Raw genomic sequence first — 55623 nt, 5'->3', positions numbered from 1 at the left:
CCTGGCCGGCCTGACCGGTTTCATCGCCTTCGGAAACCTGAACAAGAGCCTGGAATACTTCGTGACCCCCACGGAGTACCAGCAACAGCGCGCCGAGCTGGAGGGCCGCCCCATCCGCATCGGCGGGCTGGTCCGGGCGGTGAACTACGACCCCCAGACCCTCAGCCTGCGCTTCGTCGTCTCGGACGGCGGGGCCAGCTTTCCGGTGCAGTACAGCGGCGCGGTCAGCGACCTGTTCAAGGAAAACCAGGGCGTGGTGGTGCGCGGCGAGTTTCAGGGCGACACCTTTCATGCCCAGGAACTGATCGTCAAGCACAGCGAGGAATACAACGTGCCCAAGACGCAGACGCAGCTGAAGGACATGCTTCAGCAGACGCAGTGAGAATTCGGTCCGGGCGCAGGCGGCGCGGCGACCCCACGGCTGCCCGCCGCCCACGCTCCGCACACCCCACAGAGGGACATTCATGCTGAACCTGATCTCCTTTTCATCCAGTGCGCTGGGTTCGCTGGGACAGCTCGCGCTGCTGGGCGCGCTGGGCTTTACGCTGATGGGGCTGCTGCTCGCCTTCGTGGGCGGCGTCCGGGCGGACGCGCGGGTGGTCGAGGCGGCGCGCCGGGCGACCTGGGCAGTGTTCGCGCTGATGAGCCTGGGAGCACTGGTGCTGATGGTCGCGCTGCTGAGCGACGACTTCTCGGTGCGCTACGTGGCCGAACATTCCATGCGTTCCTCCCCCACCTGGATCAAGGTCACCAGCCTGTGGGGGGCGCTGGAGGGCAGCATTCTGCTGTGGGCCTGGCTGCTGGCGGGCTTTGCGTTCATCCTGTCGCTGACCCTGCGGCGCGACGCCCTGAGGCCGTGGGCGCTGGGAACGATGTTCATCAGTCTGCTGTTCTTCGTGGGGGTGTGTGCCACCATCGCCTCGCCGTTCACGCCGGTCTCCGGCCTGCTGGCCGACGGGCGCGGTCCCAACCCGGCGCTGCAGAACCACTGGATGATGGCCGTTCACCCGGTGTTGCTGTACCTGGGCTTCGTGGGCCTGAGCGTGCCGTTCGCCTACGCGGTGGCCGCGCTGATCACGGGCCGCCTGAGCGACCACTGGGTCGTCGTGACGCGGCGCTGGACGCTGGTCGCGTGGACCTTCCTGACCGCTGCCATCGTCGCGGGCGGCTGGTGGAGCTACGAGACGCTGGGCTGGGGCGGGTACTGGGCCTGGGACCCGGTGGAGAACGCCTCCTTCATTCCATGGTTGCTCACCACCGCCTTTCTGCACAGCATCCAGATTCAGGAAAAGCGCGGGCTGATGCGCTCCTGGAACGTGTGGCTGATCGTGCTGGCGTATTCCAGCACCGTGCTCGGCACCTTCCTCAACCGCAGCGGCATCGTGCAGAGCGTCCACGCCTTCGCGGGCGGGCCGGTGGGCCCGGTTTTCCTGGGCTTCCTGGCCTTCTTGCTGATCGTGGGCATCGGGCTGGCCGCGTGGCGCGCGCCCTCCCTGCGTGACGAGGCCGAACTGCCTGCCCCGGTCAGCCGCGAGGGCGCGTTCCTGGCCGGCAACTGGCTGTTTCTGGTCTTCGCCTTCATGGTGCTGCTGGGCACGCTGTTTCCAACCTTCGTGGAGGCCGCGCAGGGCCGCCGGGATGCCAGCGTGGGCCCGGCCTTCTACAACGCCTTCGCCATTCCCCTGGGCCTGGGCCTGCTGCTGCTGATGGGCGTGGGGCCGCTGCTGCCGTGGCGGCGCGCGGACGGCCAGAGCCTGTGGCGGGCGCTGTGGCCGCTGCTCGCCTCGGGCGTGGGGGCCGCCGGGATCGCCCTCGTGTTCGGCGTGCGCGCCCCCGGCGTGCTGCTCACCGTGGGACTGGCCGCCTACAACGTTGTTGGGCTGGGCCTGCTGACTGCCCGCGCGGCGCGGCAGAGCGGCGGCCTGACCCGAACGCTGCGGGCCCAGCCGCGCCGGTACGGAGCGTACACCGCCCACATCGGTCTGGTCGTGCTGGCGCTGGGTCTGGCCTTCAGCAGTGCGTACCGCCGCGACGCCCAGATCACCCTGAACCTGCAGGCCGCGCCCAGCACCCTGCTGAGCGAGCGGCTGCAACTCACCGGACTGCGCCAGGAGGACCGGGGCTTTGGAACCTCGGCCGTCGCCACCGTCCAGATTGACGGGCGGCCCTTCGAGAGCCGGCTGAACACCTATGTTCAGGCTCCCGGCACGCTGTTTCCGGCTCCCGCCGTGCGCTACGGCGCGCTGGGCGACACCTATCTGGTCGTCACGAGCATCGATCCCGCCGGAAAGTGGGCCAGCGTCCGCCTGATCGAGAGCCCGCTGGTGTCGTGGATCTGGTGGGGCACGCTGATCATCTGCCTGGGCGCGGGCCTCACGCTGGTCCAGCCTGCCCGGTCGCTTCCCTCCCGCTCGGCGGTCCGCCTCGCGCCCGCCACCGACTGACCCGACCCCGACCAAGCCCACCCCAACTGAGAGTGTGTCATGACTGAATCTTCTCCCTCCAGAACCCCCCAGGCCCGTGTGGGCACGCCGTGGCGGCGCGTGCTGCCCCCCGTGATCGCGGCGGCGCTGGTCGCGGTGCTGGGCTACACGCTGCTGAGTCCGGCCAGGAATGCCACCACCGGCGGCCCACTGATCGGCCAGGCTGCGCCCGCTTTTACCCTGCAAAGTCTGGACGGCGTGCCCATCACCCTGAGCAGCCTGAAGGGCCGCCCGGTCGTCCTGAATTTCTGGGCGTCGTGGTGCGGACCGTGCCGTGAGGAAGCGCCGCTGTTCCGCGAGTTGAGCGCCCGGCAATCGGCAGACGGCGTGGCGATTCTGGGCATCCTGTTTCAGGAAACCAAGGAGCAAAACGCCCGCGATTTTATTCAGGAATACGCCCTGGCCTATCCCAACCTGAAAGACCCCGGCATCAATACCGGCGTCGATTACGGCGTCTCCGGCATTCCCGAGACGGTCTTTATAGACCGGGCGGGCATCGTGCAGCACATGGACCGGGGCGGCCTGACCCGTGAGCGGCTCAATGTGGGGCTGGAAAAGATCGGGGTGAAGGGGCTGTGAGGCCCAGCCAGCACCTGCTCAGCGCCGCCCTGTGCCTGATTCTGCTGGGCGCCCCGGCCCACGCCGCATCCCCCACCCTGAGCCCCGATCAGGAAGCGCGTGCGGTGGCCATCCAGAAGAACCTGCGCTGCCCGCTGTGCGACACAGGCGAGTCCATCGCCGAGTCGCGCAGCGACATCAGCATCAAGATGCGCTCGTCGGTGCGCGAGCAGGTTGCCGAGGGCCGCAGCGACGCGGCGATCTACAGCTTCTTCTCGGCGCGGTATGGCAATTTCGTGCTGCTCGATCCCCCCAAGTCGGGGCGCAATCTGCTGCTGTGGGGCGCTCCCCTGATCGCCCTCGCCGGAGGCGGCGCGGCGCTGTGGGCCTTTTTGCGCCGGCGGGGAGTGCCCTCTCCTGCCGCCGGGGAGCCGCACGAGAATGAACCCCACGACGCCTATCTGGCCCAGGTGCGCCGCGACACCGCCCGCCGGGGTGAATCGTGATCCTCAGCGTGATTCTGCTTGCCGTGATCGGCGCAGCAGCGCTGTGGCTGGTCCTGGACCCGCTGCGCCGCGCGGCCCCCGAGGACCCGGACGCTCCCGAGCGTGACCGCCTGATCGCCGAGCGGGATCAGCTGTATGCCGCGCTCACCCACCTGGAAGACGAGGCGCGCCGCCCGGATCTGGAACGCCGCGCGGCCCTGACGCTGCGGGCGCTGGACGCCCTGCCCCCGGCGGCCCGGGGCGGCTCCCCCCGGCGCTCGCGGACGCTGGCACTGGCCGGCGTGGGCGTGGCCGCGCTGCTCACGGTGGCGGGCGCGCTGACCTTTGTGCCGCGCTGGCAACTGGCCTCGCTGGAGCCGGCGGAGGCGGGCAAGGTCCAGGCCGTGTTGAAGCTGCCTTCGCTGAAAGCCGCGGCCCAGCGCAGCGGCGCCAATGCCGATTACCTGGCCTGGGGCCGCGCCGCCTTCGACTCGGCCACCTACGATCAGGCGGTCACCGCCTACGGCAACGCCCTGAAGCTGGACCCGCGGCAGCCCGAGGCACTGCGCCGGCTGGGCATCCTGTTGCTCACGCGCGGCGAGCAGACCGGGCAGCCCCTGGCCGCCGAGGACGCCCAGCGCGCCGCCCTGCTGATCCGCAGCGCCGCCCAGCTGGCGCCGAATGAGCCCGAGTCCCAGCTGCTGCTCGGCTTTGCACTTTCCCGCTTTGGTGAGGATCAGGCGGCCCTGAGCGCTCTGGAACGCTACCGCACCCTGGACCCCACCGGGCGCGACGCCGACGACGTGATCACCGCCCTGCGCGCCCGCCTCAACCAGAATGACCCGGCGCTGAAGCTGTACGCGGGCAGCTGTGCGTCGTGCCACGGAACTGCGGGCGGCGGCGGCCTCGGCCCCAGCCTGCGCGCCTCGACCCTGAGCCGCGCGGCCCTGCAGGGCGTGATCGTGAACGGCCAGGGAGCCATGCCCGCCTATCCCGACCTGAAGCCCGGCGATCTGAACCTGCTGCTGGACCTGCTAGAGAAGTGGCAGCGGGAGGAATGACAATGAACCCCGGCACTCCACACCCCGTACGTCCCCCCCGCTGCCCCGCCCCCCCGTCTGCGGAAGGCCGCAGCGTCCTGCGCCCCGCATGATTTCCCGCCGCGCCCTCCTTGAAAAGTGGTGGCTGCTGCCGGTGGCGGCCACCGTGGGAACCTTCGGATACATGGGCTGGTATGCCGCGCGCGTGACCTTCCGCAAGCAGCGGGCCGCCGCGCCGCAGTTTCAGGACGCCCCTCCCCGGTCCGTGGCGCCGCTGTCTGCCCTGGAAACCGAGTGGGACAACGTGGAGTTCACGTATGCCGGCCGGCCCTGCACGGCGCTGCGCGTGCCCCAGCCCGTGGAGGGCGGGCTGACTGTGGCGGGGGGCGGGCATCTGGTGGCGTACTCGCGGGTCTGCACGCACCTGGGGTGCCCGGTGAACCTGGTGCGGGACCCGGAGGTCCTCGCCTTCGCCTTCAACTACCGCCCCCCCCCGGGGGCCACCCACCCGCAGCTGGGCTGCCGCTGCCACTTCAGCGTCTTCGATCCCCTGCAGGCCGGGGAGGCCGTGTTCGGCAAGGCCAACGCGCCGCTGCCCCGGGTGCGGCTGGAAGTGCGGGACGCCACGGTCTGGGCCACCGGCATTGAGCCTGCGCCGCCGCAGGACGGCTAAACTTCAGACATGGCAACCGCCGCGATGGACCTGACCTGGACGAGCGGGGACGCCAGCGCCGCCTCGGGCATCCTGATCGCCGCCGCCCTGCACCTGAAAGACCGCGGAATGCCGCTGTGGCCGGAAAGCAGCCTGGTCCCCGAACGGTTGGCGCGGTACTACCCGCCGGCATGCTGGCGCGTGGCGTGGCACGCGGACGCGGCGCTGGCGTGCATGTGCCTGCTGGACACGGACCCCCTGTTCTGGCCGGACGACCCGCCGGGCGAGGCGCTGTACCTGCACAAACTGGCGGTGCATCCCCACGCACAGGGCCAGGGACTGGCCGCCCACATACTCACGGCGGGCCAGCGCGAGGCGGCGGAGCGTGGCCGAAGCTGGCTCAAGCTGGACACGGCCACCGCCCGCCCCAGGCTGCGGGCCATCTACGAAACCTTCGGGTTTCAGGACATGGGCCGGCGTGAGGTCAAGGGCTTCGACGTAACGCTTTACCGGCTGCCGGTCTGAACCTGTGCCGGACACCCCGCCTGCGGGCGGGGTAGCATCAAGCGTTTATGTCATTGCCACTGATTGTGAGCGCCGGAGAAGCCCTGACCGATCTGGTGACCGCTGGAGAAAACCGGTGGACAGCCCATCCGGGCGGAGCGGGCTGGAACGTTGCGCGGGCCTGCGCCGCCCTAGGGGTGCCCAGCGCCTTTGCCGGAGCGGTGGGGCAGGACAACTTCGGCGATGACCTCGCGCAGGCCTCGGCCCAGGCCGGACTGGACCTGCGCTTTCTGCAGCGCGTGCCTGCCCCCACCTTGATGGCGGTGGTCTACCGCAGCGACCCACCCGCCTACCGCTTTCTGGGCGAGAACAGCGCTGACCTGCACTTTGACCCGGCCGGGTTACCGCAGGGCTGGCTGGAAGCGGCCCGCTGGCTGCATGTGGGCGGCATCAGCCTGAGCCGCTGGCCGCTGGCCGACACCCTGCTCGGGGTGATCGGGGAGGCCCGCGCCGCCGGGGTGAAGATCAGCTTCGATCCCAACGCCCGCATCACCCACCGCCACCCGGATTATCCGGCGGTGTTCGAGCGGGTGGCGCGGCAGGCCGACCTGATGAAATTCAGCGATGAGGACCTGGCCTTCTTCTTTCCCGGGATCTCGGAGCCGGGGGCGCTGCAGCAGCTGCGCGGCATGAATCCGCGCGCGCCCATCGTGATCACGCGCGGCGCACAGGGGGCCTCGCTGTACCACGCCGCGGGCCGGGCCGACGTGAAGGCCGTGCCGGTGCAGGTCGCCGACACCGTGGGCGCGGGCGACGCCCTGTGCGCGGGCCTGCTCGTCGGGGCCACCGAGCGCCCGGAGGCCCGCTGGACCGAACATCTGGCGCTGGGCCTGCGGGCCGCCGCCGCCGCCTGCGCCCATGCCGGAGCTTACGCGCCCACACGGGCGGACGTGGAGGCGCTGAGCTAGGACCCTGCTGGGCTAGGACCCTACCGGCCCGGAAAATGCCGGTGGATTACACCACCAGATGGGCGTCGTCCTGCTCGGCCATCATGCGCAGGAAGGCGTCGACGTACTGCGGATCAAACTGATGCCCGGCCTGCATGCGGATCTCGGCCAGCGAACGCTCACGGGTCCATGCGGGCTTGTAGGGCCGCGCGGTGCTCAGGGCGTCGTACACGTCCACAATGGAAAACAGCCGGGCCGTGTCGGGAATGTTCTGCCCGCGCAGACCGGCCGGGTAGCCGGTGCCGTCCCAGCGCTCGTGGTGGTAGCGCACCAGATCCAGGGTCTCGGCCGGCAGAAAATGCAGGTCCTGCAGCATGTCGTAGCCCACCGTGGTGTGCGTCTGGATGATCCGGCGTTCCTCGCTGTTCAGCGTCGCCTGTTTGTGCAAGATGCGGTCCGGAATGGCCAGCTTGCCCAGGTCGTGCAGGTACGCGCCCCAGCGCAGGGCCTTGACCTGATCCTCGTCCCAGCCCAGCCGGCGGGCCAGGCGCACGCTCGTGCTGACCACCCGGCTGGTGTGGCCGCCGGTGTCGTCATCGCGGCGCTCCAGGGCCGCGCCCAGCGACCGCAGCGTCAGGTCGTTGGCGTCGCGCAGGTCGCGGATGGCGTTCCACTGGCCCAGCTGTGCGCCCAGCAACCGCGCGAAGGACGCGACCACCGAGACCTCGTCCTCCCCGAATTCCACATCGGTGTTGCGGGTCAGGATCAGCACGCCCAGATGGTTGGAGGCCCGGCCGAACACCGGCGCGACGTGATAGTGCAGCCGTTGTGGACGCTGCAGCAGTGCCAGCGCTTCCTCGGCCACCCAGTGATCGGCCTGCACGCTGCGGCTGTCGTTGTCACTGGGGTGAATCGGACGTTCCAGAAAGGCCTCGTAGGCCCCGCGCGCCGCCAGGATGTACGGCGTGCCCTGGCGGTAGGCCACAAAGGCCATGTTCGGCGCGACCCGCAGGGTGTCCAGGATGCTCACGCCGGCGCGGATGATCGCGTCGGCGTCGCGGGCATCGGCCAGGCGTTCACTGCCCGCCCGCAGCGCGGCCAGCGTCTTGCGTTGCCACGCGAGTTCGCGGGCCGCGCCCTGTTCGCGCAGCGTGACGTACCCCAATCCGCCGGTGATCAACAGCGCCGCAAGCAGCTCTTCCCAGGAGGGCTGCGATCCGGGCCGTGCCAGCGAGGCGACGAAGGCGACCGGATAGATCAATAGGGCCGCCCAGCGCCAGTTGCCCCCCAGGGTCCAGGCAGGCAGCAGCGCCAGCAGGGCGGCTCCCGCCATCAGCCCGGGACGGCCTACATAGACTCCGTAACCAGCCAGACCAGCCGCCAGCAGAAAAAGCAGAAAGGACCACGGCGCGGTGCGGAACACGCCGGAAGTCTAACACCCGTGTGAAACCTTGCTAAAGAAAAATGCTGTGCTGTTGCCCGGCAGCGTGCCCGTCGGAGCAGGGGAACCGGCTTCCCAGCACATTGCCGGACCTCTCCCGCACGCCCCACCGACGTGCTGGCCGGCCAAAGTGCAGCCAAGTGCGGCCAGAGGAGCGGCCACACGGCCCGCCCCGGCACGGAGCTTGGGACTTCGGGGGCCCTCCCCCCCCCTCACCAGGGATTCAGACCGGCTGCAGATCCACCATCCGGTTGTGGGCGTCCACAATCACGACCCGGGGTTCAAGGGTACGGGCCTCTTCCTCGGTGTACTGGCCGAAAGCCGCGATGATCACTAGGTCACCGGGCCGCATCAGGTGGGCGGCGGCTCCGTTGATGCCGATCACGCCGCTGCCGCGCGGGCCGCTCAGGGCGTAGGTGTGCAGCCGGTTGCCGTTGGTGACATTCCAGATGTCCACCCGCTCGTTCACCAGAATGTCGGCGGCGTCGAGCAGGTCTTGGTCGACGGTCACGCTGCCCACATAGTCGAGGTCAGCCTGGGTCACGGTGGCGCGGTGGATCTTGGCCCTGAACATGATGCGTTGCACAGCCGGGCATTGTACGTGATGGCAGCCTCAGGGGGCGTTCGGGGACGTGCGGCCCAGCCCACCTCACCGCTCAGAGGAAGCCCCGGCTTCGTCGGGCGGGGTGCCGTCCACGAACACGGTCTTCTGATCGGTGTAATGCACCGCCCCGGCGGGCGCACCCCGGGGCCGCCACACGAACTTGACGCGCGTGTAGTCTACCGGCACGTTGCTGCTGCCGCGCGCCTTGCTGTGGGTGGCCGCCAGCCGCGCGGCGTACAGGATGTCCGGCTGAGCCAGCTCCTTGCCGCCGGTGCGCACGAGGACGTGGCTGCCGGGATACCCCTGGGCATGAAACCAGTAGTCCAGGCTGCGGCCCAGCCGGTGGGTCAGGGTGGCGTTTTCCTTGTTGTTGCGCCCCACCAGCACCTCGTACCCGCCCGGCGTGGCAAAGCGCATGCCGTACTGGCTCTTCTCGGGACGCTCGGACTGCAGGGTATCGGCCAGCGCGCCCAGTTCCTCCAGGGTGGCGTTTTCCAGGTGCCGCACACGCGCCTCAGCCTCCTCCAGTTCAGCACGCAGGACCGGCTCGCGTTCCAGCAGACGTTCGTACACCTCTTCCCGGCGGCGGGCACGGGTGTACCGCTTCTCGGCGTTCTGGACGGCGCTGAGGTTGGGCTCCAGGGCCAGCGGACGGGGCCCGCTGCCGTCGAAGGCAGGCAGTTCGGCGCTGACGCTGCCGGGCGCCACCGTATGCGCATAGGCCATCAGCAGGTCGGCCTCCTCGCGGTCGGCGGCGGCGGCCTCCACGCCCTCCTCGGCGCGGGCAACGTCGGCAAGCTGATTGCGCAGCAGGGTCACGCGCTTTTCCAGCGGCTCGGACAGGGCCCGGCGCAGTGCCGCGGCCTTCTCGCTGCGGGCGGCCTCGCGGGCCCCGTCCTGCATGACCCCCTGGCTGACGGTCGGGTCGGCGGCCAGCGAGCGCAGCGCCGCAAGCACCTGCGGCCAGCGCCCGCCGGGAGCCTCGCTGCCCGGCAGCCCCGAGCGGCGCAGGAGTTCGGCTCCCAGCAATGGTCCCAGGCCGTCCAGACGCTCGCGCCAGCGGCCCAGGGGCAACGCCGACAGGGACTGCGCCTCCTCCTCGGTCAGCGTACGCGGATCGAGTTTGTCGTAGGGCGGCGGCGGCGTGTATGGTCCCCCGCTGCGAATGGTGCGGAAGCGGTTGCGGCTGCCCGTGACCTCGCGCGCGGCCATCACGATGCGTCCGGTAAAGCCCTCGCCCTCCTCCAGCACGAGCAAGTTGGCGTTGCGTCCGGTGACCTCGAACAGCAGTCGGGTGGGGGCCTGATCCACAAAGCCCGCCTCGCCCGCAAAGTGCAGGGCCACCACCCGGTCGAGCTTGAGCTGCTGCACGTCCAGCAGGTCCCCGCGCACCCGCGCCGCCAGAAAGCGCTGGAAGGGGCTGTGGGGCTCGCCGCGCAGCCGCTCACGCGACACGAACAGCACCGGCTGGGGGGGGCGGTAGGCGAGTACCAGATTGCGCCGCTCGCCCGGCCCCGGACCGTCCAGGAGCAGGGCGGCGGTGGTCTCGTCAGGAAAGACCCAGCCCAGCGTGCGCAGGGGCAGCTGCGGCGTCAGGTCACCCAGCACCCGGGCGAGCATCAGCCCTTCCATGAAATACCTCGGCGGGGCAGCGGGAAACACATCATCCGGGCATGCTAGCGCCGAAGGAGGTGGGCGGCACAGGAATACAGGCCAACGGGAACATGAGCAAAGCGCACCTCCCGGAGGAAGTGCGCCCTGGAGATGGCCCGTGAACTTTAGAAGAAGTTGCCGATGCGGAAGTAGAACTGGCCGCGCTGGTTCTGGGGGCTGTAGCCGTAGTCGAAGCGCAGGCTGGGCAGCAGCGCGCCGCCGATGCCCAGGTTGAGCTGCACGCCCGCCCCGACACCGTACTTCAGGTTGAAGTTGGGGTTCTCGCGGGTGCCCCATGCGCTTCCGGCATCCGCGAAGACCACGCCGTACAGGCCCTGGGCGACGCCCGCCTTGAGGCCGAAGTCGTAGCGGTACTCGGCGCTGGTGGTCAGGTAGTTGACGCCGAACAGCTGGCCGTTGTCCAGGCCGCGCAACTGGCGCGACGCCTCGGGGGTGCTGCCGCCGCCGATGGCAAAACCGGTGCCGCCCGGAGCGGTGACGGTTCCCAGGATGGTGCCCGCGTTGGCGCGCACGGCGAAGACCTGCTGGCTGTTGCTGACGCCCAGGTCCTTCTCGAGGGTGCGGCCAAACCCGAAGTAGGTGCTGCCGCCCGCTTCCAGGTCCGTCCAGCTCAGCGGCACCTGACCCTGGCGTCCCACGTTGTACCCCGCGTTCAGGTTGGCGCGGAAGCCGCTGTCGGGGAACTCGGGGTTGTCGGTGCTGTCGTAGATCAGGTTGCCGCTCACACGCGTGGTGACGCCCGCCTCGGGCAGGCGCGCCCTGGCCTGATCCTCGGTGAAGGTGTAGCTGGTCGCGGCCCCGCCGTTCGTGCCCGGCACCTCCACGGTGTTCTTGTCGTCTTTCTGCAGCTCTTCAAGGTAGTAGGTCTTGTAGCTGACCCCCACACCGACGTTGGCATACAGGTACTTGCCCAGGTTGCGCCCGGCATTCACGCTGAAGCCGGTGCTGCGCACGGTGTAGTCGTAGCCGGTGTCGGTGCTCGCCGGGAGACCGGTGGTGGCGGGAGAATCGCTGGGGCGGGTGTAGATCGCGTTGTTGCCGACCACGGTACTGCCCACAGCGACCGACACGCTGGTGCGGTTTTTCTGGAAGTCCAGGAAGTTCAGGTCCAACCAGGGAATGGTGTAGCTGGCATTGCCCACGAAATTCTGTCCGGCCTGGTTCTGCTGCGCGCCGATGCCGACCGTGAAGCTCTGGCCCAGCCCGAAGACATTGGAGTTGGTGTAGGCGGCGTCGCCGCTGAAGCCGCCGGCAAAGCTGTCATAGGTCAGGCCCAGGTTCACCGGAATGCCGGTCTTGGTCTCGGCGACGCCCAGCACGTAGGTCACGTTTTCCGGGTTCTGCGGGTCGCTGCGCACCGATTCGGTGGTCACGCGCACGAAGCCCAGGCGGCTGATGCGGCCCAGCGCTGCGCTCAGGGTCTCACGGTTGAAGGCTGTGCCTGCGTCGGGAAGCTCGCGCAGAATCACGCGGTCCTTGGTCTTGTGCTCGCCCTGCCACTCCAGCTCGTAACCGACCAGACGGACCTCGCGGACGTTGAAGGTCAGTGCGCCGTCCTTAAAGGCGATGGCGTCGCGGGTGCTGATCTCGTAGCCCGCCTTGCGGTAGGCATCCCGCAGCGCCAGGAAGTCGTTCTGGGCGAGCTGCGGGCTGTAGGTGTCGCCCACCTTGGTCTTGATGGCGGCAAGCAGGGTGGCGGACGGCACCAGGGTGTTGCCGGTCACGCTGATGGACTTCACCGGCCCCGAGGCCACGTCCGCCGCACCGAACAGCACGGTGACCTGTCCAGGGTTCTCGGGGTTGGGCTGCAGCGCAAAGCCCACCGGCTTGCCGGTCTGGTTCGCCAGGGTCCGCACGTCCGCCTGCAATCTGGCCAGGGTCACCGGCTGCCCGGCAGAGGTCTGCAGGGCCACCTGGGGGCTGCCCAGGCCGCTTAAGTCCACGCCCGCAACCTTGCCCTCAACGGCGGTGACCTTGAGGATCCCGTCGGCAAGGGTGCTGCTGCGGACATCCACCCCGGCCTGCAGGTAGCCGGCGTCGTCGTAGGCCTGCTGCAGCGCCTGCACCGCGCCGTAGTAGAGGTCCGGCGTGAACTTGCGGGCGTCATACAGCGGCTTGAAGATGTTCGTGACGGTGGCGGCGGGCAGCAGCGACACGCCCGAGACCTCGACCCGCTTGATCGGGGCCGTTTCATCCACCACGAAGGTAACGGTCACGCTGCCGTCTTTCCCGGGCTTCACATCGGCACTGATGCTGGGGGCAAACGGATAGCCCTCGGCCTGGTAGTTCTGGGCCAGGGCTTCTTTGGCCTGATCGATGCGCTGGGTGTTGAGGGTCGCGCCGGGAGCAATGTTGAGCAGTTCGCCGATGGACTTCTTGAATGCGTCGGGCGATAGGAAGGTCAGTCCGCTGGCCTCGACCGCAGTGATGGTCGGGTTGGGCACCACCGTGACGTTCAGGGTGTCCTTGCCCGCCACCGTACGCAGTTCGGCCACGGCACTCTTGAAGTACCCGGTGGCGACGACCTCCTGCTCGACCTGACGCAGGTTGACGCTCGACAGCGGCGCGCCGGGCTGAATGCTGAGGGTGGCGCGCAGAAAGTTGCTGAGCAGTTCAGAAGTTCCGGACACCGTCACGTCCTGAACGGTGCCTGCGGTCTGGGCGACGGCGGGAGCGGCCAGAAGGACGGTCACGGCGAGCGTCATGGGGTATCGCATTCTTCTCCTAGTTTCGCACACCCTGAACTCGCCCCCGGCGCCATCCTGGACTGGAGCGGCAGATGGGCTGGGGGCCGGGTGTGGCGAGTACTGCTGTTCACAGTTGCCGAGCGTCCCCTGAGAAGGGTGAAGAATGGAGAGAGATGCGTGAAACTTTGCTGCTGATGCGGGCACACCCGCGAGCCGACTTGAGCGAACGAACGACTTGGGTGAGAATGCCCAACGTGTTCTCAACAACGCTGCGCTGTTGCGCCGTCCGTCTGGCCGGCCAGGAAACCGGATGAGTCTGTCCGAGGTGCTGGCCCGTCTGCGCGCCCTGGAACGCGAGTGGGGCCGCGAGGAGGGCAGCGCGCGCCTGGTGGCCGTGACCAAGGGTCAGACGCTGCAGAGCATCGAGGCGCAGGTGCTCGCGCACGGCGACTTTCCGCTGGGCGAGGGCCGCGCCCAGGAACTGCGTGACAAGGCCGCCGAATTCGCCCAGGCCGGGCGCCGGGTCGAGTGGCACTACATCGGGCCGCTGCAGCGCAACAAGGTCAAGTATCTGCGGCCCGTGACCCTGGTCCACGCCATCGAGGCCGGGTGGCAGGCCGAGGCCATCGCGGCGGCGGCCGAGGGATGGGGACACGCACCGGACGTGCTGCTGCAGGTGCACAACGGCGAGGCCCAGAAACACGGCATTCCGGTGGCTGACCTGGGCGGTGTGCTCTCGGACGTGCGCGCAACCGGCCTGAATGTGCGCGGCCTGATGGTCATGGCTCCCGAGTTTGGTGCCGAGGTGCCGGCACCCCAGGCCGAAGACCGTATCCTGCAGCTGTTCAGCGACACCGCGCGGCGTGCCCATGACCTGGGCCTGCCCGAACTGAGCATGGGCATGAGCGGCGATTATCCGCTGGCCGTGCGTGCAGGAGCCACCCTGATCCGGGTGGGAAGGAGCCTTTTTTCGTGACCCACCATCTCTCCCACAACACCGACAAGCTTTCGCCCCTGGACATCCGCCATCAGGAATTTCCCAGCCGCTTCCGGGGCTATGACCGCTCCAGCGTGCGCGCCTTTCTGGCCCGGGTCTCCGATGAACTCGAGACCCTGCTGCAGGGCGGCCTGCAACAGCGCGAGCGCCTGACCGTACTGGAGCGCGAACTCGAGGAACAGAAGCAGGCCCAGGACGAGATCCGGCGCGCCGTGATGGCCGCCGAGCGCATCGGCCACGAGATGCGCGAGAACGCCACCCGCGAGAGCGAGCTGCTGCTCGCCCAGGCGGGCGCGCAGAGCGATCAGCTGCTGCGGGAAGCCCAGTCGCGCAACGTGGAGATGGAGGCGCAGCACGGCGCACGCATGGCGGCCCTGGAGGCCACCTTTCACTCGCGCTTCGCCGATCTGGAACGCGACCACCACCAGCTGCTGCTGGAACGCGAGCGGGTCCAGACCGAACGCATCAACGCCCTGGAGCGCGCCTTCGCCCAGCGCCACGCCGAACTGACCTCACGCCTGGCCGGAGCGCGCCAGGAATACGTGCAGTTCCTGGGCGGCTACCGCGCGCTGATGTCCTCGTTCTCCGAGCTCTCGGCCCGCCATGTGCTGCCCGAGGACATGGCCCTGCCGTCCTCCAGCCTGCCGGCCCAGAACCTGAGCCTGCCCTCCTCGCCGTCACACGAACAGGACGGCGAAGATGGGGCCGACCCTGCCGCGTCGGGCTCTGCACCTCAGCCGGACGACGACCAGCTCGTCTCGGTGGAAGGACAGCAGTTCCTGTAATGCCCGCGCGGCACCTCCCATCCGGCGGGCTGCCCCAGGTGCGCCTGCCGGTATCCGACCCGGCCTTCGTGCGCGACCCGTATCCGCTGCTCCGTGAACTGCGTTCACAGACGCCGGTCTTCCACGATCCAGGGCTAGACCGGGTGGTGCTGACCCGGTATGCCGACATCTCGGCGACCCTGCGCGACAAACGTCTGGGCCGCAGCGCCCTGCACCGCTACTCGCGCGATGAGCTGGGCTGGCCGCCGCCCGATCCCGCTCAGGCCAGCTTCGACGCCTTCAACAGCAACCATCTGCTTGACAGCGAGCCGCCCAAGCACACCCGGCTGCGCTCGCTGGTGGGTCTGGCCTTCACGCCGCGCCGGGTGGAGGCGCTTCAGGCCCGTATCGAGGCCATCCTGGCCGGGCAGTTGCGCGGTCTGGGGGCGGCGGGCCACTTCGATCTGATCGCCGACTATGCCGAGCCGCTGCCGGTCACGGTGATTGCCGAACTGCTGGGAGTACCGCAGGAAGAGCGCGCCCTGCTGCGTCCGTGGTCGGCGGCGATCGTGCGGCTGTACGAACCCGCCCCCACGCGCGAGGATCAGGCGGGGGCCGAACGCGCCGTGCAGGAATTCAGCGCGTTGCTGCGGGGGCTGGCCCGCCAGCGCCGTGCCACGCCCCAGGACGACCTGATCACGGCGCTGGTGGAGGCCGAGGCCGCCGGCGACCGCCTGAGCGAACAGGAGCTGATCGACACCTGCATCCTGCTGCTGAATGCCGGGCACGAGGCCAGCGTCAACGGCCTGGCCGGAGGAGTGCTGGCCCTGTTGAGACAGCGTGAACACTGGCAGGCGCTGGTGGACGCCGCTCCGCACGGCGGCAGCCTGCCCACCTTCCGCCGCGCCGCCGAGGAACTGCTGCGCTTTGACACGCCGCTGCCGATGTTCGAGCGCATCGTCCTGGAGCCGCTGGAACTGTGCGGCGCGGCCCTGAACCCCGGTGACCGTGTGGCGCTGCTGTACGCCAGCGGCAACCGCGACGCCAGCAAGTTCACGCAGCCCGACGACCTGAACCTGAGCCGGGATCCCAACCCCCACCTCACCTTCGGCCTGGGCATCCACTACTGCCTGGGCGCGCCGCTGGCCCGGCTGGAACTGGCCCTGAGCCTGCAGGCCCTGTGCCGCGCCATGCCGGACCTGCGGCTGGCCGATCCGGACGACCCGGGCGACTATGCCGGCGGCTTCGTAATCCGCGGGCTGGCCCGGCTGAACGTGGTGGCCAGCTAGGGGAAGCGGGCAGGCGGCAGGGAGCGGTGGGGAGGTTGCAGGCCGCGCTTCAGGAACGCCGGGGCAAGGAGCCTGCCAGAGCGTGGGGCTGCAGGGCAACCCTGACCCGGCAGGCTTATCCGTCTGCCGCCGTACGTTTCGTTCCAGAGGGCGTGACCGGAAACTGATCTGAGAGAAAGCCCCGCCACCACACCGCCGCCAGTTCTCCGTCTGCCGCCTCGGCGTGGGCCTCCTGCGCGCGGTCCAGGGCGAGCAGGGCCAGCACGCGGGCCGGGCTGCGCGGGGCGCTGCGCTCCAGGGCCTTGGTTGCCGTGCGTGCGCCCTTGGGGCCGCCCAGCCGCCGCTGGGCATGGGCCAGCACCGCCAGCAGGTGGGCGTCGGCAGCCTGCCCGGTCTGCTCGGCCACCTTCAGGCCCTCGGCCAAGGTCCGCAGGGCCGCGTACGGGTCGGGCAACAGCTGCTCACCGCGCAGCGTGGCGGCGGCAACCACCGCTGCGCCGTCGCCCTCGCGGCGGGCCAGAGCGAGGGCCTGCAGGGTGGCCCCCTGGGCCGAACCGTCGGCCAGTTGCCAGTGGGCGCGGGCCCGCAACACGGCGGAGCGGGCGGTCTGGGGCAGGGTGCCCAGCACCTCCAGAGCCGTCGCCGCGTCGCCCAGCCGCAACAGGGCAGCCGCGTGGGTCAGGGGGTCTGCATCGCCCCAGCGCAGCGCAAGCCGGGGCCGGCCCGAGTGGAGGGCGAGCCGGGCCGCCGCCTGACACTCGTGGTCTGTCAGCGCCGTGGTAACGTCGCCGGCCTCTGCACGGGCCAGCAGGGAGGTCAGGTCCGGGGCAGCCGCATCCATATCGGCGCAGCATACGCGACCGATGGCGTCCCCGTTCGTGGCTGTTTTATGACTGGGGAAGCGGTCCCAGCGTCAGGCGCTCAGGGCCATGTCCAGGCCCAGAAAGCGCCACAACGAGCGGCGGGGCACACGCAGGCCGCTGGGGTGTTCGACCGCTCCCAGACGTCCATCACGGATCCAGCGGCGCACGGTTCTCTCGTGCGTGCCGGTGAAATCGGCAACCTGACTGACTTTGAGCAGCATGGGCAGGCTATGAAACTGGTCTGAAAGGGTCATGCGTGACCTCCCAAAAAGAGCGCGGGGCCACCACACGGCAGCCCCAGGCAGGATTTGTTTTCAGCGTTCATCGAAACTTCGGCGCGGCGCAGCACATACGGCGGCCGGGTCTCACGGGCACCGCCGCCCGGTACGCCACCCTGTGGAGGCGCAACCCGGAACCGAACAGTCATCCGTTTCAACTTGCGCGGAGATTACCACACGGGGTGTCCAGGCGCGGTTAAAAATGGCGGCGTCCCCCCCTCCCCCCCAGTGTATGAGCCGGAAAGAAAAAATGCGTGTTAGAGGGCACTTCACCCCTCCTGGTTCATCGGCACTTAACTTAAGAATTTTTTCACAGATTTGCTCACGGCGAATCCCTAGTGTTGCCCCACACGGCACAAACCGCAGGTTTCTGACAACTACACCCCAGAGGTGGGTTGCCGCTGTCCTCGTATTCGGCTCCCCGTGAATACCCTGGAGGTTTCAAACATGACCCAGCTCAAGAAAACGCTCGGACTGACCCTCGCCACCCTCACCCTGAGTGCATTGATGGCCTCCTGCGGCAGCCAGACTCCCAACGCGGGCGCGGTCAAGACCGGCGGGGAGGAGCAGGCCGCCGCTCCGGCCGCCCAGCCGGTCAACATCAGTGCCCTGCCGCTGGACCCAAACCTGACGCGCAGCGCCTTTCAGGAACAGGCCACCGAGCCCTACAACATCACCCTGAAGTTCGCCTCGGGCAGCTCCACCAGCGTCGTCAACGCGATGCAGGCCGCCGCGTCGCGCTGGCAGAGCGTGATCACCCAGGGCCTGCCCAGCTACTCCGCCAACATTCCCGCCAATTCCTGTGGCAGCAACGCCAAGTACGTGGGCACCATCGACGACATCCTCGTCTTCACCGGCAACACCAACATTGACGGCCCCGGGGGGACCCTGGCCCAGAGCGGGCCGTGCAGCGTGCGCACCAGCAGCGGACTGACCATCTACAGCACGCTGGTCTTCGACACCGCCGACCTGACGCAGTTCAGCAGCCAGCTCGCCGACATCGCCGTGCACGAGCTGGGGCACTCGCTGGGTATTGGGACGCTGTGGCAGCAGTTCGGACTGGTCGGCGGCATCGGCGGCAGCAACCCCGTGTACTACGGCAGCAACGGCGTGCGCGAGTACCGCGCGGCGGGCGGCACTCTGTCCACGGTGCCGGTCGAGAACCAGGGCGGCCCCGGCACAGCGGGCGGCCACTGGCGCGAGACCGTCTTCAAGACCGAGCTGATGACCGGCTACCTCAACAGCGGCGTCTTTAACCCCCTGTCACGCATGAGCGTGGGCAGCCTGCAGGACATGGGCTACGTCGTGAACTACGGAGCGGCCGACAGCTACACCATTCCCAGCATGAGCGGTCAGGCCCTGGGCCAGACGCTGGAACTCGGCGGCCGGGAGCAGCTCATCACGCCGACCTACCGCGGCGAGTAAGCGCCCCCACCTCAAGCTCTTCCCTGTCCCCGCCTCGAAGCACCGAGGCGGGGACCTTCACGTTCTGTTTCCTCCTGGCCCCACACCACGCGCTACCCTCTGGCCTGATGAGCCTTCTGTCGCAACTGTCGGGCACCTTCGTGAATGTGGGGACCGTGCTGCTGGGCACCCTGCTCGGCCTGACGGTGGGTGGGCGGCTGCCCGAACGGACCCAGCGCTCACTGCTGCAGACCCTGAGCTTGGTCACGCTGTTTATCGGGCTGGACATGGCCGGCAACCTCAACCGCGTGGCGGCCGGCAGCATTCCCGGCGTGATTCTGGCGCTGATCAGCCTCGCGGCGGGAGTGGTGATCGGGGAGGCGCTGGGCATCGAGGAAGGACTGGCGCGGCTGGGCGAGACCCTGAGGCGGCGCTTCCGGGGCGAGGGCCGCTTTACCGAGGGCTTCGTGGCCGCCAGCTTGCTGTTCTGTATCGGCCCCATGACCTTCGTGGGTGGGCTGCAAAACGGCCTGACCGGTGATTCTTCCACCTACATCCTGAAAAGCACCCTGGACGGCATCGCCGCGCTGGCACTGGCCGGTGCCTACGGCATTGGCGTGGGGTTCAGCGCAGTCACGGTGCTGCTCGTGCAGGGAGGCATCAGCCTGGCGGCCGGGGGCTTCGCGGCCAGTCTGCTGGGCGGCGCAGACCCCGAGGTCCTGAAGACCAATCCGTATGTCCTGATTCTCACCGGGGCCGGGGGGCTCACCATCATCGGCATCAGCTGGAACCTGATGCTGGCCGGACTGGGCATGGAGGACCGGCGCGTGCGGGTGGGCAGCATGCTGCCGGCACTGCTGCTTGCTCCCCTCGCCCTGGGGCTCGCGAACCTGACCCTGAGGTGAGAACGTGCGCGGCCCCTTCCGGCCGCTTTCTGCTGTCCCCAACGGCGCTGCGCTGCCTGCGGCCTTGAGCGTCGGCAGAGACTCTCTTAATGATCTTTCGCTATCAGTGCGTCATCAGTTTCAGCCGTTACCTTGACCACATTCCAGTTCAAGGAGGTTCCACCCATGCGCGATTCCATCCGTTCCCTCAGCACCCTGACCCTCGGTGTCCTTCTTTCTGGCGCGGCCGGCGCCAGCGACGCCAAGCTCAGCGCCCAGAGCATCATCGTGAACCCCACCCAGCCGGACCTGAGCGTGCAGGTGTGGACCAACCGCGACGCCAGCGGCGCGGGCAACCCCACCTATCAGATCGGTGAGCGAATCAGCGTGGGACTCAAGACCAACGCGGCCGCCTACGTGTACCTATTCAACGTGAATGCCGACGGCGCGATTGATCTCTTCTTTCCCAACCGCTACGAGGACAACAACTACGTGGCGGCCGGCACGGCGCGGGTGTTCCCGGCGGGCGACGCCGCGTACAACCTCAGCGTCGGCGGCCCGGCCGGGCAGGACAAGCTGCTCGCCCTGGCAAGCACCACCAAGCTCAGTCTGGACGACATCTTCCGCTTTGAGGGCCAGCAGGATTTCGCCACCGTGAAGGTCAAGGGGCAAGATGACCTGGCGCAGGCGCTGAGCATCACCGTCAACCCTCTGCCTGCCGACGGCTGGACCACCGATACCGCTTTCTTCCGGGTGGCAACGGCCGCCCAGACCCCGGCCCCGCAGCCCACGCCCACCGCCCGCATTCAACCGGGCCAGCGCCAGGACGGCTCCATTGACGGGGCGATGGTGGACGCCTACGCGCGCCTGAAGGGTGGGGAGTCCCTGGGCAATGCCACCACCTACGCCACGCCGTGGGGAGACGGCTGGTGGCAGAAGTTCAACGGCGTGGGAGCATACGGCGACGCCGTGCTGCTGCATGCCAACGGCAGCAGCCGTTCTTACGCGGTACACGGCCGCCTGCTGGAACGGTATCTCGCGCTGGCCCGGGCCGAGAACGGCGCGGTGCGTCCCCCCAGCCGCCTGGGCTGGGCCGCCGGCGATGAAAAGGTCATTCCCCAGAACCGCTACGGCACCACCGGCCTGTACGGCTTTTTCCAGAACGGTGCGCTGTACGGCTCCGAGAAGTACGGCACCTTCTGGCTCACCGGGCCGGTCCTGAAGGCCTACCAGGGCCTGGGTGGCAGCGGCAGCTTCCTGGGCTTTCCCACCCGCGACCAGTACTCGCTGAACGGAGCGTGGGCCGCCGACTTCGAGGGCGGCACCATCCGCACCGTGAACGGCGCCATCAAGATCTACCGCAAGTAGGGGCTGGGTTTTCGCCCCGCCCTCCTCCAACCTCCTGAACCTGCGTGCCGGGCGTGACTGGACACCCAACTCCGTGACCCCACCCCGGCTCCTTTTTCCTGCCCCCGCCCCGGGAGCAGGTCAGAATCGGCGCGTCTGTGCAGAGGCGAATCCCCTTTGCCACGGCGCACCCCAGGCCTCCCATTTACCGGCCCGTCCCTCCCACACCCATCTCAGCAACAGCCCGCCCCCGGACTCCGAAGTGAGTCGGGGGGCGAGGCCATGCCGCGCTCAGCTCAGCTTGGCCTTGAATTCCTCATAGCCGAAGGTCTTGACGCGTTCATAGGTGCCGTCCGGGCGCAGGATGCCGATGTCGGGGTGCTTGACGCCGTTAAAGAAGGTGGTCTTGACCATGGTGTAGTGGATCATGTCGTCGAAGACCACCCGGTCGCCGATCTCCAGCGGACGCCCGAAGACATACTCCCCCACCACGTCCCCGGCCAGACAGGTCGTGCCGCCGATCAGGTAGGGGTGTCCGCCGCCGTAGTCGTTGGCCTCGCGGTGCTCGTGTTCGGGGGGATCACCCGCGCCCAGAATGCGGGGGCGGTAGGGCATCTCCAGCACGTCGGGCATGTGCGCGCTCACCGAGATGTCGAGCAATGCGGCGTCCTTGACGTTGTGCACCACGTCCAGCACCGAGCTCACCAGCCAGCCGGTCTGCCAGCCGAAGGCGCTGCCCGGCTCCAGAATGACGTCCACATCCCACTTCTCCCGGAAGGCCCGCACCACCCGGATCAGGCGGGACAGGTCATAGCCCTCGCGGGTCATGAGGTGGCCGCCCCCAAAATTGACCCACTTCATGCGGGGCAGGACCTCGCCGAAGTTGCGCTCGACGACTTCCAGCGTGCGCTCCAGCGTGTCGCTGTCCTTTTCGCACAAGGTATGAAAGTGCAGGCCGTCCACGCCGTCGAGCAAGTCCTCGCGGAACTCGCGGCGGGTCACACCCAGGCGCGAGAACGGTCCGGCCGGGTTATACAGATCGGTCTCGACCTCGGCGTACTCCGGGTTGATGCGGATGCCGACCTCAATGGCGCGGCCCCCGGCGCGGGCAGCGTCCACCTGCGGCTTAAAGCGCTCCCACTGCGAGAACGAATTGAAGACCAGGTGGTCGGCCAGCTCCAGAATGCGCGGAAACTCCTCGGCGCTGTAGGCCGGAGCGTAGACGTGAACCTCGCCGCGCAGCTCCTCCCGGGCCAGCAGGGCCTCGTTCAGGCTGCTGGCCGTCGCGCCGGTGATGCCATACTCGCGCAGCAGGCCAAAGGTGCTCCACATGGAAAAGCCCTTGAAGGCCACGATGATCTGCGCGCCGCTCTCGCGCTGCACGTGGGAGATCAGGGCCAGATTGCGCCGCAGCCGCGACTCGTCAAGCACGAAGGCCGGGCTGGGAATGGAGGCCCAGTCGATGCCGTCCACGGGGGTCACGGCGGGGGCCTGGAAATCGGTCAGGGTCATGTGCGCAAGTTTAGCGGTCCGGTCCATGCGGGACCGTCAGCGAAAACGCCAGCCGCTGGCCCCGCGACTTTCATTGACCGGCCGGGATATGCAGCGTTAACCTGCCACGAACTTCAACGTCTCCGCAGGGATGTCCCCGCCGCCCGCCAGGGTGGGCACGACCGTGCTGATGCTCAGGCCTGCGGCAAACTGCACGTCGGCCCCCAGGCCCAGGTCAGCCAGGTGCAGGCCGTGGGCGCTGCCTCCCAGGGCTTCCAGGGGATTGCCCCCGCCCCGACGTACGGTCAGGGCGATTCGCGCGCCGTCGTCAAGTTCGAATTCTCCCATCGCGAGCAGGTACTCGGCGAGCACCCCGGCGGTGTACACGTCGTCGAGCCCCACGCGGGCGTCGGTCCCGGCACACACGATGGCGATGCCCTCGGTCGCCAGGGCGCGGGCGCGGCGGGCGGCGGCGTGGGCATTGGTCAGGGCGGCGAGCAGCACGTGCTTGCCGCTCTGGGCCGCCACATGGGCCGCGCCGGTGCCGTTGGTGGTGTTCATCACGACCGTCTTGCCGGTGAAGTTCTGCGTTCCGGCCTCCACCGGGCTGTTGCCGAAATCGAAGCCGGGAATCGGCAGGCCTCCGCGCTCGCCGCCCAGCACGTATTCCCCGCCCCCCCCACGCAGGGCCAGCGCCACCTCGGGGGTCCGGGTGAGCAGCAGGGCCTCGGCGCCGCGTTCCAGGTAGGCCACAGCGGAGGTCGTCGCCCGCAGCACGTCCACCACCACCACCACATCCGGGTACTGCCCGTGGGGCAGCAGATCCACCCGCAGCTTCATGCCCGGCCCCCCTCTGTGCCCGACCGGACCGGTTCCCTCACTTCAGGGCCTCGCGCAGGCGCTCCAGCCCGGCCTGCGCGCCGTCCCGGCCGTACACCGCGCTGCCCGCCACAAGCACGCTGGCTCCGGCGGCCACCACCGCGCGGGCATTGGTGGGCGACACGCCGCCGTCCACCTGCAGCTCGGCCTCGCTGCCCAGCTCGTCCAGCCAGCGGCGCAGCGTGCGGATGCGCTCCAGGCTGTGCGGAATGAACTTCTGGCCGCCGAAGCCAGGATTGACGCTCATGACAAGCACCAGGTCCACATCGCCCAGGACCGGCCGCACCGCCTCCAGCGGCGTGCCGGGGTTCAGGGTCACGCCCGCGCGCTTGCCCAGTTCCCGGATCTGCTGCACGGCGCGGTGCACGTGCGGCGTGGCCTCCACATGCACAGTCAGGCTGTCGGCCCCCGCCGCCGCGAACTCTTTCAGGTAGCGCTCGGGGCGCTCGATCATCAGGTGAACGTCCATCGGCAGGTTGCTCGCCCGCCGCGCCGCCGCCAGGATGGGCATCCCGAAACTGATGTTGGGCACGAAAGCGCCGTCCATTACGTCCACATGGGCCCAGTCGGCCCCGGCGATGGCCGAGAGTTCCTCGCCCAGCCGCGTGAAATCGCACGACAGGATGCTGGGGGCCAGTTTGATGCGGCGGGCGGGCTCGGCTTCGGCACTCACGCCGGTCAGTCTATCAAGGGCCGGCTCATGAACGCCCCTCATGAACGGGGTGGGGCGTTGGGGGCACGCCCGCTGCGGCGGCCCGAACGCCCGTTAGGAGCGGGCATGGCATCATGGCGGCATACGGAGGCCAAGAGCATGAGTGAGCGAGCACAACACGACCTGGGGGCCTGGAAAGCACTGGCCCGCAAGGACCTGAAGGGAGCCGAGCCCGACACCCTGAATCAGGTTACCCCCGAGGGCCTGACCCTCAAGGCGCTGTACACCCGCGCCGATCTCCCTGAAGGCGGCGCGGCCGACACCCTGCCGGGCCTGCCGCCCTACACCCGCGGCCCGCGCGCGACCATGTACGCGGCGCGCCCGTGGACCATCCGGCAGTACGCGGGCTTTTCCACCGCCGAGGAGAGCAACGCCTTTTACCGGCGCAACCTCGCCGCCGGACAGAAGGGTCTGTCGGTGGCCTTTGACCTGGCCACGCACCGGGGCTACGACTCGGACCACCCGCGCGTGGTGGGCGACGTGGGCAAGGCGGGCGTGGCGATCGACAGCGTGGAGGACATGAAACTGCTGTTCGATGGCATCCCGCTGGACCAGATGTCGGTGTCCATGACCATGAACGGCGCGGTGCTGCCCATCCTGGCCGGGTACATCGTGGCGGGGCAGGAACAGGGTGCCGGGCTGGAACAGCTCTCGGGCACCATCCAGAACGACATCCTCAAAGAGTTCATGGTGCGCAACACCTACATCTACCCGCCTGAGCCGTCCATGCGCATCGTGGCCGACATCATCGAGTTCACGGCCCAGCACATGCCGCGCTTCAACTCGATCTCGATCAGCGGCTACCACCTGCAGGAGGCCGGCGCCAACGCTGCGCTGGAACTCGCCTACACCCTGGCCGACGGCCTGGAGTACGTGCGGGCCGCGCTGGGCAAGGGGCTGGATGTGGACGCCTTCGCGCCCCGGCTGAGTTTCTTCTTTGCCATCGGTATGAATTTCTATACCGAGGTCGCCAAGCTGCGTGCCGCGCGGCTGCTGTGGGACGAGATCATGGCAGGCTTTGAGCCCAAGAACCCCATGAGCCGCGCCCTGCGGACGCACTGCCAGACCTCCGGGTGGTCCCTGACCGAGCAGGACCCCTACAACAATGTGGTGCGCACCGCGGTGGAGGCGATGGCCGCCGTGTTCGGAGGCACCCAGAGCCTGCACACCAACGCCTTCGACGAGGCGATTGGCCTGCCCACCGACTTCTCGGCGCGGATTGCGCGCAACACCCAGCTGGTGATTCAGGAAGAGACCGGGATTCCGGACGTCATCGACCCCTGGGGCGGCTCATACCTGATGGAGCGCCTCACCTTCGATCTGGCACAGAAGGCCCGCGAGCTGATGCGTGAGGTGGAGGAGCTGGGCGGCATGGCGAAGGCCATCGAGGCCGGGATTCCCAAGCTACGCATCGAGGAGAGTGCAGCCCGCAAGCAGGCCCGCATCGACCGGGGCGAGGACGTGATCGTGGGCGTCAACAAGTACCGCCCGGGCGAACAGACACCCGTGGAGCTGCTGGACATCGACAACGACGCGGTGCGCGAGTCACAGATCGCGCGGTTAAAAGACGTGCGGGCCGGGCGTGACCCGCAGGCCGTCAAGACGGCGCTGGACGCGCTGGAGGACGCCGCCCGCAACGGGAACGGCAACCTGCTGGCCCTGGCCGTGGAGGCCATGCGTGCCCGCTGCACGGTGGGCGAGGTCAGCGACGCCCTGGAGCGGGTGTGGGGTCGCCACTCCGCCGAGGTGCGCACCCTGAGCGGTGTGTATGCCCAGGGCTACGCCGGGGACGAGGGCTTCGCGGCCCTGCAGGGCGAGATCGAGGCCTTTGCCGAGGCCGAGGGCCGCCGTCCGCGCATGCTGGTGGTCAAGATGGGTCAGGACGGACACGACCGCGGAGCCAAGGTGATTGCCACCGGCTTTGCCGATCTGGGCTTCGATGTGGACGTGGGCCCGCTGTTCCAGACGCCGGATGAGGCGGCGCGGCAGGCCGTGGAGAACGACGTGCATGTGATTGGCGTCAGTTCCCAGGCGGCGGGACACAGAACCCTGATTCCACAGCTGATCGCCGCGCTGCGCGAACAGGATGCGGGCGACATCCTGGTAATTGCCGGAGGCGTGATTCCTCAGCAGGACTACGCGGCGCTGCGTGAGGCGGGTGTGGCAGGCATCTTCGGCCCCGGCACCCCAATCCTGACGAGTGCGCGTGAGGTCCTGCGGCTGCTGAGCGAGCGTAATGCGGATAATCCATTACGCTCTTGACAAAATATAAATTGTGACCTAAGCTGCTGTCAGAGCCGGGCTCTGCCTGGGCCCGGTCCCCTCTCACAGGAGGCACAATTCATGTCCCAGCCGCAGACGACCACCCCCGTCCCGTCCTCAACCCTGCCCGTTCCCGCCGGGGAACCGATCTGGGTGGACCTGACCACCTCCACGCCACAGCGAACGCGCGACTTCTACGCCGCCCTGTTCGGCTGGGAGTACCAGATTTCCGAGGAGTTCGGTGGCTACGCCAATGCCCAGAGTGGGGGGCACCGGGCGGCGGGGATCTCGCCGCCCCCGCCGCAAGGCATGAATGGACCCCCGTCGTGGCTGATTTACTTTGACACCAGGGACATTGTGGCCGACGCCCAGCACGTCAGAACGCTCGGCGGCACTGCCTTTGAGGGGCCAGTGCAGATCGGAACGGAAGGCTGGGCGCATCACGTCGCCGATCCCGACGGGACGATCTTCGGGCTGTGGCAGGACGATCAGCACGGCGGTTTCGCGGCCTGTCAGGGGACGGGCCGGGTGGTCTGGGCGGAGGTCAACACCCATGATTCGGCGTCTGCCGTGGCGTTTTACAGCCGGCTTCTGAATGCGGATGCCCTGCCGCTGCCCGGCGCGGACTACCACCAGCTTATGCATGGTGGGGTGGGTTTCGCGGGCGTGTCGGGCCACGCGCAGAATTGGGACGAGGTGGGCGCGGGCGGCTGGATGGTCTATTTCTATGCCGAGGATGTGGACGCGGCTGCCCGGACCACGGAGACGCACGGCGGAAAGGTTCTGGTGGCTCCCTTCGACATGGACTATGGCCGCATGGCGGTGCTGGCCGATCCGGCGGGCGCGGTGTTCTCGGTGATGAATCCGCAACCGGCGGGCCGCTAACTCCCGACCGCTCTCTCCACAGGCCCCGTCCATCTGACGGGGTCTTTCCTATGATGGAACGCATGTCCGCCCATCCCCTGGCCGCCCCCCTGCTGTCCGGTAATCGCCGCGCCCTGGCCCGGGCGATCACCCTGAGCGAATCCACGCGCCCCGACCATGAAGCGCAGGCCCAGCAGCTGCTCTCGGAGGTTGCGCCGCACGCCGGACACTCGGTCCGGGTGGGCCTGACCGGGGTGCCGGGGGTGGGCAAGTCCACCTTTATCGAGGCGCTGGGAACGCAGCTTGCAGACGCGGGCCGCCGGGTGGCCGTGCTGGCGGTCGACCCCAGCAGCGCCCGCACGGGCGGCAGCATCATGGGCGACAAGACCCGCATGCCCCGGCTGACCGTTCACCCGGGCGCGTACATCCGGCCCAGTCCGGCGGGCGGCACCCTGGGTGGGGTGGCCCGCCGGACCCGCGAGGCCATCACGCTGTGCGAGGCGGCGGGATACGACGTGGTGCTGGTGGAAACCGTGGGCGTGGGCCAGAGCGAAACGCAGGTGGCCGCCATGACCGACCTGTTCGTGCTGCTCACCCTGCCCAACGCGGGCGACGAGTTGCAGGGCATCAAGCGCGGCATCATGGAACTTGCCGACGTGTGCGTGGTGAACAAAGCCGATAGTGACCCCCGGGCAGCGGTGCGTGCCCAGACCGAACTGCGCGCCGCCCTGAACCTGCTGACCCCGCACGACGCCCCCTGGCGGCCCCAGGTGCTGCGGGCCTCTGCCCTGACCGGCGAGGGCGTCCCAGAAGTCTGGGCGGCGGTGCTGGAGTATGTCCAAGAGGTGGACCTGAGCGCCCGGCGCCGCACCCAGACGGTCCAGTGGTTTGACGAGTTGCTGCGCGAGGCCGCGTGGCGAATGTTTCAAGAAGGGCTCGATACGCAGCAGCTTCACCGCCTGCGCGCCGAGGTCGAGGCGGGGCAGCTGACGGCCATTCAGGGAGTGGCGGTCCTCACGGCGCCGTGAGGCCGGCTTGCGGGAGGGTCTGCGCCCGGTTTGCCTGGAGACACCCACGGATTGCCGCGAATGAGAAACCGCCACGGCAACTCCGCTCCCCGGCGCAGGCCCACGCGGGCGGTGATCTGAAGTTCTGCGTCGGGCACCGGCCCGCCCGGCACGATGTAAAAGGCCGGACCGTCAATGGGCTGCCCGGCCAGTTCCGCCGTCAGGCCCAGCGCCGTGACCAGCTTGGCGGGACCGTTGGTCAGGTCGAGGGCCCGCCGGACCGGGCGCAGTTCGCGCATCGTCGCCTCACCCAGCAGCGGCTGTGCGGCGCGCACCAGAATGGAGGCCTGGACCCCCGGCGGACGGCAGACCACGTTCAGCAGCGCCTGCTTATAGGCGTGATGAAAGTACACCCGGCCCGGTTCGCCGCCCATCGCCTGCGCCGCACCGGGCAGGCGGGCCACCACATGACAGCTGGGGTCGCGCGGGCAGTCGTATCCCTCGGTTTCCACGATACGGGCAGCCAGGATTTCACCGCCCGGCAGCGTGCGGACCAGTATGGCCCCCAGGAGCGCGCGGGCCACGGTTACCGGATCGCCCGCGAAGAATGCAGGCTTCAGGGCCTGTACATACGGGAAAGGCTGGACAGACGCGTGCATGTGCCGAGGCTAGAGGAAGGGCCGCAGAAGGTCTGGGCGAACGCCTACCCCGCGCCACCGGTCAGGTCCATGCTCGGCACACCGGGCGAGACCCACGGATTGTCCCGGATCAGAAAGCGCCAGGGCAGGGTGCGACCCTCCCGGATGCCGATGCGGGCCGTGACCGCGACCTCCGCGTCTGGCAGCGGTACAGCCGGTGCAAACAGATGCAGGGCAGGGCGGTCCACCGGCGTGTTCCGGACCTCGGCGGGCACGATGCCCAGCGCATAGACGAGCTTGGCCGGCCCATTGGTCAGGTCGCGTTCGCGGGTCACGGGCCGGTGGTTCAGCATCCGGGCGCGGCCTTCCAGGGGTTCCAGTGCCCGGATCAGAACGCTGGCCGCCACGCCCTCCTCGCGGCACGACACCTGCAGCAGAGGATGGCCGTGGGTGCTCCAGAACAGCCAGTGTCCCGGCACGGTTGCCATCTCGGCGCTGCGGGCCGCGTGAAAGCGTCCGGCGGTGCACGCCGGGTCGCGCGGGCAGTCGTAGGCTTCGGTCTCCACGATCCGGCCACTGAGCCGCTCGCCACCGGGCAGAACGTGTACCAGGGTACTCCCCAGGAGTTCGCGGGCCACCCGAACAGGATCGCGATCAAAAAATCCGGGAGGCAAGGTGAGGGCCTGCATATCCGGCAGGCTAATGCAGTCTGACCCGCATTTCATTCATGAAGCTGGGTTAAGGTAAAGACTTGTGTCTTTTGTGACCCGGAAGATTGAGACTGTTTTCTGCCGGTCCGGACGACGAAAGCCCCTGTATTCTTTTCTTGCCCTGTGTAACGGGTGCTCTGGAGGTCATGACCTTGGTTCTTTATCTTTCCCTGGCGATCATCGCCGCTTTTGTGTTGTGGGGGCTGCTGAGTCCGGCGGGCCTGGGGGTTGCGGCCAGCGCCGCCGTGACCTGGACCACCAGCACTTTCGGCTGGTACTACCTGTTGGCCGTGCTGGCCTTCTTGCTGTTCTGCGGTTTTCTGGCGTTCAGCCGCTACGGCAAGATCAAGCTGGGCAAGGACGACGAACAACCCGAGTTCAGCACCCTGTCGTGGTTTGCCATGCTGTTCAGCGCAGGCATGGGCATTGGCCTGGTGTTCTACGGAGTGGCCGAGCCGGTCTCGCATTACCTGACTCCACCCGGCGGCCTGACGCCCGAAACGCCCGAGGCCGCCCGCGCCGCCCTGAAGTACTCCTTCTTCCACTGGGGGCTGCATCCCTGGGCCATCTACAGCGTGGTGGCCATGAGCATCGCGTACTTCTCCTTCCGGCGCGACGAACCCACCCTGATCAGCCGGACCTTCCGGCCCCTGCTGGGCAAGAAGGTCGAGGGACCCATTGGCAAAACCATTGACGTGCTGGCCATTATTGCCACGGTGTTCGGGGTCGCGGCCTCGCTGGGCTTCGGCGCCATACAGATCAACAGCGGACTGAACAGTGCTTTTGGCCTGAGCATCGGCACCACTTCACAGCTCACGATCATCGCTGTGGTCACCGTGCTGTTCCTGATCAGCGCCATGACCGGCCTGAGCAAGGGCATTCAGCTGCTGTCGAACACCAACGTGGTCCTCGCGGGCCTGTTGATGCTGGGCGTATTTGTCTTTGGACCCACGGTGTTTCTGCTCGACACCTTCACCACCAGTGTGGGCGGTTACCTGCAGGATCTGATCAATCTGTCCACCCGCCTGACTCCCTTTACCGGGGCCACCTGGGTCGGCGGCTGGACCATCTTCTACTGGGCATGGTGGATTGCCTGGGCACCCTTCGTGGGGCTGTTCATCGCGCGCATCTCGCGTGGGCGCACGATCAAGGAATTTGTGCTGGGCGTGCTGGGCGTCCCCGCGCTGGTCAGCTTCGCGTGGTTCAGCGTGTTCGGGGGCAGCGCCCTGAACGGTGCCCTGGCCGGCAAGACGGCCGTGACCCAGGCCACCGAGGCCGACATCTCTACCGCCCTGTTTGCCCTGCTGCAGGGCCTGCCTCTGGGGCACATTCTGACCGGCATTGCCACGCTGCTGATCGCCTCGTTTTTCATCACCAGCGCCGACTCGGCCACCTACGTGCTGGGCCTGCAGTCCAGTGGAGGCAAGGGCGAGCCGAGCAATCCGGTGAAGCTGACCTGGGGCGTCATGCAGAGCATGATTGCCGTGGCGCTGCTGCTCAGCGGTGGTCTGGCGGGCCTGCAGTCGGCCAGTGTGGTCGCCGCGCTGCCGTTCAGCATCATCATGATCGGCATGTGCGTCAGCCTGCTCAAGGGCCTCAAGAGCGAGTTCCCTGCGCCGGCCCCCTTGAAGAAGGCCGCGCGGACGCCCGCGCCACAGGACAAGAAGCAGCCGCAACCCTGAAGTAGGCGAACACCAGAGCAGGCGGGCCACCCCAGTTACCCTGGGCGGCCCGCCTGCTTTGCCACGCACACGCTTCTGGAGCTTCTGGCGCCCGGGTTACTTGCGCATCATCCGCAGGCGGCGAAACGACTGACGTTCCTGGCGGGTCACGGTGTCCTGAAGCTGGGCGGTGGTGACCTCTTCCACGGTGATGAAGGCCTTGGGATAGGCCGCCTCCACCACCTGGAAAGCGCGTTTGATCTTCTTGCGGGCAATCACGCTGAACAGGATCCGGACCTCGCCGTCGCGGCCCGAGGCGTTGACGGTGGTGACATAGAACCCGGCCTGACGCAGCGCCTCCTGCACATCGGGCGCCCCCACCGGCACGATGATCCGCAGCACCACCTTGCCCACCGCCAGCCAGCGCTCGATGCTGGAACCCAGCATGGTGCCCGAGGCATAGCCGCCCGCGTAGGCGATGAACTGCAGCGGGCTGTCCAGCGTGCTCAGCACCTTGGCGGCGGCGAGCAGCCAGATCAGCGACTCAAAGAAACTCAGCGCCCCGGCAGCCGTCTGTTTGCCGCGCACCAGCATCCCGATGCGCAGCGTGCCCAGCGACACGTCCACGATCCGCAGAGAAAAAATAAGCAGCGCCCCCAGCAGGGCCTCGGCATTCAGAACATCAGACACAGCCCTGAACTTAGGGGGGCATGAAATGAGAATGGTCAGCGGTCAGGCCGGGAGGGCAGCGCTGCGCAGCCCTGTGCATCCCCACCGCAGCTCCAGTACGTCTGAAGCGCCTGTGCAGTCCAGCACTCAGGCCAGGAAAACGTTGGGCGCCAGGTTTAATCTCGTCTGCCCCTGCGCGTCTGAACCCACAGATAGATCACTCCGCCGATGAATGCCAGGCCAGCCACACCCAGATTCAGCCACATGAACCCGATGGTGCGGCGATAAGCTTCGCCCAGAACGAAGATCTGCCCCACCACGGAGAAACATTGCATGGCAGCGAAGGCCAGCCCGATAACGAACATCCGTTGTGGATGCTGTCGGTGACGTGCCCAGAACCACCACCCGAACAGAACCGGCAGGGGAATCAGGGCAGCCAGCCACGGCCCGAACCGATGTTCGCTGGGACTCACGAGAATCGGGACCACCGAAAACGCCGCCACCACGCTCAGCAGGACCAGAAACAGCAGCGGTGTGCTGACGCTGGGCGCTGAGCCACGATGTTCGGCCTCTGGCCTGCGGTCCGGTTGCTTCATCCCCTCCATGCTCTCCCGTCCCGCAGCAGCCCGCCCTCGTAAATCCGGCGGACCGTGGCCTCGATGTCCGGCTCCTTCACGGTGATGTCGCGGACCGGCGCGTGGGCGGTCACGCGGGCAATCGGGGCAGCGGCGGCTCCGGTGAAGCCGTAGCGCACGCGCGGGCCGTCTGTGCCCAGCAGCGTCAGCTGCGGCACCTGCGGGTCGGTCGGCGCGGCCTCGAAGTCCACCACCAGTTCGCGGGCGCTGCCGTAGCGGGCCTGCAACTGCGCCAGATCACCGTCGTACAGCAGTGAGCCGTGGTCAATGATCATCACGCGGCGGGCCAGCCGCTCCACATCGGTCAGGTCGTGGGTGGTGAGCAGCACGGTCACCTCCCGCGCAGCATTGACATACCGGATGAATTCGCGGATGCGCTCCTTGGCGACCACATCCAGGCCCACCGTCGGTTCGTCCAGAAACAGCAGTTCGGGATCGTGCAGCAGCGCGGCAGCGAGGTCGGCGCGCATGCGCTGGCCCAGGCTCAGGGCGCGGGCAGGGGTGTTCAGGAATGGCCCCAGTTCCAGCAATTCGGTGAAGTCGCGCAGATTCTGGCGGAACCGGGCTTCCGGCACCCGGTAGACGTGCCTCAGCAGCTCCAGTGACTCGTGAACCGGTAGGTCCCACCACAGCGTCGTGCGCTGGCCGAATACCGCCCCCAGCCGCGCCACATGCGCCCGGCGCTGCCGCCACGGCACCAGCCCCCCCACCTCTACCCGGCCGCTGTCGGGAACGAGCAGACCGGTGAGCATCTTGATGGTGGTGCTCTTGCCCGCCCCGTTCGGGCCCAGGTAGCCCACGATTTCTCCCCTCGCCACGCTGAAACTCACGTCACGCACGGCTTCCAGGGTGACGCTTGATCCGCGCAACACGCCACCCTGGCGCGTGCGGAAGGTTTTTTTAAGGTGTTCGACGGTGATCATACGGCTCCTTTTGCTGAACTCACGTTCCCGTTCCCCCGTAATGCCGCACCCCCACCCGCCAGAAAGCGAAGGCGGCGGCCAGCATCAACGGCCCGATGAGGGGCGACAGGTACGCGGCCACCAGCGGCAATCCATCGGGCAGAGGACGGCCCAGGACGGACAGCACCGGAAAGTAGGACAGGAAGGCGGCGGGCAGCAGGTAGGTGAAGGTCTTGCGCAAAAACTGACCGTAGATGTCCATCGGGTAAGAAATCAGGGTGCGCCCGCCGTAGGTAAGGACGTTCATGGCCTCCACACTCTCCACCGTCCAGAACGTCAGCGTGCCGCCGATAACGAACAGCCCGCCGAAGAAGGCGATCATGCCCACCACGCTGCCGGTAAGGAGCAGGGTGGCTTCTGGAGTCCAGACCGCTCCCGACGCGGATACGCCGTAGGCCAGAATCCCCGCCGCCAGGAAGATCCGTGTCACGCGCCGCAGGGCAAAATCCGAACCGAAGATCTGCAGGCGCAGGGGCGCGGGCCGCAGCAGAAAGGTATTGAAGCTGCCGCTGCGGACATGCTGGCTCAGGTTGGGAGCATCGAAACCGCCGAACAGCAGGTCCATCAGCACAAAGGCCAGTTCGGCCAGACCGTACAGCAACGCCACCTCGCCCAGGGTCCAGCCGCTCAGCGTACCGAAACGCGGCAGCACCAGCGCGAACGCCGCGAACTCGGCGAGCGTGATGAAGGCCGATCCCACCGCGTCCAGCGCGAACGACAGGCGGTAAACGGCCTGCGAACGGGCCTGGGCACGCAACAGCAGAAAGTACAGACGCAGATGGTGGGTGGCCGAGGCCAGAGGTCCGTCGGTCTGGTCCTGGGGTGAAGCGGCGAATGGCCTATCCACCCGCCGCCTCCAGCCGCCTTAACCCGCGCGACAGCACGGCGGCGGCCAGCGCAAACAGCGCCAGCGCCCAGCCCAGTTGCACGGTCAGACCCGCCAGGGCCTGTGCGCCGGTCCTGACCCCCAACCACACCTCCACGGTGGTGTTCATCATGCTGGGAAAGGGCGTGAGGGCCAGCACCTGCTGAACCCCCGGCGGAAAGAAGGCCAGCGGCATCAGGAATCCCGAACCCAGGCCCAGCACCGCCCAGGCAAAGCGCCCGATGCCCACCGCATCCGGCGACCAGAACGCCGCGCAGTTCACCAGAAAGCGGAAAGCAAAGCCGCAGGCCCAGGCGAGCAGCAGGCTCAGCGCCGTCAGGGTCCAGCCCTCCACGCCAGCCGGGAAGGTCGCGCCCCACACCACGGCAAACAGGGCCAGCATGGGCAAGCCGCGCAACACGAACTGGCCCGCCGCCCGGCCCGCATCCTGCGCCGCCCAGAAGGCGAGCAGGTCGTGGGGCCGCAGCAGATCGCCCACGATCTCTCCCCGGTGAATGGTCCGCATGAAGTCCGTCCAGCCGAACAGCGACAGGGTCATGATCAACGCCTGGGTCAAGCCGGTGTAGGTGATGGCGTCCTGCACGGTGTAGCCGGCCACCTGCGGCTGCTGCCCGAACAGCGCCACCAGCACCGCAATCCGCAGCAGCCCAAAAAACAGGTTGGTGATCAGGCCCCACAGCGCTGCTTGCGGGTAGGCGAACTGCCGCCGGAACCCCAGCCGCGCCACCGCCGCGTACAGGGCAGCGTGGGGCCGGAAAAAAGATGATATGGACAACGCAGCCTGCAGATTCGACTCTCCCCTGCCCGGCACCCAGGCATGCCCACAGGTTAAGGGCCGGGCCTGGCGGCACAAATAGGCCATCTGGCAGAGGTCCCCACCCCCTTGCCGGCACGGTTTCCCGACCTCAGCCATTGCTCAAGCTCCTCCGGGGGCAGGTGCTCCACAGCGGGGGTACGCTGGCGGCACAGGCATTCGCATCCATTCTTTCTCAGGAGGACAGAACCCATGATGGACATCTTCAACATGCTCGGCGGACTGGGCCAGGCGCAGCAGCAGGTGAGCCAGCAGACAGGCGCCACCCCCCAGCAAGCCGAATCCGCGCTGGAGGCCGCCATTCCGCTGCTGCTCGGGGCCATGACCCGCAATGCCACCGAACCGCAGGGAGCCGCCGCCCTTTCCGGGGCCCTGCAGCAGCACGACGGCAGCGCCCTCGACCGCTTTCAGCAGGGGGCTCTGCCCGACACCCAGACAGGCCAGAAGATCCTCGGGCATGTCTTCGGCAATCAGCAGCAGGCCGCCGCCAACGCCGTGGGACAGCGGGCCGGCATTGACCCGCAGCTTGCCATGCGGATTCTGAGTCTGGCTGCTCCGCTGGTTCTGGCCTACCTGGGCCGCCAGCAGCAGGGCGGGGGCCAGAGCGCGGGCATGGGCAACCTCGGCAGCATCCTGGGAGGGGTGCTGGGGGGCGGCTCGGGTTCAGGGGGCCTGGGAGGACTGCTCGGCGGTCTGCTCGGCGGCGGCGGGTCAGCTCCCCAGACTCCGACACCGCAGAGTCCGGTGCCGCAGGAGCGGGGCGGCGGCGTGCTGGGCGGAGGCCCGGTGATTTCCGGTCTGCCTCCCCAGAGCTCCCCGGCATCCCAGGCTCCCGGCGGGGTAGGCGGCATGATCGGCACCCTGAACCATGTGCTGGACCGCGACGGCGACGGCAATGCCCTCAACGACCTGATCGGGATATTCGGCGGGCGGCGCTGAGCGTTCGCCCCGAGTACCGGTGGCCCACCGCTGGCCGGGAGCGGCAGCGGTCAGCTCGCCGGTGTGGTGATCTTCTCGCGTGAATATGGAAGGTAGCCCGGGGGCGTTCCGGTCTCCTCGCTGAACAGCGCGGTGGTAAGGTAGCGCGCTCCGGTGTCACAGGCGATGGTGGCGACCCTTCGGCCCGCGCCCAGTTCGCGGGCCACCTGCAGCGCGGCCCAGGCATTGGCGCCGCTGCTCATGCCCACGAACACGCCCTCCTGCTCTGCCAGGCGGCGGGCCAGCGGATAGGCATCTTCCTCCCAGACCGTGATCACCTGGTCGATCACGCTGCGGTCCAGATTGTCGGGAATGAAGCCCGGCCCCATGCCCTGAAAGCCGTGCTCGCCGCGTTCACCGCCGCTGAGCACGTTGCTGCGGGCGGGCTCTACCGCGATCACCCGAATGCCGGGGTCCTGCCGCTTGAGATACCGTCCCACCCCGCTGATGGTGCCGCCCGTACCGCTGCCATACACAAAGGCGTCGATACGTCCCTCCATCTGTGTCCACAATTCCGGGCCGGTGGTCCGCTCGTGGGCCTGGGGGTTGGCAGGGTTGGTGAACTGGCCCATCATCACGGCCTCCGTCTCGGCAGCGATGCGCTCGGCCTCCTCAATGGCGGCGAGCATCCGCCGCTCGGGATCGGTGAGGATCAACTCGGCGCCGTAGGCCCGCAGCGTGCGCTTGCGCTCCTCGGACATCTGGGCGGGCATGCACAGAATCAGGCGGTAGCCCTTGGCCGCCGCCACCTGCGCCAGCCCCACCCCGGTGTTGCCGCTCGTCGGCTCGACGATGGTGCCGCCGGGCTTCAGGCGGCCACTGCGTTCGGCGTCCTCGACCAGTCCCAGCGCCGTGCGGTCCTTGATGCTGCCGCCGGGGTTCTGGCCCTCCAGCTTGATGAACACGTCGGCCATGCCGGGTTCCGTCACGCGCTGAAGCTGAACCAGCGGGGTATTGCCAATCAACGTTTCGACCATGTCCGCCAGCATAGGCCTGGCAGGGCCCTCCACAACGCGCCGCCGCTCGCAAAGTGGGCCGGAATGATGAAGCCATGAATGTCCCGGCCCGGCAGGCCCACTCAGAAAAAGATCCCCCGAAGGGGACCCGACTGGCGGTGCGGATGGGTGTGATGGTGATGGACAAGGGGTATGGACGGAAGGCCCGCGCCTCAGCCCTGAGATTTGGGATCAACGGCCCGGTTCTGCAGGGCCGGTTCCGTCTGGCTGTCCAGCGCCGCCCGGCCCTGCTCGTCGGGCCGCGTGTTCAGCGGATTGAGGTCGGGCGCCTCCTTGCTCACGCTGCCCAGCAGCACGTCGAGCACCTCGCTGTCGGTGGCCAGCTGCACCGCCTTGTGGGTCACGATCTCACCCACGTTCAGGATGATGCTGTCGTCGGGGGCCAGGATGACTCGGTTGACCGGACGACCCAGCGCGTCTTTAATGCGCTGCTCGTGGTGCTGCCGCTGGCGCTCCTCGTTGGCGGTTTCCACGTCCTCACGCCGCTCACCCAGCCAGCCCTTGGCCCGGTCCCACAGGTTGCTCGCTCCCTCGGAGACGCTGTCCAGGCCGCCCGCCAGGGCTTCGCGGGTGCCCGTGCCACTGCCCGTGTCCCGGCGGGTCAGCGTGGCGTCCATCAGCTGCTGCTCCACGCCCAGATGCTGGGCCCGTTCCAGAATGGCTGGGGTAACGATCTGTCCCTGCGCCGCGACCACGCTGCCGCCCGGAGCGCGCACCGCCATCCGGGCCCGGCGGCCGATGGTGGCCTCGGGGCGGTCATGTTCCGCAGCCTGCTCCTGACCCTGCCCCCCCATGGCGGCGGCGGTCAGCGCGCCGAGCCGACCCGTCTGTTCGGCGCGGTTCGCCTGAAATTCGGTGATCACGCCGCCCTCGTACACAATCGTCTCGCCGGCGTCGGTGGTCACGTCGGTGCGGGCGGTCTTGCCGACGACATAGGCCTTCTGGCGCTCAGCGGTCGCGCCCCGGATGTCGTCATAGCCTTCTTGCACCCGGTCACGGGCGCTGCCGTAGGTGGCGACGAGCACGCCCCCGGTGGCCGAGGACGCCAGCGTCCCCAGTTTGCCGGCGGCCTCGGCGCGGTCGGCCTGCTCGGCGGTAATCACTTCCCCCTTGCGCACGATGACTTCATGGGCGTCATCGGTAATGTCGCTGCCCGCCGTCTTGCCGATGGCGTACTCCTTCTGACGCTCCCGGCTGGCGCCGGCCATGTTGTCGTAGGCTCCTGAGATTGCCCCCCCGGTCACGGAGGTCGCCAATGCAGTCAGCCGGCCATGTTCCTCGGCCTGATCGGCCTGCTCAGCCGTGATGACCTCACCCTGACGGATCAGCACCGTGCCGTCTTCCAGGATGATGTCGTTGCCCGCCGTCTTGCCGGTGACGTACTCCTTCTGGCGTTCCTTGGTGGCGTCGGCAATGTTGCCGTAGGTGTCCTTGAGCGAGTCTCCCGCGTGGTGAAACGCTCCCCGCAGGCCGCCCGGTTCCTGCTCCTGCATGGCGGAAGCCACGGCGAGCGGCACGATGGCCGCGTGCTCTCCGATCTGCACGTTCTCCGGGGCCGGCACGAAGGTGCGCCCGTTGCTGAGGTCAGAGAACAGACCCCCGGTGGCCTCATAACCCTCGACGTGCCCGGTCTTCTCATCAAAGTACACGTCGGCGATCTTGCCCAGATCCTGACCGTCGGTGGTGAGCAGCGTCATGCCGATCAGGCGGATATCGCTGTCGAGCACATCGGCCAGCCGGTCGTCCTGCCGGGTCGAGGTCACGGCGGCGGCCGAGTCGATCATGATGGCGTCCTCGCCAAACGAATGAATCGCCTCGAAGGGCACCACCTTGGCAGCGCGGAACCACCCTCCCTCGTCGACGAGCAGTCCCAGCACCTGATTGGCCTGATGGTCGAAAATCAGATCGTGGACGCCTTCAATGCGCTGGCCGCTGTCGATGGCGACCACGTGCTGTCCAATAATGTCATTGCCTTTAATCATAGTTCACGCTCCATATTCATCAAAGAGGGGCGGAAAGCCAGGTGTGGCTTCTCAATTTAAATACAGACTCAGACCTCAGATAAAACCCAGATTGAGGATGCCCTGGGGCTTGAGGTACAGAAAGTACAGCAGCAGGAAAACAACGATCAGGATCAGCAGGATCAGAAGCCAGATACCGCCTCCTCCTCTGCGACTGCCCTTAAGTCTCGTCATGGTGCCTCCGGACCTCAGTTTATGAAGGTCCCCCGGAATGTGGGGTTGGGCAGCATCAGCCCCACTTGACTGAATCTTGGTTCGGTCTTTAGGAAAGCCAGAGTGTAGCCTCAGGTCATGACTGTCACGCCTGTCCTGCCCCACCTCCGCGCCGGGTCCACGCCGCCGGAACCTCATGAAGTCCGGCTGGGCGAGGCGCCGCTGACCGTACTCGTCGGCGTCACCGGCGTGGGCAAAAGCACCGCTGTGGCCGCGCTGCACACCGGGGCGGAATCCTGCGTGCTGCCGGACCGCCGTGAGATCACCGATGCCGTAATGATCTACCCGCTGGCCGGCGGCCCGGTCCATGACCGCGAGGAACGCTTTCGCCTGACCGCGCAGTACCGCGCCGACCACCCCGGCGGAATGGCACAGGCGCTGGGGTCCCTGCTGGCCGATACCCGCCACTGGACCGGCCCGCTGATCTTCGACGGCCTGCGCGGGCTGGACGAGGTGCAGTACGCGGCCCGGACGTTTCCACAGTGGCGGTTTGTGGCGCTGGGGGCGCCCGATACAGTGCGCGTGCGCCGGCTGCTGGGCCGGGCCGACGCCTTTGACCGGGTGAGCACCCCCGAGCTGAACGCTGCAGACGTGCCCCGGATGAACCTGCGGGCTGCCCTGGCCACCCTGCCCGGCAGCGCACAGGTGTTCACTCCCGCCGAACTGGAGGAACTCGCCGCCCTGGAAGCTGACGGTCACCGCGCCGCCGACATCCTGGCCAAGGTGAAGATCGTGGTGAGCGAGCGGCGCAGCTATGACCCCGCCGCCGCCGAGGCCCTGCTCCGGACGCTGCCGCCCCGGCGGGCGCTGGTGCTGGATACCGTGGCCCTGAGCCCCGCCGAGGTCGCGCGTGCGGTGGAGGCCTGGGCATGAGCGGCGCGACCGTTCAGCGGGTGGAGGCCGTGCCCTACCGCCTGCCCCTGACCTCCGCGCTGGCCTGGGGCGCCCACTCGGCCCTCAGCGCCGCCGAACATGTGCTGGTGCGGGTCACGCTGTCAGACGGCACGGTGGGCGTCGCCGAGGCCCCCCCCAGACCGACCATCTACGGCGAGACGCCCGCCAGCGTGGAGGCCATCCTGGCCCACCTTGCCCCGGCGCTCATGGGTCTGGACATCACGGACGAAGCGGCGCTCAACCGCGTGCGCAACAGCGTGGCGAACAACCACACCGCGCGCGGCGCCCTGGACATGGCGCTGTGGGACGCCCGTGCCCGAGCGCAGGGGAGCAGCCTCTTCGATGTGCTGCTGGGACCCCGGACCCGCGTGCGCGTCAGCTTTATCCTGGGCATCGCCCCCGCTCAGGAGATGCTGACCGAAGCCGAACGGGTGGTCGCCGCGGGCGTGCGCTGCCTCAAGGTGAAGGTGGGCCGTGACCACGCCCGCGACCTCGCGGTTATCCGGGACCTGCGCGCCGCCTTTGGCGAGACGGTGGCGCTGTACGCCGACAGCAACGAGACCCTGACCCCGCAGACCGCTCCCGGCGCCCTGGAGGCCATGCGGGAGGCGGGCCTGATGTACGTGGAAGAACCCCTGCCCGTCCGGGACCTGCGGGCGCGGGCCGAACTGCACCGGCGCGGCATCCTGCCCATCGTGGCCGACGACAGCTGCTTTACACCCGCCGACCTGGACCGTGAACTGGATTTCGGGACCTTTGACGTGCTGAACGTCAAGACCGCCCGCAACGGATTCACTGACGGTCTCACCATGCTGCGGGCGGCGGCGCGGCACGGCAGGAGGGGAATGGTCGGCTCGCAGGCGAGCAGCGGGCTGGGCACCCTGCATGCCGCCCTGCTGTCCACGCAGGCCGAGGTCACCGAGCCGTGCGAACTGAGTTTTGTCCTGAAACTGCAAGACGATCTGCTCAACCTGCCCATCACCTTTCAGGACGGCTGGCTGGACGTGGGCAGCCTGCGCGAGCACGCGGTTGACCCCCGGCAGCTGGAACGCTGGCGGCAGTAGGCGTTAAGGTAATCCGCTTACACATGCCAGCGGCCCCGCCCTTACAGTGGACGCAAGACGGAGGTATATCCAGGTGACAGTCATGTCAGGAACCCCCCTGGATAATGAAGCATGGATCAAGAAATGCTCAATGTTCTGGCCCTTCCCCTGCTGTTCAGCATGATCGGCGGCACCTACGTTTTTGTGCACTTTCGGGACCGACGGCCAAACGCCCTGCTGGTGGTGACCCTGTTTCAGCTGGTCGGTGCCTACGGCTACACCACCCAGCCGAGTGAGGGCCTGTTCGGGCTGCTGGTCCTGCACGCTGTGGTTGTGTTTGCCCTGCTGCTGCGCCATCTGCAGACCCCGGCGCTCGCCACCGACAACCGCGACCTTCGCTGAGGCGTATGGCGCGGGTTGGGCCGTGCGTGTCCGGCTGCTCTGAGTGGGAATGTACCGTCAGGGCAGGATCAAGCGGCCCGGCGGAGCGCACGGACCGCTTCTCAGCAGACGGTCCAGCGCCACGGGTCAGGACAGCGCTGCGTCCAAAGACTGCCCCGCCGACGGTGCATCGGCGGGGCAGTTCTGGGGTGATTGTGTTGCCCGGTTGCTGACGGGACAGGGCCTTACTGACCGGAGGCCTTCACCGCCGCACGTACGGCGGCCTCGGCATTCAGCAGCGGCAGCCCACCCGAGCGGTCCGCGCTGTCGAGCAGCAGGGCCCGGGTCTGGTCCGCCGTCAGCGACGGATTCGCGCCGCGCATCAGCGCCGCCACGCCGCTGACGAGAGGAGCGGAGAAACTGGTTCCCGCCTCCAGCCCATACCCACCCCCGGCGAGCAGCACGGGCAGGTCCTGCTCCCGCGTGGCCCCCGGACACGCACCAAAGCCCGCTCCACCCGGCGCGACGAGGTCCAGCGCGCGCGGCAGCTTGGTCGAGGACCGTGCGCTGTAGCACGCCAGTTCGCTGTCCTTGGCCCCCACCGCGCCCACCGCAAGCACATCCGGGTGACTCGCCGGGTAGTACACGCCCTCCGCGGCAGTGTTGCCCGCCGCCGCCACAATCACGGCACTCTTGGCTGCGGAGGCCAGGGCCGCGTCCAGCGCCGTATCCCCCGGATTCCCGGGGCTGCCCAGGCTGATGTTGATGACCTTGGCACCCTGTTTTACGGCGTAGTCCAGTCCCTGCGCCACAGACAGGGTGGTGGCTCCGTCCTCGCCCAGCACCTCCACGCCGATCAGGGGGCCGCCCCAGACCATCCCGGCCACCCCCACCCCGTTGTTGGTCTTCGCGCCGATAAGGCCGGCCGTGGCGGTGCCGTGTCCGGAGGTGGTGTCCGGACATCCGTCCAGAAAGGATGCCTGTGCGCTCAGGCGGCCCTGCAGTTCCGGGTGGGTGGTGTCCTGACCCGAATCCAGCACGGCGGTGGCCGCTCCCAGCGGAGTCTTGCCCAGACCGGCGAGCACGTTCCAGGCGTCCTGCGCGTGCACGCGCGTCAGGTAGGTCTGGTTCACCTTCAGGGTGCCAATTGAAATTCCGGCGTTGCCCGGCACCCCCGGATCGTTGGGCACCGCCAGCGCCGCGTACACGAAGTTGGGTTGGGTGCGCACGCCCGCCGCCTGCAGCCGCGCCGCAAAGGCCTGGTCCCCCTCTCCGGCCGGGGTGCGCGCCAGCCGGGTACCCGGCCCTACCTCGGTGACCTGCACCCCTGCCAGGGCCCGGAGCGCCTGCGCCCCCAGGACCTTGCCGCCGGCAGACACGATCAACACCTCGCCGGGCACGTGTGGGGCGTTCCAGCCCTGAGCGCCCACCCGTGCCGCCCGCACCACCTGTGCCCTCACCCCCGCCACGCCCAGCCCGGTCGGTGCGGTAGAGCACGCCGGCGGGTCAATGATGGGCGGCGGGGTCGGGGGGCGGGGTTGCTCGGGCGGCGCCATCTGGTCCATACAGGCGCTCAGCAGCAGCGGAAGGGTCAGGGCAGACAGAAGCAGACGGCGGGCCATATTTACAGGATATACGCCGGTCCGCTGACCCAAGTTCGACTGACGTGAGGTCGGCTCCCCGCTAATGCACGCGCACGCCCTTGGTCAGGGGCTGCTTGCGTACCCAGGCCACAAACTTCTGAACCTCCTCACGTGCAAGGATCGCCTCGACGGTGTTCAACTCGTTGGCAAGTTCCGAATTGCTGAAGGTCTTGGACAGGTACCCCTGACACGCGGCGCACATCTTGACCGTTGGAATCTCTCCGAGCTTGACCCCCTGCCGCCGGCCCTGCGACTTGGGAATCAGATGGTGGTCGGTCATGGTCGGCGCTTCACGGCCACACAGCACACAGGTCTCGGGAGGTTTGGGGGGAGCATACCAGCTGTCTTCTGCACGTTTGCGGGCCATGCGCAGCAGCATACGGTGTGTGGTCGGCGGGCCAGAACCAGGGGGCAGGCATGGAGCAGACAGGCAGGAGCGGGCCCCACCCGGTTTCCCAGGTGGGGCCCACTTCATCAGGCACGCGCTGTCCGCTCGGGCTTACGCCTTCACTTCATCCTTGCTGCGCTCCAGAATGCTGCGCAGCACGGTCTGCAGAATGCCACCGTTCTTGTAGTAGTCGATCTCAACCGGGGTATCGATGCGGCACTGCACGGTGATCTCGCGGGTCACGCCGTTCTTGCCCACGCGCAGGGTCACGTCCTGGCGCGGCTTCAGGTCGGTGGGCAGGACCACGTCGATCATCTCGTCGCCCGCGATGCCCAGCGACTCGGCGGTCTCACCGTTCTTGTACTGCAGCGGCAGCACGCCCATGCCCACCAGGTTGCTGCGGTGGATGCGCTCGAAGCTCTCGGCGAGCACGGCCTTCACTCCCAGCAGCATGGTGCCCTTGGCGGCCCAGTCGCGGCTGCTGCCCATGCCGTAGTCCTTGCCGGCCAGCACGACCAGCGGGATGTTGCTCGCCTTGTAGTTCTGCGCGGCGTCGTAGATGGAGGTCACGTTGCCGGTGGTGAAGTCGGTGGTAAAGCCGCCCTCGGTGCCGGGAGCCAGCTGGTTCTTCAGGCGGATGTTGGCAAAGGTGCCGCGCGTCATGATGCGGTCGTTGCCCCGGCGGCTGCCGTAGGAGTTGAAGTCCACCGGCTTGATGCCGCGGTCGGTCAGGTACTTGCCGGCGGGGGTATCCGCCTTGAAGCTGCCGGCCGGCGAGATGTGGTCGGTGGTCACGCTGTCGCCGACCTTGACCAGCACGCGCGCGCCCTCGATGCTCACGATCTCGCTGGGGCCGTTGGCCAGCGTCTCGAAGAACGGCGGGTTCTGGATGTAGGTGCTGTCTGCATTCCAGTCGTACAGCGCACCCTCGGAAACGGGAATGGCGTTCCAGTCGGCATTGCTCTTCTCGATGCCGTCATAGACCTTCTTGAACATCTCGGCGTTGATGGCCCGGTCCATGATGTCCTGAATCTCGGCGTTGCTGGGCCACACGTCGCGCAGGTACACCGGCTGACCGTCCTTGCCCGTGCCGATGGGATCATTGACGATGTCGTTCACGACCGTTCCGGCCAGCGCGTAGGCCACGACCAGGGGCGGCGAGGCGAGGTAGTTGGCCTTGATGTGCGGGTTGATGCGGCCCTCGAAGTTGCGGTTGCCGCTCAGGACGCTCGCGGCGACCAGATCACCCTCGTTGATGGCGTCCACGATGGGCTCGGGCAGCGGCCCGCTGTTGCCGATGCAGGTCATGCAGCCGTAGCCGACCGTATTGAAACCGATCTGGTCCAGGTAGGTCTGCAGGCCCGCGTTCTCCAGGTAATCAGTGACGACCCGGCTGCCGGGGGCCAGCGAGGTCTTGACCCAGGGCTGGGTGGTCAAGCCCAGTTCCACGGCCTTCTTGGCGACCAGACCGGCGGCGATCAGGACGCTGGGGTTGCTCGTGTTGGTGCAGGAGGTGATGGAGGCCAGCGTCACCGCGCCGTGGCCGATCTTGAGGTCGGTGCCGGTGATCGTGCCCTGCGCGTTCAGCTTGCCCTCGGGCAGCTCAAAGCCGCGGCCCTTGACGGGAGCGGTGAGCGCCTCGGCAAACACGGTGTGCATGTCGCTGAGGTTCACGCGGTCCTGCGGACGCTTGGGTCCGGCCAGGCTGGGAACGATGGTGCCCAGGTCCAGCTCGATGGTGTCGGTGAACACGGGATCGGGCGTTTCGTCGGTGCGGAACATGCCCTGGGCCTTGTAGTACGCCTCGACCAGTTCGATCTCGTCTTCCAGGCGGCCGGTGCGGCGCAGGTAACGCAGCGCCTCGTCGTCCACCGGGAAAAAGCCCATGGTCGCGCCGTACTCGGGGGCCATGTTGGCGATCGTCGCGCGGTCGGGCAGGGTCATGTTGCTCAGGCCCGCGCCGTAGAACTCCACGAACTTTCCGACCACGCCCTTCTCGCGCAGCATCTGGGTCACGCGCAGCGCTAGGTCGGTGGCGGTGGCCCCCTCGGGCATCGCGCCGGTGATCTTGAAGCCGATCACCTCGGGCATCAGCATGTAGATGGGCTGGCCGAGCATGACGGCCTCGGCCTCGATGCCGCCCACGCCCCAGCCCACGATGCCCAGGCCGTTGATCATGGTGGTGTGCGAGTCGGTGCCCACGAGGCTGTCGGGGTACACGACCACGCCGTCGTCCTCGGGGCGGCTCTGCACGCCCTTGGCGAGGTACTCCAGGTTGACCTGGTGCACGATGCCCGAGGCGGGCGGCACCACGCCGAAGTTGTCGAAGGCCTGCTGGCCCCATCTGAGGAACTCGTAGCGCTCGCGGTTGCGCTCGAACTCAATGGCCATGTTGTTCGCGAGCGCGAACTCGGTGCCGAATTCGTCGACCTGCACCGAGTGGTCAATGACCAGATCCACCGGAATCAGCGGGTTGATCTTGTTGGGATCGCCGCCCATGGCGACCATCGCGCTGCGCATGGCGGCGAGGTCCACCACCGCAGGCACGCCGGTGAAGTCCTGCAGAATCACGCGGGCGGGCTTGAAGGGAATCTCCACCTCTTCGTTGACGGGCTTCCACCCGGCCACGGTGGTCACGTCCTCGCGCCGCACGTCGTAGTCGTTGGCCTCACGCAACACGCTTTCGAGCAGCACCTTGATGCTCACCGGCAGCTTGCTGATGTCATGCCCCTGATCTGCAAACTTGTTCAGGTTATAAAAGTAGAGTTTCTGGCCGCTGTGGGTGGTCAACGTGTCGCGCGCGCCGAAAAGGTTCATCGCCATGTTCGAACTCCTCCTTGCCCCTGTGGGGCGATGTCTCCATCATAAGCCGGGGGTCATGAGCGCGGGCGTCACCCACACGGTCACGACGTTCATCAGCCGTAACTACTACAGGAACAACACAGTCCCGCAATGTCCCCCATCCCCCGTTTTCTCTCCTGCCGAGGTTGCCCATGACTGCTCCACTTGAACCCCACCAAGCCGCCCGCCTGAGTGCCCTGGAACAGACCGTCCGCGACGGCCTGCGCGACTTTCGCCGGACCGGACAGGCCCTGAGCGAGATCCGCGACAACGGGTTTTACCGCACCACCCACGACAGCTTTGAGGCGTACCTGCAAAGCCGCTGGGGGTTCACTGGCCCGCAGGCCGGGCGCCTGATCGAGGCCGCCGACGTGGCGCGGGTACTCGAGCCGCTGGGCATCCAGCCCAGAACCGAGGCGCAGGCACGCAGCTTCCGGGCCGCCGCACGGCTGGTCACCGAGATGGAGCCCGAGCAGCAGCGCGTTGTGGCCCGGCTGGTCGAGGCCGCCGCGCCCGCACCAGACCCTGCCCATGAATCAGACGACGATCTGCCGTGGGAGGTCCCGGCCGCCGAGGTGCGGATCATGGCGAGCGTGGTCCGCAAGCTGGATGCCGACGCCACCGTTCACCATCCCGACAGCGGCGACGAGGTTCCGCTGGGCACGCTCAGCGCCCCCGAACGCTTCGAGGTCATCCGCACGCACGTGGACCAGAAAACCCAGGCCTACCGCGAGAAACAGGAGGCCAAAGCGAGCGCTCCCAGACCGGAAAACGTCAACTGGGGCGACTGGGTGCTGAACTACGCCGCGCAGCAGCTGGGGCCAGGACAGCGCCTGGAACTGGTGGTGGAACCCGACGGCAGCGGAGCGGCCCGCGCGGTGGCCCGCGTGGTGGACGGCAACACCGGCGAGGTGCTGGCAGCGGGCCAGGGAGCGGTGACCCTCAAGAAGGCGGCGCTGAACCTCGCGGCCGAGGTGCGGGGCTGACATTTGGGGCGGCAATGGGGAAAACGCCCCCGCCCCCACCACCTGCACCACAGTCCGGACCCACCACCACAGGCTCCCGCCGCAACGCTCCATCCCGAGTTCTCCGCTCAGGATGGAGCGTTGAGTTTGGAGGCGGGGAGGCGTAAAATCCTTCTTATTGAGAATCTTTCCTATTAAGATTCTTCCTCCCCCTTCTCAGACCTGCCAGGAGGCCTGCCCTTGACCACTTCTACCCGCGCCGATTTTGCCGCGCCGAAACAGCCCAGCCGCTTCAACCTCTCTCCACAGCTGCGTTTTGCTGTGACGATGACGGCCCTGACCCTGCTGGGCCTGCTCGTGGGTGTGGCGGGCCAGTATCTGCTGAACAGTCCAGCAGTGATGTGGGGCGGATACCTGCTCGCCTACCTCGCCGGAGGCATTCCCGCCGGGCGCGAGGCGCTGCACAGCCTGTTCGTGGAACGCAAGCTGGACGTGGATCTCCTGATGGTCCTTGCCGCGCTGGGGGCGGCGAGCATCGGACAGGCGGCAGACGGCGCCATTCTGCTGTTCCTGTTCAGCCTGAGCAACACCCTGCAGGACTGGGCCATGGGCCGCACCAAACAGGCCATCGGCGCCCTGATGAATCTGAATCCCGACGGAGCAACCGTGCGCCGCGACGGACGCGAACGCTGGTGCGAACTGAACGAGATCCGCATCGGAGACGTGCTGATCGTCAAGCCCGGTGAACGCATTGCCGCCGACGCCCGCGTCACCATCGGGCAAACTGCCGTGGACGAGTCGCCCATCACCGGCGAGAGCGTGCCCATCGACAAGGTGGTCGGCGCAGAACTCGCCTCGGGAACGGTCAACCTGAACGGCAGCGTGGAAGCCCAGGTGCTGCGTCCCGCCGGGGAAAGCACGCTGGCGCGGCTGGTCACGCTGATGGAGCAGGCCCAGACCGCCAAGAGCCGCACCGAGTCGCTGACCGAGCGCTGGGAAAGTCCGTACGCCACTGCCGTGCTGCTGCTGGTGCCCGCTGTGTTTGCGCTGCTGCGCTACGCTTTTGGGCTGTCGGTCGACGCCGCGTGGTACCGCGCCATGACCTTCATGGTGGTGGCCAGTCCCTGCGCGGTCGTTATCAGCACTCCCGCCGTGATGCTCAGCGCCATGGCGGCCGCGGCGCGTTCGGGCGTGCTGTTCAAGAGCAGCGCGGCCCTGGACACCCTGGCCCGCGTGCAAACCGTGGCCTTCGACAAGACCGGCACCCTGACCCAGGCCAAGATGACGGTCACCCGCTTTCTGGCCGACGATGAGCCGGGGACCCTCGCGCTGGCCGCCGGCCTGGAAAGCCACAGCGAACATCCCATCGCACAGGCCATCGTGGGCGCGGCGCGTGAGGCTGGAGTCTCTCCGGTGCCGGTGCGGGGCGCCCAGGCGGTACCCGGACTGGGCATCACGGCCACGCTGGACACGGGCGAGCGCGTCTGGGCCGGCAACCTGCGCCTGATGACGCGCGAGGGCGCGGCCCTGACCCCTGAGCAGCAGGCCGCGCTGGACGGGCTGAACGCGCAGGGCAGCAGCAGCGTGATCGTGGGCCTGGACACCCGGGTGGTGGGCGTGATGGGCGTGGCCGACACGCTGCGCCCCGGCATTGCCCAGGCCATCGCCGACCTGCGTGAGGCAGGGGTGGCCCACCCGGTGATGCTGACCGGCGACCGCCAGCAGGTTGCCCAGAGCGTGGCGCACGACATTGGCCTGACCGAGTACCGCGCCGAACTGCTGCCCGAGGACAAGCTGCGAATCATCGGGGAACTGCCGGGCCCGGTCGCCATGGTCGGCGACGGGGTAAACGACGCGCCCGCGCTGGCCCGCGCCGATCTGGGCATCGCCGTGGCGAGCGGCACCGACGTCGCCATCGAGAGCGCCGACGTGGTGCTGATGCAAAACGACCTGGGCCGGCTGGCGGGCGCAATCCGCCTGGCCCGGGACGCCCGGCGCACCGTGATCCTCAACCTGAGTTTTGCTTTCGGGGTCATCCTGATCGTTGCGCCGCTGGCGGTGGCCGGACAGATTCCGCTGCCGCTGGGCGTGGTCGCGCACGAGGGCGGCACGGTCTTTGTGGTGTTCATGGGCCTGCGCCTGCTCAGGCACCGGCTGTAGTCCGGACCCACGATCACCAAAGCCTTCTAAATCTGTCTCGCACCACAACCCGGCCTGCCCTGCCCTAGCCTGGGCTGACCAGATCAACCAAGGAGGTGCTCAGACCATGGGAGAAGGCAAACCCGACCGCAATGACGCCAACCACCCCGCCCAGGAAAACCACAGCCCGCAGGGCGGAACCAAGGACACCAACGACCTGAGTGACATCAAGGGCGTGCAGAAGACGGGAATGCAGGAAAAAGCCCGTCAGGCCGAGAACCTGCCCGAGAGCGTGATCGGCACGGACACCCTGAAAAACCCCAACCAGCGTTCGTAACGGCCCTCCGGGAGGTCCAGGCATGGCACAAGGCAAACCGCAGGGAGAAGCGCAGGACAACGTACCGCAGACGGCGGTCCAGACCAACGACAACTGGCAGACCGGGACGCTCAAGGACCCCAGCGACGGTGAGAAACAGGAGTACTGGGCGCAGGAGGGCGATGGGCAGGCGGGGGCCGGACGAACGACCTCCCAGGCCCAGCAGGTCGCCAGTACCCTTGACCCCCGGCCCGAGACGCAGGGCGGCGACGCGATCAACCCCCCCAGCTTCGGGGGCATGAAGGATGGCCTGCCGGCGAGCGGGGCCGCCGCCGACCCGCAGAAGACGGTGGACGGAGACGAGAAGACCTGAACGGCCGCACTTCACAGCTTCCTCCCCTCTGACAGAGACGCAGAAGATGGACCGTGCGGCCCGATCTGGGCCTGCCACGGTCCGTGTTTCGTGATCGCGGTGTACGGAGCGGACCCGACTCCTGGGTACGGGAGGACAGGCTCTTGTTTCTCCTGTTCCAGGCCGGGACTCCGGACCCCTAACCGAAATCCACGAGCACATGCTCCGCGCTGAACCCGGGGCCCATGGCACTGAGCAGGGCCTTGCCGCGCGGAGCCGCCTTCAGCACCTCCTGCAACACGAACAAGACGGTCGCGCTGCTCATGTTGCCGTAGGCCCGCAACACCCGGCGGCTGCTGTCCAGCGCGCCGGGCAGCAGGTCCAGCGCCTCCTCGTACGCGGCCAGCACCTTCACGCCGCCCGGGTGGACAACGAAGGTGCCCACCTCCTCCCGGTTCCAGCCGTGGGCCGCGAGGGCGTCGGTCACGTTCTGGCGCATCATGCGGCGCACCAGCGCCGGAATGTCGCGGCTGAAGCGGACCTTCAGGCCGTCGTCCACCACATCCCAGCCCATGATGTCCTCGCTGTTCTCGATCAGGGTGCTGCGCGCACCGCTCAGGGACAGCAGGGCGGGCGGACCGGGCACGTCCGCTGCGGTGACGACCAGGGCTGCCGCGCCGTCGGCGAACAGGGCCGTTCCCACGAAGTTGCTGCTTGACTCATCGCCCTTGACCAGCGTGAGGCTGCACAGTTCCACCGACACGTACAGCACCCGGCGAAAGCCCGCACGCACCAGATCGGCCGCCCGCGCCAGTCCGGCGGCTCCACCCGCACAGCCCAGCCCCCACACGGGCAGCCGTGCGGCGTGCCGGTTAAGTTTCAGCGCCTCGATCAGCCACGCGTCCAGGCTGGGCGTGCTTAGCCCGCTGGTGTTCACGACGATCACCGCGTCCACCTCGGCGGGAGCGACCCCCGCCTGCCGCAGGGCTTCGGCCCCCAGCCGGGTGATCAGCGCACGCGCCTCCTCAACGAAGACGGCATTCTTCTCGCCAAATCCCCGCGGCTGCAGGTACCACTCCAGCGGACGGGCCAGCGCCCGCACGTCAATCTGGGCGTTGGAGAACACGTCGAGCATCTGCGGCCGCGCCGCCATGCGCGGAAACAACGTGCGGGCCGCTTCCCTGAGCTGCCCCTGCGGAACATGGTGGGGAGGCGTGCCCGTGACCAGCGAGCGCACGACAGGCGGGCAGGAAGCAGAACTCATCGGGGCATTCTGCCGCGCGCGGGCCGGGAGAAACGTGCGGGAGGCCGGGAGGGATCTTCACCCCCGCCCGCGCCGCCCGGCTGTGCCCGGCTCAGGTCCGGTTCTTCTCCCATTCCTCCCGGCCGACCTCGTCCAGCTTCTGGAAGTCCTGATCGGTCAGGGTCAGGCCTGCGGCGGCCACATTCTCTTCCAGGTGCCGGACCTTGCCGGTTCCGGGAATGGGCAGCATCACCGGGCTGCGCTTGAGCACCCACGCCAGCGCCACCTGCGACGGCGAGGCGTTCAGGCGCCGGGCGACCTCGGCGAGCACGCTGCCGTCCTTGGCGAGGCTGCCCGCCGCCAGCGGGTACCACGGCAGAAAGCCGATGTTCTCGCGCTCACAGTAATCCAGCACGTCCTCGGACTTGCGGTTGACCAGGTTGTAGAGGTTCTGCACGGTAGCGACCGGAAAGACCTCGCGGGCGGCCTCGATCTCCTCGACATTGACCTCGCTGAGCCCGGCGTGACGGATCACGCCCTCGTCCATCAGTTCGCGGATGGCCCCGAACTGCTCATCACGCGGCACCTTCGGGTCAATGCGGTGCAGCTGCCACAGATCAATGCGCTCCACCCCCAGGCGGCGGCGGGACAGGTAGGCCTGCTGCTTGAGGTACTCGGGCCGGCCCACCGGCACCCACACATTGGGACCGGTGCGGGTCAGGCCGGCCTTGGTGGCGATCACCACGGTGTCGTAGGGGTGCAGCGCCTGATGAATCAACTCCTCGCTCACGGCAGGGCCGTAGCTGTCGGCAGTGTCGATCAGGTTGACGCCGAGTTCGGGCAGCCGCCGCAGGGTTTCGAGAGCACCCTCGGGATCGGCGGGATCGCCCCAGATTCCGTCCCCGGTCACGCGCATGGCGCCAAAGCCCAGGCGGTTGACCGAGAGGTCGCCGCCAATCTGGAAGGTGCCGCTGCGGGCGGCGTCGGGTGAAGCGTCGGTATGGGTCATCGGAAATTCCTCCGCCCTGGAGTCTGGCGTGTGGGCTGGTGGGCTGGATGGGCCGGGGTTGAGCGTGTCCAGAGACTCGCAGGGAGCTCAGTCCGCACGGATCTGCTCCCCGAACCCGGACGTGAATTCACCGGCCTCGGGCTGGGCACACGTCTCGCGGTACACGAACTGGGACAGCCGTTTGCGGTGGCGGCTGCTCCAGTCGATGCTCGGACGCGCTCCCTGCGGCGGCAGGTACCCCAGGCGGTAGACCGCCATCAGCTCCAAGTCGTCGGGCACGGCCAGCAGGTCCTTGAGGCTCTGCCAGTGCCGCGGAATCTCCATCGGCGTGCTGACAAACTGGATGCCCATGCCCAGCGCCCCCACCGCGTTCCAGATGTTCTCCATGGCCGCTCCCAGGCCAAAGACGCTGTAAAAGCCCGACAGTTCTCCGGGGCGGTACTCGGTCCGGTCCAGCAGCGCGGCGAGCAGCAGCGGACTGCCGGCCACCAGCCGGCGGTTGTCCTCGCCCAGTTTCCTGGGCACGCCCAGCTGCCGCATGACCCGCAGGCCCGCGTCGCTGAAGACCTGCCGGGTAAAGGGCTTGAGCGGGCCGGGCAGGTGGTCGATGTGAATGCCGTCGCGCTTTTCTTCCAGCTCGGCCTCCGAGAACCGGAAATACCGGCGGTAGCGCTCGAAGAACAGTCCCGCTTCAATGAGCTCGGTCATGCTCTGGCCCGCCAGTTCGGCCACCCGCCCGATGGTCTCGGGGTTCTCGATCAACACGAAGCGCCACGGCTGGCTGTTGAAGTGGCTGGGAGCAGCCTGGGCCACCCGCATCAGGGTGTGCTGGTCCTCGCGCCGGACCGGCCCCGGCAGAAAGGGACCGTTGGTCGTGCGCCGCGCGAGCATGCCCTCGATCAGCGGCAGGGGCTCAGGGAAAAGGGGGGTCATGGGGGCAGGCTAGCAGCACGGCTCCTACCACGCCGCCCACGCGCCCAGCCCGTAGGCCAGCGCACACCACAGCGCCAGCCGCCAGTGCCCGGCGCGGCCTGGACGGGTCCGCGGCATCAGCAGCAGCAGTCCCAGCGCGGGCAACAGCGCCCACCAGCGTCCGCCCGCCCAGCCGCTCAGGGCCAGGGCCACCAGTGTGCCCACGCAGACCCCGAAGAACAGCGCGTGGTGCGGAGCGCGCGAGGCGCCGGCCCGCCAGCCCAGCTGCAGCGACAGCCCCAGCAGACAGAGCAGCCCCAGCAGCGCCCCGGTCAGCAGCAGCGAGAGGTGGTGCGCGCCCATGCCCCGGATGTTCGCACATACACGCGGGCGGGTCCGGGCGTATGGTGGCGGGCGATGAGGGTCCACACTCCTTCCGTGCTGCTGGCCGCGCTGCTGCCCCTGGCCCTGGGAGCCTGCCGTCAGCCGGCGCAGGCCGGAGCCGCCGGGGAGCCATCCGAGGACCTGGTGTCGCGGGTTCTGTTCACCGCCACCGGTGCCTACGACGCCCAGGCCGACATGCGCGAGCGCATCCCCGGCAGCCTGCGCCGCGCCACCTGGACCACGCGCCCGCCGCTGCCCGCCCGGGAAATTGTGGTGCAGTACGACAGCGACGCCCGGCCCCTGGCGTGGTTCCTGCATTTTACGGCGCCGCAGTTCACCGCCCAGGATCTTGCGGGCGAGGGAGCCAGCACGGTTCAGACGCCGCAGGGGCAGGGCTGGCGACCGGCTCCCGGCACCCGCTTGGCCGACGTGCTGATTCTTCCGCTTCCGGGCGGGGACATGAACGTGCTGACCCGCGGGTATGTCACCCAGGCCGAGGCGGCGCTTCTCCCGGCGTTCCATCCGCGTTGAGGGTACCGGACCGGACCTGAGCCTCCCCGGGCTTCATCTTTCAATCAGGAAAGAAAGTGTTGCAGGTACTGCATTACCCGGGCACGGGCCTTACCGCACCGCATTCCGGCCCGCGTTCTTGGCCTCGTACATCGCCAGATCGGCGCGTCCGAACAGCTGATCGGGGGTGTCGTGGGCACCCCGGTAGGCGGCCACCCCGAAACTGGCCGTGACCCGCAGGTCGGCCAGCGGCTGCTCGCTGATCTCGCGGCGCAGTCGCTCGGCCACCGCCAGGGCGTCGGTCTTGGAAATGCCAGGCAGCAGCACGACGAATTCCTCGCCGCCCCAGCGGCCCACCAGCCCACCCGAGCCGCCCACGTTGCGCCGCAGCCGCTTGGCCACCGCCCGCAGCACGTCGTCCCCGGTGGCGTGTCCGTAACGGTCATTGACCGCCTTGAAGTGGTCGATGTCGGTGACGATCACGCTCATGGGCGTGTTGGACTCACGGGCAAAGCGCAGGGCGCGCTGCAGCTCTTCCTCGATTGCGCCGCGGCCATACACCTCAGTCACCGCGTCCAGCCGGGCAGCGCGCAGCTTTTCACGGTCCTGGGCGCTCATCAGCAGATTTCTCTCGGTAAAGCTCATGCTGACATAGGAGATAAAGCCGGTGACGACCAGCACCAGAATGACCGTGGTCCAGTCCGAGACGCGGGTGGCCGACTGCGGTCCCCCCAGAACCAGCGCCAGCAGCATCACCGAGATGATCAGGGCGCCCAGGCCGGCGCCCCAGCGCGACCCGAAGACCAGAAAACAGACCATGACCTCCAAGTTCAGCCACAGCCCCAGGTGCAGCGGCGGCAGGCCCAGCTCCACCAGCTTGGGTACCTCGAAGATCAGCGCCGTCAGATACCCGATAAAGGCTGCCAGCGAGATCTCCCGCAGCCGACTGGGAGCGGCCAGCAGGGTCAGTCCGCCACACACGGTAATCAGCGCCGCCCAGTATTTGGGGCCCTGCAAAGACTGCGGCAGGCCCCCAGGCGGACTGAACACGGTGGTCACCAGCACGTACAGCAGATAGGCCAGTCCAGCGGCGTACGCCACGTATCGCCGGCTGTTCTGGAGCCGCTGCTGAAGAGAACTGGTGAGTGTCCGCATGTACCCGGCCCATCCTAGCCACCCAAATCTGACAGAGACGTTGCAGCAGCACGTTTGTCCCGCGGCCCGCGGCGGCGCCCCCACAGCGCCGCCGCCGCCGCCCGACCCGGACGCCTGGACGCACCGCGG

General features: G+C 68.1%; 54 protein-coding genes (1 of these 54 cut by a window edge). 27 read left to right on the top strand and 27 right to left on the bottom strand.

Annotation, left to right across the window (positions count from 1 at the left end; genetic code table 11):
* The 8 genes from ccmE to IEY21_RS05805 form a co-directional block, all read left to right on the top strand.
* Window positions 1-382 carry the 3' portion of a cytochrome c maturation protein CcmE gene (gene ccmE, locus IEY21_RS05840; RefSeq protein ID WP_188902303.1) on the top strand. Its footprint begins 86 nt before the window's first position, so the window shows 382 of its 468 coding nt (coding positions 87-468); the start codon falls outside the window, past its left edge; its stop codon occupies window positions 380-382.
* A gap of 82 nt (window positions 383-464) precedes the next feature.
* The gene (locus IEY21_RS05835) at window positions 465-2444 is read left to right on the top strand and encodes a heme lyase CcmF/NrfE family subunit (RefSeq protein WP_188902300.1); all 1980 of its coding nucleotides are present in this window, start codon (window positions 465-467) and stop codon (window positions 2442-2444) included.
* Between the two features lie 39 nt (window positions 2445-2483).
* Window positions 2484-3062, top strand: coding sequence for a TlpA family protein disulfide reductase (locus IEY21_RS05830; RefSeq protein WP_188902298.1), 579 nt, complete (start codon window positions 2484-2486; stop codon window positions 3060-3062).
* Entirely contained in the window at window positions 3059-3547 is a 489-nt protein-coding gene (locus IEY21_RS05825; RefSeq protein WP_229752918.1) for a cytochrome c-type biogenesis protein, read from the top strand. Before IEY21_RS05830 ends, IEY21_RS05825 begins: the two co-directional genes overlap by 4 nt.
* Complete coding sequence (locus IEY21_RS05820; protein WP_188902296.1) at window positions 3544-4587, top strand: c-type cytochrome; 1044 nt, start codon at window positions 3544-3546, stop codon at window positions 4585-4587. Before IEY21_RS05825 ends, IEY21_RS05820 begins: the two co-directional genes overlap by 4 nt.
* 88 nt (window positions 4588-4675) lie before the next feature.
* On the top strand, window positions 4676-5239 hold the full coding sequence (locus IEY21_RS05815) for a Rieske 2Fe-2S domain-containing protein (protein ID WP_188902294.1): 564 nt from the start codon (window positions 4676-4678) through the stop codon (window positions 5237-5239).
* 9 nt (window positions 5240-5248) lie between these two features.
* Window positions 5249-5743: a GNAT family N-acetyltransferase gene (locus tag IEY21_RS05810; protein ID WP_188902292.1), complete on the top strand. Its 495-nt coding sequence runs from the start codon at window positions 5249-5251 to the stop codon at window positions 5741-5743.
* Between the two features lie 47 nt (window positions 5744-5790).
* The gene (locus IEY21_RS05805) at window positions 5791-6690 is read left to right on the top strand and encodes a carbohydrate kinase family protein (protein ID WP_188902290.1); all 900 of its coding nucleotides are present in this window, start codon (window positions 5791-5793) and stop codon (window positions 6688-6690) included.
* 46 nt (window positions 6691-6736) lie between these two features.
* Here IEY21_RS05805 and IEY21_RS05800 read toward each other — a convergent pair whose 3' ends face one another.
* The 4 genes from IEY21_RS05800 to bamA all read right to left on the bottom strand — a co-directional run bounded on the left by IEY21_RS05800 (window position 6737) and on the right by bamA (window position 13105).
* Entirely contained in the window at window positions 6737-8092 is a 1356-nt protein-coding gene (locus IEY21_RS05800; RefSeq protein WP_308424820.1) for an HD-GYP domain-containing protein, read from the bottom strand.
* Between the two features lie 241 nt (window positions 8093-8333).
* The gene (panD, locus tag IEY21_RS05795) at window positions 8334-8696 is read right to left on the bottom strand and encodes an aspartate 1-decarboxylase (RefSeq protein ID WP_188902287.1); all 363 of its coding nucleotides are present in this window, start codon (window positions 8694-8696) and stop codon (window positions 8334-8336) included.
* A 63-nt stretch (window positions 8697-8759) separates the two neighbouring features.
* A complete protein-coding gene (locus IEY21_RS05790) occupies window positions 8760-10346 on the bottom strand; it encodes an Rqc2 family fibronectin-binding protein (RefSeq protein ID WP_188902429.1) in 1587 nt (528 codons plus the stop codon).
* 146 nt (window positions 10347-10492) lie between these two features.
* Entirely contained in the window at window positions 10493-13105 is a 2613-nt protein-coding gene (bamA, locus tag IEY21_RS05785) for an outer membrane protein assembly factor BamA (RefSeq protein ID WP_188902285.1), read from the bottom strand.
* Between the two features lie 280 nt (window positions 13106-13385).
* Between bamA and IEY21_RS05780 the strand changes: the two genes are divergently transcribed.
* Genes IEY21_RS05780 through IEY21_RS05770 form a run of 3 tightly spaced genes read left to right on the top strand, consistent with a single transcriptional unit; the run spans window position 13386 to window position 16125 of the window.
* Window positions 13386-14051: an alanine racemase gene (locus IEY21_RS05780; RefSeq protein ID WP_188902283.1), complete on the top strand. Its 666-nt coding sequence runs from the start codon at window positions 13386-13388 to the stop codon at window positions 14049-14051.
* Window positions 14048-14857: a DivIVA domain-containing protein gene (locus IEY21_RS05775; protein ID WP_188902281.1), complete on the top strand. Its 810-nt coding sequence runs from the start codon at window positions 14048-14050 to the stop codon at window positions 14855-14857. Before IEY21_RS05780 ends, IEY21_RS05775 begins: the two co-directional genes overlap by 4 nt.
* Window positions 14857-16125: a cytochrome P450 gene (locus tag IEY21_RS05770; RefSeq protein WP_188902279.1), complete on the top strand. Its 1269-nt coding sequence runs from the start codon at window positions 14857-14859 to the stop codon at window positions 16123-16125. The genes IEY21_RS05775 and IEY21_RS05770 overlap by 1 nt, the downstream gene beginning before the upstream one ends.
* Window positions 16126-16240: 115 nt before the next feature.
* Here the strand turns inward: IEY21_RS05770 and IEY21_RS05765 are convergent, their stop codons facing one another.
* Together IEY21_RS05765 and IEY21_RS05760 are read right to left on the bottom strand one after the other, a co-directional pair.
* Window positions 16241-16966: a hypothetical protein gene (locus IEY21_RS05765; RefSeq protein ID WP_188902277.1), complete on the bottom strand. Its 726-nt coding sequence runs from the start codon at window positions 16964-16966 to the stop codon at window positions 16241-16243.
* A 72-nt stretch (window positions 16967-17038) separates the two neighbouring features.
* The gene (locus IEY21_RS05760; protein WP_188902275.1) at window positions 17039-17242 is read right to left on the bottom strand and encodes a helix-turn-helix domain-containing protein; all 204 of its coding nucleotides are present in this window, start codon (window positions 17240-17242) and stop codon (window positions 17039-17041) included.
* A gap of 471 nt (window positions 17243-17713) precedes the next feature.
* Between IEY21_RS05760 and IEY21_RS05755 the strand changes: the two genes are divergently transcribed.
* The 3 genes from IEY21_RS05755 (at window position 17714) to IEY21_RS05745 (ending at window position 20922) form a co-directional block, all read left to right on the top strand.
* Window positions 17714-18691, top strand: coding sequence for a leishmanolysin-related zinc metalloendopeptidase (locus tag IEY21_RS05755; protein ID WP_188902273.1), 978 nt, complete (start codon window positions 17714-17716; stop codon window positions 18689-18691).
* A gap of 107 nt (window positions 18692-18798) precedes the next feature.
* Entirely contained in the window at window positions 18799-19575 is a 777-nt protein-coding gene (locus tag IEY21_RS05750) for a DUF554 family protein (RefSeq protein ID WP_188902271.1), read from the top strand.
* A gap of 165 nt (window positions 19576-19740) precedes the next feature.
* Window positions 19741-20922 carry a DUF4384 domain-containing protein gene (locus IEY21_RS05745; RefSeq protein ID WP_188902269.1) on the top strand — a complete coding sequence of 394 codons (1182 nt, stop codon included), beginning with the start codon at window positions 19741-19743 and terminating at the stop codon, window positions 20920-20922.
* A 270-nt stretch (window positions 20923-21192) separates the two neighbouring features.
* Here IEY21_RS05745 and nspC read toward each other — a convergent pair whose 3' ends face one another.
* The 3 genes from nspC to rpe all read right to left on the bottom strand — a co-directional run bounded on the left by nspC (window position 21193) and on the right by rpe (window position 23914).
* The gene (nspC, locus tag IEY21_RS05740) at window positions 21193-22413 is read right to left on the bottom strand and encodes a carboxynorspermidine decarboxylase (RefSeq protein WP_188902267.1); all 1221 of its coding nucleotides are present in this window, start codon (window positions 22411-22413) and stop codon (window positions 21193-21195) included.
* Between the two features lie 96 nt (window positions 22414-22509).
* The gene (locus IEY21_RS05735; RefSeq protein ID WP_188902265.1) at window positions 22510-23232 is read right to left on the bottom strand and encodes a 2-phosphosulfolactate phosphatase; all 723 of its coding nucleotides are present in this window, start codon (window positions 23230-23232) and stop codon (window positions 22510-22512) included.
* A 37-nt stretch (window positions 23233-23269) separates the two neighbouring features.
* On the bottom strand, window positions 23270-23914 hold the full coding sequence (gene rpe, locus IEY21_RS05730) for a ribulose-phosphate 3-epimerase (protein ID WP_229752922.1): 645 nt from the start codon (window positions 23912-23914) through the stop codon (window positions 23270-23272).
* 168 nt (window positions 23915-24082) lie between these two features.
* Here rpe and scpA point away from each other — a divergent pair, with 168 nt between their 5' ends.
* The 3 genes from scpA (at window position 24083) to meaB (ending at window position 28137) form a co-directional block, all read left to right on the top strand.
* The gene (gene scpA, locus IEY21_RS05725) at window positions 24083-26245 is read left to right on the top strand and encodes a methylmalonyl-CoA mutase (RefSeq protein WP_188902261.1); all 2163 of its coding nucleotides are present in this window, start codon (window positions 24083-24085) and stop codon (window positions 26243-26245) included.
* Between the two features lie 81 nt (window positions 26246-26326).
* Window positions 26327-27130, top strand: coding sequence for a VOC family protein (locus tag IEY21_RS05720; protein ID WP_188902259.1), 804 nt, complete (start codon window positions 26327-26329; stop codon window positions 27128-27130).
* 62 nt (window positions 27131-27192) lie between these two features.
* Complete coding sequence (gene meaB / locus IEY21_RS05715) at window positions 27193-28137, top strand: methylmalonyl Co-A mutase-associated GTPase MeaB (RefSeq protein WP_188902257.1); 945 nt, start codon at window positions 27193-27195, stop codon at window positions 28135-28137.
* On the opposite strand, the gene IEY21_RS05710 is transcribed toward meaB, so the two are convergent.
* The gene (locus IEY21_RS05710; RefSeq protein WP_188902255.1) at window positions 28107-28775 is read right to left on the bottom strand and encodes a DNA-3-methyladenine glycosylase; all 669 of its coding nucleotides are present in this window, start codon (window positions 28773-28775) and stop codon (window positions 28107-28109) included. The two genes, meaB and IEY21_RS05710, sit on opposite strands and share 31 nt — an antisense overlap.
* A gap of 44 nt (window positions 28776-28819) precedes the next feature.
* Window positions 28820-29443: a DNA-3-methyladenine glycosylase gene (locus IEY21_RS05705; protein ID WP_188902253.1), complete on the bottom strand. Its 624-nt coding sequence runs from the start codon at window positions 29441-29443 to the stop codon at window positions 28820-28822.
* Between the two features lie 167 nt (window positions 29444-29610).
* Here IEY21_RS05705 and IEY21_RS05700 point away from each other — a divergent pair, with 167 nt between their 5' ends.
* Window positions 29611-31146, top strand: a complete 1536-nt coding sequence (locus IEY21_RS05700) for a glycine betaine uptake BCCT transporter (RefSeq protein WP_229752917.1) — start codon at window positions 29611-29613, stop codon at window positions 31144-31146.
* Window positions 31147-31242: 96 nt separating this feature from the next.
* Here the strand turns inward: IEY21_RS05700 and IEY21_RS05695 are convergent, their stop codons facing one another.
* The 5 genes from IEY21_RS05695 to IEY21_RS05675 all read right to left on the bottom strand — a co-directional run bounded on the left by IEY21_RS05695 (window position 31243) and on the right by IEY21_RS05675 (window position 35052).
* Window positions 31243-31815, bottom strand: a complete 573-nt coding sequence (locus IEY21_RS05695; RefSeq protein WP_188902251.1) for a DUF2179 domain-containing protein — start codon at window positions 31813-31815, stop codon at window positions 31243-31245.
* A gap of 155 nt (window positions 31816-31970) precedes the next feature.
* On the bottom strand, window positions 31971-32390 hold the full coding sequence (locus IEY21_RS05690; RefSeq protein ID WP_188902249.1) for a hypothetical protein: 420 nt from the start codon (window positions 32388-32390) through the stop codon (window positions 31971-31973).
* Window positions 32387-33352, bottom strand: a complete 966-nt coding sequence (locus IEY21_RS05685; RefSeq protein WP_188902247.1) for an ABC transporter ATP-binding protein — start codon at window positions 33350-33352, stop codon at window positions 32387-32389. The genes IEY21_RS05690 and IEY21_RS05685 overlap by 4 nt, the downstream gene beginning before the upstream one ends.
* Before the next feature lie 19 nt (window positions 33353-33371).
* Window positions 33372-34238: an ABC transporter permease gene (locus IEY21_RS05680; RefSeq protein ID WP_229752916.1), complete on the bottom strand. Its 867-nt coding sequence runs from the start codon at window positions 34236-34238 to the stop codon at window positions 33372-33374.
* Window positions 34231-35052, bottom strand: a complete 822-nt coding sequence (locus IEY21_RS05675; RefSeq protein WP_229752915.1) for an ABC transporter permease — start codon at window positions 35050-35052, stop codon at window positions 34231-34233. The genes IEY21_RS05680 and IEY21_RS05675 overlap by 8 nt, the downstream gene beginning before the upstream one ends.
* 231 nt (window positions 35053-35283) lie before the next feature.
* On the opposite strand from IEY21_RS05675, the gene IEY21_RS05670 reads away from it, so the two are divergent.
* Window positions 35284-36030 (top strand): DUF937 domain-containing protein, encoded by a 747-nt coding sequence (locus tag IEY21_RS05670; RefSeq protein ID WP_188902243.1) that lies wholly within the window; start codon window positions 35284-35286, stop codon window positions 36028-36030.
* A gap of 50 nt (window positions 36031-36080) precedes the next feature.
* Here the strand turns inward: IEY21_RS05670 and cysK are convergent, their stop codons facing one another.
* The 3 genes from cysK to IEY21_RS05655 all read right to left on the bottom strand — a co-directional run bounded on the left by cysK (window position 36081) and on the right by IEY21_RS05655 (window position 39280).
* Window positions 36081-37046, bottom strand: coding sequence for a cysteine synthase A (cysK, locus tag IEY21_RS05665; protein WP_188902241.1), 966 nt, complete (start codon window positions 37044-37046; stop codon window positions 36081-36083).
* Window positions 37047-37237: 191 nt separating this feature from the next.
* Window positions 37238-39067, bottom strand: a complete 1830-nt coding sequence (locus tag IEY21_RS05660) for a PRC-barrel domain-containing protein (protein ID WP_188902239.1) — start codon at window positions 39065-39067, stop codon at window positions 37238-37240.
* 75 nt (window positions 39068-39142) lie between these two features.
* Entirely contained in the window at window positions 39143-39280 is a 138-nt protein-coding gene (locus IEY21_RS05655) for a hypothetical protein (RefSeq protein ID WP_188902237.1), read from the bottom strand.
* A 117-nt stretch (window positions 39281-39397) separates the two neighbouring features.
* Here IEY21_RS05655 and IEY21_RS05650 point away from each other — a divergent pair, with 117 nt between their 5' ends.
* From IEY21_RS05650 to IEY21_RS05640, 3 genes are all read left to right on the top strand, one after another.
* Window positions 39398-40192, top strand: coding sequence for a nucleoside/nucleotide kinase family protein (locus tag IEY21_RS05650; RefSeq protein ID WP_188902236.1), 795 nt, complete (start codon window positions 39398-39400; stop codon window positions 40190-40192).
* The gene (locus IEY21_RS05645; RefSeq protein ID WP_188902234.1) at window positions 40189-41277 is read left to right on the top strand and encodes an enolase C-terminal domain-like protein; all 1089 of its coding nucleotides are present in this window, start codon (window positions 40189-40191) and stop codon (window positions 41275-41277) included. The genes IEY21_RS05650 and IEY21_RS05645 overlap by 4 nt, the downstream gene beginning before the upstream one ends.
* Before the next feature lie 111 nt (window positions 41278-41388).
* Window positions 41389-41658, top strand: a complete 270-nt coding sequence (locus IEY21_RS05640) for a hypothetical protein (protein WP_188902232.1) — start codon at window positions 41389-41391, stop codon at window positions 41656-41658.
* A 224-nt stretch (window positions 41659-41882) separates the two neighbouring features.
* Here IEY21_RS05640 and IEY21_RS05635 read toward each other — a convergent pair whose 3' ends face one another.
* The 3 genes from IEY21_RS05635 to acnA all read right to left on the bottom strand — a co-directional run bounded on the left by IEY21_RS05635 (window position 41883) and on the right by acnA (window position 46491).
* Window positions 41883-43259: a S8 family peptidase gene (locus IEY21_RS05635; protein ID WP_188902230.1), complete on the bottom strand. Its 1377-nt coding sequence runs from the start codon at window positions 43257-43259 to the stop codon at window positions 41883-41885.
* A gap of 61 nt (window positions 43260-43320) precedes the next feature.
* Entirely contained in the window at window positions 43321-43647 is a 327-nt protein-coding gene (locus IEY21_RS05630; protein WP_188902228.1) for an HNH endonuclease, read from the bottom strand.
* 132 nt (window positions 43648-43779) lie between these two features.
* On the bottom strand, window positions 43780-46491 hold the full coding sequence (gene acnA, locus IEY21_RS05625; RefSeq protein ID WP_188902226.1) for an aconitate hydratase AcnA: 2712 nt from the start codon (window positions 46489-46491) through the stop codon (window positions 43780-43782).
* Window positions 46492-46661: 170 nt separating this feature from the next.
* On the opposite strand from acnA, the gene IEY21_RS05620 reads away from it, so the two are divergent.
* From IEY21_RS05620 to IEY21_RS05605, 4 genes are all read left to right on the top strand, one after another.
* Window positions 46662-47495 (top strand): hypothetical protein, encoded by an 834-nt coding sequence (locus IEY21_RS05620; protein WP_188902224.1) that lies wholly within the window; start codon window positions 46662-46664, stop codon window positions 47493-47495.
* 219 nt (window positions 47496-47714) lie between these two features.
* Window positions 47715-49634, top strand: a complete 1920-nt coding sequence (locus IEY21_RS05615) for a heavy metal translocating P-type ATPase (RefSeq protein ID WP_229752914.1) — start codon at window positions 47715-47717, stop codon at window positions 49632-49634.
* A 106-nt stretch (window positions 49635-49740) separates the two neighbouring features.
* A complete protein-coding gene (locus IEY21_RS05610; protein WP_188902222.1) occupies window positions 49741-49950 on the top strand; it encodes a hypothetical protein in 210 nt (69 codons plus the stop codon).
* A gap of 22 nt (window positions 49951-49972) precedes the next feature.
* Window positions 49973-50302, top strand: a complete 330-nt coding sequence (locus IEY21_RS05605) for a hypothetical protein (protein WP_188902221.1) — start codon at window positions 49973-49975, stop codon at window positions 50300-50302.
* 178 nt (window positions 50303-50480) lie between these two features.
* Here the strand turns inward: IEY21_RS05605 and IEY21_RS05600 are convergent, their stop codons facing one another.
* From IEY21_RS05600 to IEY21_RS05585, 4 genes are all read right to left on the bottom strand, one after another.
* Window positions 50481-51545 (bottom strand): type III polyketide synthase, encoded by a 1065-nt coding sequence (locus IEY21_RS05600; protein ID WP_188902219.1) that lies wholly within the window; start codon window positions 51543-51545, stop codon window positions 50481-50483.
* Window positions 51546-51636: 91 nt separating this feature from the next.
* Window positions 51637-52533, bottom strand: a complete 897-nt coding sequence (locus tag IEY21_RS05595) for an aldo/keto reductase (protein WP_188902216.1) — start codon at window positions 52531-52533, stop codon at window positions 51637-51639.
* Between the two features lie 87 nt (window positions 52534-52620).
* Window positions 52621-53466: a nitroreductase family protein gene (locus tag IEY21_RS05590; protein ID WP_229752913.1), complete on the bottom strand. Its 846-nt coding sequence runs from the start codon at window positions 53464-53466 to the stop codon at window positions 52621-52623.
* Between the two features lie 24 nt (window positions 53467-53490).
* The gene (locus IEY21_RS05585) at window positions 53491-53808 is read right to left on the bottom strand and encodes a hypothetical protein (protein ID WP_188902214.1); all 318 of its coding nucleotides are present in this window, start codon (window positions 53806-53808) and stop codon (window positions 53491-53493) included.
* Window positions 53809-53883: 75 nt separating this feature from the next.
* Here IEY21_RS05585 and IEY21_RS05580 point away from each other — a divergent pair, with 75 nt between their 5' ends.
* Window positions 53884-54360 (top strand): hypothetical protein, encoded by a 477-nt coding sequence (locus tag IEY21_RS05580; protein WP_229752911.1) that lies wholly within the window; start codon window positions 53884-53886, stop codon window positions 54358-54360.
* A gap of 90 nt (window positions 54361-54450) precedes the next feature.
* Here the strand turns inward: IEY21_RS05580 and IEY21_RS05575 are convergent, their stop codons facing one another.
* Window positions 54451-55494, bottom strand: a complete 1044-nt coding sequence (locus IEY21_RS05575) for a GGDEF domain-containing protein (RefSeq protein WP_229752910.1) — start codon at window positions 55492-55494, stop codon at window positions 54451-54453.
* Window positions 55495-55623: the final 129 nt, after the last annotated feature.

Source organism: Deinococcus aerophilus (genome assembly GCF_014647075.1).
In the GTDB taxonomy this organism is placed as follows: domain Bacteria; phylum Deinococcota; class Deinococci; order Deinococcales; family Deinococcaceae; genus Deinococcus; species Deinococcus aerophilus.
Note: the sequence above shows the minus strand (reverse complement) of the source record. Positions and strands in the feature narration are given on the sequence as shown.

What these genes read in the sequence shown, in the direction of transcription:
- IEY21_RS05835 (WP_188902300.1), top strand. Translation starts at nt 465, where the DNA reads ATGCTGAACCTGATCTCCTTTTCATCCAGTGCGCTGGGTTCGCTGGGA.
- IEY21_RS05830 (WP_188902298.1), top strand. Translation starts at nt 2,484, where the DNA reads ATGACTGAATCTTCTCCCTCCAGAACCCCCCAGGCCCGTGTGGGCACG.
- IEY21_RS05815 (WP_188902294.1), top strand. Translation starts at nt 4,676, where the DNA reads ATGATTTCCCGCCGCGCCCTCCTTGAAAAGTGGTGGCTGCTGCCGGTG.
- IEY21_RS05810 (WP_188902292.1), top strand. Translation starts at nt 5,249, where the DNA reads ATGGCAACCGCCGCGATGGACCTGACCTGGACGAGCGGGGACGCCAGC.
- IEY21_RS05805 (WP_188902290.1), top strand. Translation starts at nt 5,791, where the DNA reads ATGTCATTGCCACTGATTGTGAGCGCCGGAGAAGCCCTGACCGATCTG.
- IEY21_RS05790 (WP_188902429.1), bottom strand. Translation starts at nt 10,346, where the DNA reads ATGGAAGGGCTGATGCTCGCCCGGGTGCTGGGTGACCTGACGCCGCAG.
- bamA (WP_188902285.1), bottom strand. Translation starts at nt 13,105, where the DNA reads ATGCGATACCCCATGACGCTCGCCGTGACCGTCCTTCTGGCCGCTCCC.
- IEY21_RS05780 (WP_188902283.1), top strand. Translation starts at nt 13,386, where the DNA reads ATGAGTCTGTCCGAGGTGCTGGCCCGTCTGCGCGCCCTGGAACGCGAG.
- IEY21_RS05770 (WP_188902279.1), top strand. Translation starts at nt 14,857, where the DNA reads ATGCCCGCGCGGCACCTCCCATCCGGCGGGCTGCCCCAGGTGCGCCTG.
- IEY21_RS05765 (WP_188902277.1), bottom strand. Translation starts at nt 16,966, where the DNA reads ATGGATGCGGCTGCCCCGGACCTGACCTCCCTGCTGGCCCGTGCAGAG.
- IEY21_RS05760 (WP_188902275.1), bottom strand. Translation starts at nt 17,242, where the DNA reads ATGACCCTTTCAGACCAGTTTCATAGCCTGCCCATGCTGCTCAAAGTC.
- IEY21_RS05755 (WP_188902273.1), top strand. Translation starts at nt 17,714, where the DNA reads ATGACCCAGCTCAAGAAAACGCTCGGACTGACCCTCGCCACCCTCACC.
- IEY21_RS05750 (WP_188902271.1), top strand. Translation starts at nt 18,799, where the DNA reads ATGAGCCTTCTGTCGCAACTGTCGGGCACCTTCGTGAATGTGGGGACC.
- IEY21_RS05745 (WP_188902269.1), top strand. Translation starts at nt 19,741, where the DNA reads ATGCGCGATTCCATCCGTTCCCTCAGCACCCTGACCCTCGGTGTCCTT.
- nspC (WP_188902267.1), bottom strand. Translation starts at nt 22,413, where the DNA reads ATGACCCTGACCGATTTCCAGGCCCCCGCCGTGACCCCCGTGGACGGC.
- IEY21_RS05735 (WP_188902265.1), bottom strand. Translation starts at nt 23,232, where the DNA reads ATGAAGCTGCGGGTGGATCTGCTGCCCCACGGGCAGTACCCGGATGTG.
- scpA (WP_188902261.1), top strand. Translation starts at nt 24,083, where the DNA reads ATGAGTGAGCGAGCACAACACGACCTGGGGGCCTGGAAAGCACTGGCC.
- IEY21_RS05720 (WP_188902259.1), top strand. Translation starts at nt 26,327, where the DNA reads ATGTCCCAGCCGCAGACGACCACCCCCGTCCCGTCCTCAACCCTGCCC.
- meaB (WP_188902257.1), top strand. Translation starts at nt 27,193, where the DNA reads ATGTCCGCCCATCCCCTGGCCGCCCCCCTGCTGTCCGGTAATCGCCGC.
- IEY21_RS05710 (WP_188902255.1), bottom strand. Translation starts at nt 28,775, where the DNA reads ATGCACGCGTCTGTCCAGCCTTTCCCGTATGTACAGGCCCTGAAGCCT.
- IEY21_RS05705 (WP_188902253.1), bottom strand. Translation starts at nt 29,443, where the DNA reads ATGCAGGCCCTCACCTTGCCTCCCGGATTTTTTGATCGCGATCCTGTT.
- IEY21_RS05700 (WP_229752917.1), top strand. Translation starts at nt 29,611, where the DNA reads ATGACCTTGGTTCTTTATCTTTCCCTGGCGATCATCGCCGCTTTTGTG.
- IEY21_RS05690 (WP_188902249.1), bottom strand. Translation starts at nt 32,390, where the DNA reads ATGAAGCAACCGGACCGCAGGCCAGAGGCCGAACATCGTGGCTCAGCG.
- IEY21_RS05685 (WP_188902247.1), bottom strand. Translation starts at nt 33,352, where the DNA reads ATGATCACCGTCGAACACCTTAAAAAAACCTTCCGCACGCGCCAGGGT.
- IEY21_RS05670 (WP_188902243.1), top strand. Translation starts at nt 35,284, where the DNA reads ATGATGGACATCTTCAACATGCTCGGCGGACTGGGCCAGGCGCAGCAG.
- cysK (WP_188902241.1), bottom strand. Translation starts at nt 37,046, where the DNA reads ATGGTCGAAACGTTGATTGGCAATACCCCGCTGGTTCAGCTTCAGCGC.
- IEY21_RS05660 (WP_188902239.1), bottom strand. Translation starts at nt 39,067, where the DNA reads ATGATTAAAGGCAATGACATTATTGGACAGCACGTGGTCGCCATCGAC.
- IEY21_RS05655 (WP_188902237.1), bottom strand. Translation starts at nt 39,280, where the DNA reads ATGACGAGACTTAAGGGCAGTCGCAGAGGAGGAGGCGGTATCTGGCTT.
- IEY21_RS05650 (WP_188902236.1), top strand. Translation starts at nt 39,398, where the DNA reads ATGACTGTCACGCCTGTCCTGCCCCACCTCCGCGCCGGGTCCACGCCG.
- IEY21_RS05645 (WP_188902234.1), top strand. Translation starts at nt 40,189, where the DNA reads ATGAGCGGCGCGACCGTTCAGCGGGTGGAGGCCGTGCCCTACCGCCTG.
- IEY21_RS05640 (WP_188902232.1), top strand. Translation starts at nt 41,389, where the DNA reads ATGGATCAAGAAATGCTCAATGTTCTGGCCCTTCCCCTGCTGTTCAGC.
- IEY21_RS05635 (WP_188902230.1), bottom strand. Translation starts at nt 43,259, where the DNA reads ATGGCCCGCCGTCTGCTTCTGTCTGCCCTGACCCTTCCGCTGCTGCTG.
- IEY21_RS05630 (WP_188902228.1), bottom strand. Translation starts at nt 43,647, where the DNA reads ATGGCCCGCAAACGTGCAGAAGACAGCTGGTATGCTCCCCCCAAACCT.
- acnA (WP_188902226.1), bottom strand. Translation starts at nt 46,491, where the DNA reads ATGGCGATGAACCTTTTCGGCGCGCGCGACACGTTGACCACCCACAGC.
- IEY21_RS05620 (WP_188902224.1), top strand. Translation starts at nt 46,662, where the DNA reads ATGACTGCTCCACTTGAACCCCACCAAGCCGCCCGCCTGAGTGCCCTG.
- IEY21_RS05610 (WP_188902222.1), top strand. Translation starts at nt 49,741, where the DNA reads ATGGGAGAAGGCAAACCCGACCGCAATGACGCCAACCACCCCGCCCAG.
- IEY21_RS05605 (WP_188902221.1), top strand. Translation starts at nt 49,973, where the DNA reads ATGGCACAAGGCAAACCGCAGGGAGAAGCGCAGGACAACGTACCGCAG.
- IEY21_RS05600 (WP_188902219.1), bottom strand. Translation starts at nt 51,545, where the DNA reads ATGAGTTCTGCTTCCTGCCCGCCTGTCGTGCGCTCGCTGGTCACGGGC.
- IEY21_RS05595 (WP_188902216.1), bottom strand. Translation starts at nt 52,533, where the DNA reads ATGACCCATACCGACGCTTCACCCGACGCCGCCCGCAGCGGCACCTTC.
- IEY21_RS05590 (WP_229752913.1), bottom strand. Translation starts at nt 53,466, where the DNA reads ATGACCCCCCTTTTCCCTGAGCCCCTGCCGCTGATCGAGGGCATGCTC.
- IEY21_RS05585 (WP_188902214.1), bottom strand. Translation starts at nt 53,808, where the DNA reads ATGGGCGCGCACCACCTCTCGCTGCTGCTGACCGGGGCGCTGCTGGGG.
- IEY21_RS05575 (WP_229752910.1), bottom strand. Translation starts at nt 55,494, where the DNA reads ATGCGGACACTCACCAGTTCTCTTCAGCAGCGGCTCCAGAACAGCCGG.